Annotated in this window: 47 protein-coding genes, 1 tRNA gene and 1 pseudogene (2 of these 49 only partly in view); 31 read left to right on the top strand and 18 right to left on the bottom strand. The window is 40.7% G+C overall.

The features are described 5' to 3' along the window. On the top strand, window positions 1-805 hold the 3' portion of the coding sequence (locus CDC37_RS23645) for a hybrid sensor histidine kinase/response regulator (RefSeq protein ID WP_442861102.1). It extends 560 nt beyond the left edge of the window; the window shows 805 of its 1365 coding nt (coding positions 561-1365); its start codon lies beyond the left edge, outside the window; the stop codon is at window positions 803-805. Window positions 806-951: 146 nt separating this feature from the next. On the opposite strand, the gene CDC37_RS23640 is transcribed toward CDC37_RS23645, so the two are convergent. After that, the gene (locus tag CDC37_RS23640) at window positions 952-1263 is read right to left on the bottom strand and encodes a DUF3067 family protein (protein ID WP_096625699.1); all 312 of its coding nucleotides are present in this window, start codon (window positions 1261-1263) and stop codon (window positions 952-954) included. Between the two features lie 237 nt (window positions 1264-1500). Between CDC37_RS23640 and petC the strand changes: the two genes are divergently transcribed. From petC to CDC37_RS23625, 3 genes and pseudogenes are all read left to right on the top strand, one after another. Further along, the gene (petC, locus tag CDC37_RS23635; protein ID WP_096625697.1) at window positions 1501-2040 is read left to right on the top strand and encodes a cytochrome b6-f complex iron-sulfur subunit; all 540 of its coding nucleotides are present in this window, start codon (window positions 1501-1503) and stop codon (window positions 2038-2040) included. A gap of 231 nt (window positions 2041-2271) precedes the next feature. Beyond that, the gene (gene petA / locus CDC37_RS23630) at window positions 2272-3273 is read left to right on the top strand and encodes a cytochrome f (protein WP_096625695.1); all 1002 of its coding nucleotides are present in this window, start codon (window positions 2272-2274) and stop codon (window positions 3271-3273) included. 137 nt (window positions 3274-3410) lie between these two features. Further along, window positions 3411-3641: pseudogene (locus CDC37_RS23625) on the top strand (DNA methyltransferase); the annotation flags it as partial. 221 nt (window positions 3642-3862) lie between these two features. On the opposite strand, the gene CDC37_RS23620 reads toward CDC37_RS23625, so the two are convergent. Next, window positions 3863-4330: a single-stranded DNA-binding protein gene (locus tag CDC37_RS23620; RefSeq protein WP_096625691.1), complete on the bottom strand. Its 468-nt coding sequence runs from the start codon at window positions 4328-4330 to the stop codon at window positions 3863-3865. 456 nt (window positions 4331-4786) lie between these two features. Here CDC37_RS23620 and CDC37_RS23615 point away from each other — a divergent pair, with 456 nt between their 5' ends. Then, on the top strand, window positions 4787-5353 hold the full coding sequence (locus tag CDC37_RS23615) for a tetratricopeptide repeat protein (RefSeq protein ID WP_096625689.1): 567 nt from the start codon (window positions 4787-4789) through the stop codon (window positions 5351-5353). Window positions 5354-5396: 43 nt separating this feature from the next. Here the strand turns inward: CDC37_RS23615 and CDC37_RS23610 are convergent, their stop codons facing one another. The 6 genes from CDC37_RS23610 to moaC form a co-directional block, all read right to left on the bottom strand. Beyond that, window positions 5397-6770 (bottom strand): aldehyde dehydrogenase, encoded by a 1374-nt coding sequence (locus CDC37_RS23610; RefSeq protein ID WP_096626601.1) that lies wholly within the window; start codon window positions 6768-6770, stop codon window positions 5397-5399. 179 nt (window positions 6771-6949) lie between these two features. Continuing rightward, window positions 6950-8071, bottom strand: coding sequence for a hybrid sensor histidine kinase/response regulator (locus CDC37_RS23605; protein WP_096625687.1), 1122 nt, complete (start codon window positions 8069-8071; stop codon window positions 6950-6952). Window positions 8072-8650: 579 nt separating this feature from the next. Next, a complete protein-coding gene (locus CDC37_RS23600) occupies window positions 8651-11389 on the bottom strand; it encodes a CHASE2 domain-containing protein (RefSeq protein ID WP_172892819.1) in 2739 nt (912 codons plus the stop codon). A gap of 41 nt (window positions 11390-11430) precedes the next feature. Beyond that, window positions 11431-12198: a DUF928 domain-containing protein gene (locus CDC37_RS23595; protein ID WP_231943160.1), complete on the bottom strand. Its 768-nt coding sequence runs from the start codon at window positions 12196-12198 to the stop codon at window positions 11431-11433. 84 nt (window positions 12199-12282) lie between these two features. Beyond that, the gene (locus tag CDC37_RS23590; protein WP_157780833.1) at window positions 12283-15039 is read right to left on the bottom strand and encodes a beta strand repeat-containing protein; all 2757 of its coding nucleotides are present in this window, start codon (window positions 15037-15039) and stop codon (window positions 12283-12285) included. Between the two features lie 236 nt (window positions 15040-15275). Further along, window positions 15276-15833 (bottom strand): cyclic pyranopterin monophosphate synthase MoaC, encoded by a 558-nt coding sequence (gene moaC, locus CDC37_RS23585; protein WP_096625681.1) that lies wholly within the window; start codon window positions 15831-15833, stop codon window positions 15276-15278. A 37-nt stretch (window positions 15834-15870) separates the two neighbouring features. Between moaC and CDC37_RS23580 the strand changes: the two genes are divergently transcribed. The 9 genes from CDC37_RS23580 (at window position 15871) to CDC37_RS23540 (ending at window position 25018) form a co-directional block, all read left to right on the top strand. Continuing rightward, window positions 15871-15944 (top strand) — tRNA-Arg (locus tag CDC37_RS23580). Window positions 15945-16715: 771 nt separating this feature from the next. Beyond that, entirely contained in the window at window positions 16716-18218 is a 1503-nt protein-coding gene (locus CDC37_RS23575; protein ID WP_096625679.1) for a glycosyl hydrolase family 57, read from the top strand. A gap of 65 nt (window positions 18219-18283) precedes the next feature. Beyond that, window positions 18284-19267 carry an alpha/beta hydrolase family protein gene (locus CDC37_RS23570; protein ID WP_096625677.1) on the top strand — a complete coding sequence of 328 codons (984 nt, stop codon included), beginning with the start codon at window positions 18284-18286 and terminating at the stop codon, window positions 19265-19267. 31 nt (window positions 19268-19298) lie between these two features. Next, window positions 19299-19919, top strand: a complete 621-nt coding sequence (locus CDC37_RS23565; protein ID WP_096625675.1) for an OmpA family protein — start codon at window positions 19299-19301, stop codon at window positions 19917-19919. A gap of 292 nt (window positions 19920-20211) precedes the next feature. Further along, a complete protein-coding gene (locus tag CDC37_RS23560; RefSeq protein WP_096625673.1) occupies window positions 20212-21042 on the top strand; it encodes a SirB1 family protein in 831 nt (276 codons plus the stop codon). A 107-nt stretch (window positions 21043-21149) separates the two neighbouring features. Further along, on the top strand, window positions 21150-21428 hold the full coding sequence (locus CDC37_RS23555) for a TIGR02450 family Trp-rich protein (RefSeq protein WP_096625671.1): 279 nt from the start codon (window positions 21150-21152) through the stop codon (window positions 21426-21428). Between the two features lie 410 nt (window positions 21429-21838). Next, the gene (gene bchL / locus CDC37_RS23550) at window positions 21839-22705 is read left to right on the top strand and encodes a ferredoxin:protochlorophyllide reductase (ATP-dependent) iron-sulfur ATP-binding protein (RefSeq protein WP_096625669.1); all 867 of its coding nucleotides are present in this window, start codon (window positions 21839-21841) and stop codon (window positions 22703-22705) included. A 31-nt stretch (window positions 22706-22736) separates the two neighbouring features. Beyond that, entirely contained in the window at window positions 22737-23483 is a 747-nt protein-coding gene (locus CDC37_RS23545) for a DUF5331 domain-containing protein (protein ID WP_096625667.1), read from the top strand. Window positions 23484-23611: 128 nt separating this feature from the next. Further along, window positions 23612-25018, top strand: coding sequence for a ferredoxin:protochlorophyllide reductase (ATP-dependent) subunit N (locus CDC37_RS23540; RefSeq protein WP_096625665.1), 1407 nt, complete (start codon window positions 23612-23614; stop codon window positions 25016-25018). Window positions 25019-25033: 15 nt separating this feature from the next. Here the strand turns inward: CDC37_RS23540 and CDC37_RS23535 are convergent, their stop codons facing one another. Together CDC37_RS23535 and CDC37_RS23530 are read right to left on the bottom strand one after the other, a co-directional pair. Further along, on the bottom strand, window positions 25034-25807 hold the full coding sequence (locus CDC37_RS23535; protein ID WP_096625663.1) for an ADP-ribosylglycohydrolase family protein: 774 nt from the start codon (window positions 25805-25807) through the stop codon (window positions 25034-25036). A 673-nt stretch (window positions 25808-26480) separates the two neighbouring features. Further along, window positions 26481-26960, bottom strand: a complete 480-nt coding sequence (locus CDC37_RS23530) for a hypothetical protein (RefSeq protein ID WP_096625661.1) — start codon at window positions 26958-26960, stop codon at window positions 26481-26483. A 320-nt stretch (window positions 26961-27280) separates the two neighbouring features. Between CDC37_RS23530 and CDC37_RS23525 the strand changes: the two genes are divergently transcribed. Beyond that, window positions 27281-28282: a hypothetical protein gene (locus CDC37_RS23525; RefSeq protein ID WP_096625659.1), complete on the top strand. Its 1002-nt coding sequence runs from the start codon at window positions 27281-27283 to the stop codon at window positions 28280-28282. A 298-nt stretch (window positions 28283-28580) separates the two neighbouring features. Here the strand turns inward: CDC37_RS23525 and CDC37_RS23520 are convergent, their stop codons facing one another. Continuing rightward, window positions 28581-29069: a hypothetical protein gene (locus CDC37_RS23520; RefSeq protein ID WP_096626597.1), complete on the bottom strand. Its 489-nt coding sequence runs from the start codon at window positions 29067-29069 to the stop codon at window positions 28581-28583. A 731-nt stretch (window positions 29070-29800) separates the two neighbouring features. On the opposite strand from CDC37_RS23520, the gene CDC37_RS23515 reads away from it, so the two are divergent. The 4 genes from CDC37_RS23515 (at window position 29801) to CDC37_RS23500 (ending at window position 32931) form a co-directional block, all read left to right on the top strand. Further along, window positions 29801-30292 carry a hypothetical protein gene (locus tag CDC37_RS23515; RefSeq protein WP_096625657.1) on the top strand — a complete coding sequence of 164 codons (492 nt, stop codon included), beginning with the start codon at window positions 29801-29803 and terminating at the stop codon, window positions 30290-30292. Between the two features lie 132 nt (window positions 30293-30424). Then, entirely contained in the window at window positions 30425-30988 is a 564-nt protein-coding gene (locus CDC37_RS23510; protein WP_096625655.1) for a hypothetical protein, read from the top strand. 38 nt (window positions 30989-31026) lie between these two features. After that, complete coding sequence (locus CDC37_RS23505; RefSeq protein WP_231943159.1) at window positions 31027-31824, top strand: L,D-transpeptidase family protein; 798 nt, start codon at window positions 31027-31029, stop codon at window positions 31822-31824. 552 nt (window positions 31825-32376) lie between these two features. Then, window positions 32377-32931, top strand: a complete 555-nt coding sequence (locus CDC37_RS23500; protein WP_096625653.1) for a Dps family protein — start codon at window positions 32377-32379, stop codon at window positions 32929-32931. A gap of 92 nt (window positions 32932-33023) precedes the next feature. Here CDC37_RS23500 and CDC37_RS23495 read toward each other — a convergent pair whose 3' ends face one another. Continuing rightward, window positions 33024-34730 carry a DUF262 domain-containing protein gene (locus CDC37_RS23495; RefSeq protein ID WP_096625651.1) on the bottom strand — a complete coding sequence of 569 codons (1707 nt, stop codon included), beginning with the start codon at window positions 34728-34730 and terminating at the stop codon, window positions 33024-33026. Between the two features lie 209 nt (window positions 34731-34939). Between CDC37_RS23495 and carB the strand changes: the two genes are divergently transcribed. Together carB and CDC37_RS23485 are read left to right on the top strand one after the other, a co-directional pair. Beyond that, window positions 34940-38197, top strand: a complete 3258-nt coding sequence (carB, locus tag CDC37_RS23490; protein ID WP_096625649.1) for a carbamoyl-phosphate synthase large subunit — start codon at window positions 34940-34942, stop codon at window positions 38195-38197. 697 nt (window positions 38198-38894) lie between these two features. Continuing rightward, entirely contained in the window at window positions 38895-39851 is a 957-nt protein-coding gene (locus tag CDC37_RS23485; RefSeq protein ID WP_096625647.1) for an RNA polymerase sigma factor, RpoD/SigA family, read from the top strand. A gap of 188 nt (window positions 39852-40039) precedes the next feature. On the opposite strand, the gene CDC37_RS23480 is transcribed toward CDC37_RS23485, so the two are convergent. Both CDC37_RS23480 and CDC37_RS23475 read right to left on the bottom strand, forming a co-directional pair. Further along, on the bottom strand, window positions 40040-41422 hold the full coding sequence (locus CDC37_RS23480; RefSeq protein WP_096625645.1) for a cobyrinate a,c-diamide synthase: 1383 nt from the start codon (window positions 41420-41422) through the stop codon (window positions 40040-40042). Window positions 41423-41538: 116 nt separating this feature from the next. Continuing rightward, window positions 41539-42684 carry an anhydro-N-acetylmuramic acid kinase gene (locus tag CDC37_RS23475; protein WP_096625643.1) on the bottom strand — a complete coding sequence of 382 codons (1146 nt, stop codon included), beginning with the start codon at window positions 42682-42684 and terminating at the stop codon, window positions 41539-41541. 431 nt (window positions 42685-43115) lie between these two features. On the opposite strand from CDC37_RS23475, the gene hpsL reads away from it, so the two are divergent. The 4 genes from hpsL to hpsP all read left to right on the top strand — a co-directional run bounded on the left by hpsL (window position 43116) and on the right by hpsP (window position 49111). Continuing rightward, window positions 43116-44789, top strand: a complete 1674-nt coding sequence (gene hpsL, locus CDC37_RS23470) for a hormogonium polysaccharide biosynthesis protein HpsL (RefSeq protein WP_096625641.1) — start codon at window positions 43116-43118, stop codon at window positions 44787-44789. A gap of 102 nt (window positions 44790-44891) precedes the next feature. Continuing rightward, the gene (gene hpsN, locus CDC37_RS23465) at window positions 44892-45890 is read left to right on the top strand and encodes a hormogonium polysaccharide biosynthesis glycosyltransferase HpsN (RefSeq protein ID WP_096625639.1); all 999 of its coding nucleotides are present in this window, start codon (window positions 44892-44894) and stop codon (window positions 45888-45890) included. Window positions 45891-46447: 557 nt separating this feature from the next. Next, on the top strand, window positions 46448-47686 hold the full coding sequence (gene hpsO, locus CDC37_RS23460; RefSeq protein WP_096625637.1) for a hormogonium polysaccharide biosynthesis glycosyltransferase HpsO: 1239 nt from the start codon (window positions 46448-46450) through the stop codon (window positions 47684-47686). Between the two features lie 228 nt (window positions 47687-47914). Further along, on the top strand, window positions 47915-49111 hold the full coding sequence (gene hpsP, locus CDC37_RS23455; protein WP_096625635.1) for a hormogonium polysaccharide biosynthesis glycosyltransferase HpsP: 1197 nt from the start codon (window positions 47915-47917) through the stop codon (window positions 49109-49111). A 46-nt stretch (window positions 49112-49157) separates the two neighbouring features. Here hpsP and CDC37_RS23450 read toward each other — a convergent pair whose 3' ends face one another. Further along, window positions 49158-49439 (bottom strand): hypothetical protein, encoded by a 282-nt coding sequence (locus tag CDC37_RS23450; protein ID WP_096625633.1) that lies wholly within the window; start codon window positions 49437-49439, stop codon window positions 49158-49160. Between the two features lie 301 nt (window positions 49440-49740). On the opposite strand from CDC37_RS23450, the gene CDC37_RS23445 reads away from it, so the two are divergent. Beyond that, window positions 49741-50493 (top strand): class I SAM-dependent methyltransferase, encoded by a 753-nt coding sequence (locus CDC37_RS23445; RefSeq protein ID WP_096625631.1) that lies wholly within the window; start codon window positions 49741-49743, stop codon window positions 50491-50493. Between the two features lie 102 nt (window positions 50494-50595). Here the strand turns inward: CDC37_RS23445 and CDC37_RS23440 are convergent, their stop codons facing one another. Both CDC37_RS23440 and CDC37_RS23435 read right to left on the bottom strand, forming a co-directional pair. Beyond that, on the bottom strand, window positions 50596-51780 hold the full coding sequence (locus CDC37_RS23440; RefSeq protein ID WP_096625629.1) for an NAD(P)H-quinone oxidoreductase subunit H: 1185 nt from the start codon (window positions 51778-51780) through the stop codon (window positions 50596-50598). Window positions 51781-52047: 267 nt separating this feature from the next. Further along, entirely contained in the window at window positions 52048-52941 is an 894-nt protein-coding gene (locus CDC37_RS23435) for a helix-turn-helix domain-containing protein (RefSeq protein WP_096626595.1), read from the bottom strand. 330 nt (window positions 52942-53271) lie between these two features. Here CDC37_RS23435 and CDC37_RS23430 point away from each other — a divergent pair, with 330 nt between their 5' ends. From CDC37_RS23430 to CDC37_RS25360, 5 genes are all read left to right on the top strand, one after another. Beyond that, window positions 53272-53886 (top strand): TetR/AcrR family transcriptional regulator, encoded by a 615-nt coding sequence (locus CDC37_RS23430; protein WP_096625627.1) that lies wholly within the window; start codon window positions 53272-53274, stop codon window positions 53884-53886. 196 nt (window positions 53887-54082) lie between these two features. Continuing rightward, on the top strand, window positions 54083-54841 hold the full coding sequence (locus tag CDC37_RS23425) for a glutathione S-transferase family protein (protein ID WP_096625625.1): 759 nt from the start codon (window positions 54083-54085) through the stop codon (window positions 54839-54841). A 218-nt stretch (window positions 54842-55059) separates the two neighbouring features. Next, window positions 55060-56751 (top strand): potassium channel family protein, encoded by a 1692-nt coding sequence (locus CDC37_RS23420; RefSeq protein ID WP_096625623.1) that lies wholly within the window; start codon window positions 55060-55062, stop codon window positions 56749-56751. Between the two features lie 200 nt (window positions 56752-56951). Further along, complete coding sequence (locus CDC37_RS24635; protein WP_157780832.1) at window positions 56952-57119, top strand: hypothetical protein; 168 nt, start codon at window positions 56952-56954, stop codon at window positions 57117-57119. Further along, window positions 57112-57258, top strand: a complete 147-nt coding sequence (locus tag CDC37_RS25360; RefSeq protein WP_157780831.1) for a hypothetical protein — start codon at window positions 57112-57114, stop codon at window positions 57256-57258. The genes CDC37_RS24635 and CDC37_RS25360 overlap by 8 nt, the downstream gene beginning before the upstream one ends. 118 nt (window positions 57259-57376) lie before the next feature. Here the strand turns inward: CDC37_RS25360 and vapC are convergent, their stop codons facing one another. Then, window positions 57377-57671, bottom strand: the 3' portion of a protein-coding gene (gene vapC, locus CDC37_RS23415) for a type II toxin-antitoxin system VapC family toxin (RefSeq protein ID WP_096625621.1). The gene runs 116 nt beyond the window's last position; the window shows 295 of its 411 coding nt (coding positions 117-411); its start codon lies beyond the right edge, outside the window; its stop codon occupies window positions 57377-57379.

Here is a 57671-nt window from a genome sequence, read left to right as displayed (position 1 = left end):
TGAAAAAATCTTTTCCCTGGGAGAAGTATTTGCTGGGGTTGCGCATGAGGTGAATAACCCGATTGGTTTGATTTCTACAAATATTTACCATGCGAATCAGTATACCCATGATTTAATTCACCTGGTGAAAACATATCGACAAAAATTTAACCAATCAGATCCAGAAATTCAGGAATTAATTGAAAACATTGATTTAGACCATATTATGGAAGATTTACCGAAGTTGATTTCCTCGATGAAATTAGGGAGCGATCGCATTCACGGGATTATGCAATCCGTCAGAAATTTTTCCCGTCACGATGGTAACAAGAAAAAGGCTGTTGATATCCATGAAGGGATAGAAACGACTTTAATGATTCTCCAATATCGTCTCAAAGCTCAAACGAATCGTCCTCCCATTCAAGTGATTAAAGACTATGGTAGTCTACCCCTAGTTACCTGCTATTCTGGACAAATTAATCAGGTATTTTTAAACATTATTACTAATGCCATTGATGCCATTGATGCCGTTGAAGAAAAATTTGCTCATCGGGAATTAGCTAATTCACCGCAAATTAAAATCACAACTGGCCTAGACCGGGAGAATGTCATCATTAAAATCGCTGATAACGGTAAAGGTATTCCCGCAGAAATTCAAGACAAAATTTTTCAACCTTTCTTTACTACCAAGCGAGATAAACTCACTGGTGTTGGTTTATCGATTTCTCAGGAAATTATCACTAAAAATCACCAAGGTCAGATTTTTCACACTTGTACTGAAAAATGGACAGAGTTTACGCTTTTACTACCCTTAAAGTTAGATTAAAATCAAAAATTCAGCGTTGATAAATCCATTTTTAACGGTCGAATTTTTGCTCTATAAAGTAGGAAATAATTATACATTTTAGTTCAGGATAATTGTAGCGATTTCCCGTCACAGTAATTACACCTCCTGTCTCCCGTATTTCTGTACTATTGTACTAGCCATTCGCTAGCACGTTCACCCAAATCTACAGGGATACTGACAGCTTTTCCCAAGCGAGGTTTTTCGCGGGTTTGTTGAATATACAAACTTACTTGTCCAGTCACCCCTAAACCATCCAAATAGTTAGCGATGTTATCCAGATGCTGAACATATTCTTCCTCGCTCAACGGGAAAGAAGCCTGTTCTAGATACTTCCACATTATTTGTACAAATATTTTACCCTGGGTGCGACGCAACTGGACATCGTAGGAGCGTCCCCATTTGCTCAATAACAACTGACGTAATTTCTCTCCGCTCATAGAATTCATGTAATCTAATTTTACATTTCGTGTTGGTTGTTAATTTAGGTGACTCAAGTATGATAGGAATATAAAGAAATGTAATGCTACCATAGGAAATGCTAGAAAGTTCTTTTGTCAAGGAATTCTAGCTGGCGAGTGGGCAAAACGGCAGATTGATTTCGACCTGGGTTTTTCGATATTTTAGAACTCAAGTCAAAAAATAGTTAAACAAAATACACAAAGAACGCGTAGATTATGGCTCAGTTTTCCGAATCAATGGATGTTCCCGATATGGGACGACGGCAATTCATGAATCTTCTCACATTTGGGACGGTGACAGGAGTTGCTCTGGGTGCATTGTATCCTGTGGTGAAGTATTTTATTCCTCCGGCAAGCGGCAGTGCGGGTGGTGGAACCAGTGCAAAGGATGAACTGGGCAATGATGTGTTGGTAAGCCAGTTTTTGGCAAGTCACAATGTGGGCGATCGCGTTCTTGTCCAAGGGTTAAAGGGAGACCCAACCTATATTGTCGTCGAGAGCAAAGAAGCGATTAGCGATTATGGGATTAACGCGGTTTGTACCCATTTAGGTTGTGTTGTTCCCTGGAACGCGGCGGAAAATAAATTTAAGTGTCCTTGTCATGGTTCCCAGTATGATGCAACTGGTAAAGTGGTGCGCGGACCTGCACCTCGTTCTCTGGCGTTGAGCCATGCCAATGTGGAAGACGATAAAATCTTGTTGACACCCTGGACGGAGACCGATTTCCGCACAGGGGAAGAACCTTGGTGGGCGTAACGCATCTGCAAAACATGGGATAGTGGAAAAATCTTCCCGTTTCCGCATTTCTCACCAAACCCTAAAACTTAGAGGAAATCGGGAGTAGTCCGTGACGGGAGTAGAAGGAAAATCAATCCCTTACTTAAGGCTTACAACTGACTGGTGAGAAATTCAGGCATTAACTCCAAAGTTATTGTTGACCCCGAAATCATTACAGCAACCGACATCATACATAGTCCTTAAATTGAGATGAGAAACGCCGACAAACCTGCACGCTTACAACGTGTCCTTAGTCAAGTGGGAAAAACCCTGTTAATTGCGATCGCAACTCTAACTTTTTTTGTTGCTAGCGATTTCGCCTTTCCCCAAACAGCATCCGCTTACCCATTTTGGGCACAACAAACCTATCCAGAAACACCCCGCGAACCAACGGGACGGATTGTTTGCGCTAACTGTCACCTTGCAGCGAAACCAGCTGAAGTAGAAGTTCCCCAAGCGGTACTACCAGATAAAGTATTTAAAGCCGTTGTCAAAATTCCCTACGATACCAACCTGCAACAAGTTGCTGCTGACGGTTCTAAGGTTGGTTTAAACGTAGGTGCGGTTTTAATGCTACCAGAAGGGTTTAAAATCGCTCCTGAAGACCGCATCCCTGAAGATTTGAAAGAAGAAGTCGGCGATGTTTACTTCCAATCCTATGGGGAAGGGAAGGATAATGTGATCTTGGTTGGTCCCCTTCCCGGAGAACAGTATCAAGAAATCGTTTTCCCGATTCTTTCTCCTGATCCAAAAACCGATAAAAACATCCGCTTTGGTAAGTACTCTGTTCATCTAGGTGCAAACCGGGGACGGGGACAGGTTTATCCCACAGGTGAGAAAAGTAATAATAACCTTTACACCGCACCTGCTGCTGGTACAATTACCAAAATTAGCAAAACAGAAGATGAAGATGGTAATGTGAAGCGGACTGTTACGATTCAATCAGAAAATGGTAGCACCGTTGATGAAGTTATTCCCCTTGGTCCGGAATTAATTGTTTCCGAAGGACAAGTGGTTAAGGAAGGGGAAGCTTTGACCAATAATCCCAATGTTGGCGGTTTCGGTCAAAAGGATACGGAAATCGTTTTACAGGATGCTAATCGCATTTATGGGTTAGTTGCCTTCATCTGTTTGGTGATGATGGCACAAATTATGCTCGTTCTCAAGAAAAAACAGGTGGAGAAAGTTCAAGCTGCGGAAATGAACTTCTAAATTGTGCAAAATTAGAGTATCTTGCATGACAGGCTTTTAAGCCTGTCTTTTTTTGTCTGTTGGGTTATGGGATTTTAGATTTGGGATTGGGGAACTGTTTTTATAGGGGGTTTTGACTTTTCTATTCGCTACCCCGTAAAACAAACGGAATTAAAGCCCATCCAGCAAGATTTCCATCAGCTTTTGCGGATTTTTTGATCAAATTTTTGACAGATGAAGGCGATCGCATTCTTGACCCTTTTGCTGGTAATACTACCGGATTTGTTGCGGAAAGGTTACATCGCAATTGGTTAGTCTGGGAAATTAACGAAAACTATTTGCTGGGTAGTCGCTATCGGTTTATTGCTGGAAATGGCAATACTCCGTAAAGACGACCCGTCGGGTCGTCTTTACAGGGAATAGGGAGGGGTGAAAAACCACTTTCATTGAGTTCTGGTGTCAACGGTATGCGTAATAAGTTATACGATTTCACTCAAATTTTGATACATTTTCTTCCCCAGTTACCCCTGCTTCCCTAAATGTATCAACTCCAAAGTAAAACTGTATTAGCTGCTCCCGAACTCAGGTTAATCCAAAACCGAAAATTCAACTAAAAGGGAATATCGTCCGAATCATAATCCTGACTATAGGTCGGTGCTGCGGATTGATAGGTGGATACGGGAGTCGGATCTGGTTGTTGATAGGTGGATACGGGTATGGAAGGTTCATAACTAGGTATGGCTGGTGCTGGGGTAGCCATGTTACCGAGGTTAAATTCCCCATTTACACGATAAATTCTTTGAACTGTCAAGTCAGCCCTTTTTTCCTTAAATCCTTCTGGTCGTTCAACGGTACGCATCCCTAAACGTCCTTCGATAATCACGCGATCGCCTACTTGGTAGTTAGCGTGCATTTCACTAGCTGTTTTCCCCCAACCCACTACCCGTAATGTCGCTGGGGGGTCATCTGCACGTAACCCCGGAAACATTACCATCATTTCTGCGACTTCCATATTGTCTGGAGTATGGCGCAATTGGGGAGCGCTACTGATTTCTACCATCAAAATACAATTGTTCATCACATAAGTCCTCAAATAATCCCATTATCTGCAATCACTACGATAATCCTTTGACTGGGAGCGTACCACTCAATGGTTCGGAATGGACAATATTTCATAAACCTTTATAGTTCAATCGTATCATTTCCGATGATTGTTAATTCCCTAAATATTCCTGACAATTCCATCAATATTCGTATATATATGTATTTATATAAAATTTTATTGAAAAATATCTAGTTTGATAGATGTATACTTTCAGTATTTGTGGATCTACCGAAAGAGGGAATAAAAGCATTCTTTTATACCTTCAAAATGGGAGGATTTATTAGATAATGCATATTAGCATTTATCTACGGTTCGGAATAAATGTAATATAATTTACGTTCCCAATCCAAAAATCCGTTCTTTTGCTGACAAATACTTACTCGGCACAATTTTTACCCATAGATTACTTAGGAGTTAGAGGTTTCAGCCGTGTATAAACGAAATATACTTGTGTGTGCTTTCCTATTTACCAGTATATTCACCGGATTTGCCGGGTCTGCGGGTGCGTCGCTAGTGGTAGCACAAGCTCAAGGGAATGACCAGGAATTTAGGCAATTATTAGAACAGGGACGACAGCTTGTTGATCGCGGCGATTATGAGAGTGCCATGAGAATATATCAAAATGCAGCTCAGATGAGACCTCGCAATGGTTCTGTGCATTCGGGAATTGGCATTTTGTACGTCAAACAGAATAACTACTCTGCGGCTTTGTCTGCATTTCAGCGTGCGATCGCTTTGGAACCGAATAACGCAGATTACCACCATGCTTTAGGCTATTTACATGGAAACTTAGGTAATTTACCAGCTGCACGGGAATCCTATCGTCGTGCAATTCGTCTCAATCGCAACCATGTTGATGCCTATTTAGGGTTGGCATCGGTATTAACCCATTTAGGCGATCGCCAAGGTGCTGCTTGGTCCTATCAGCAAGCAGAAAAAATCGCTCCTCGAAACCCCCGTGTTGCTGAGTATCGCAGCTTTATTATGAATCATTGACACTTCTGGACAGATTTGTATCCTGCATTTCCAGTTCTCATATTTACCCTAGCAATCGTCGCAACCAAGGAAGTTTATCAGCGTAGGGGGGATAGGCGAGGGAAACATCGAATAAAAAGGGTTTTTGCAGGATACTCTTATAGTGGGAGAAGGTGTCAAAGTTGGCTTTACCGTGATATTTACCGATTCCACTACTACCAACCCCACCAAAAGGTAGGGATTCCACGGTATATTGTTTCACGGTATCGTTAATTGCCACGGTTCCTGAAGAGGTGGAGCGCAGAATTTGCCGTTGTAAATTGCGATCGCGAGAAAATATGTACAAAGCCAAGGGTTTCGGACGACTGTTAATTTTCCGGATTACTTGATGAATATCGGTGTAGGTGATAATGGGTAAAATTGGGCCAAAAATCTCCTCCTTCATTACCGTGTCATCCCAATTCACGTCATCAATGAGGGTGGGAGCGATATATAAATCTTCCCCATGAGTTTCTCCCCCAAAAATAATTTTACCAGATAATAAATTGATTAATCTTTGATAGTTACTCTGATTAATAATGCGGGCATAATCAGAACTCAAAGCGGGATTATCACCATAAAATTGGCGTAAATTAGTTTGCATAGCATTGATTAATTGTAACTTAACTTGGGAGTGAACCAAGAGATAATCGGGAGCCACACAACTCTGACCACAATTATAAAATTTACCCCAAATAATTCGACGGGATGTAACATCAATATCCACATTTTTATCAACAATACAGGGATTTTTCCCTCCTAACTCTAGGGTCACGGAGGTTAAATGTTGAGCCGCAGCAGCCATGACTATTTTACCAATTTTAGGACTACCCGTAAAAAAGATATGGTCAAAGGGACAGGCTAATAATGCTTGACAAGTGTTTGCATCACCGGGAACCACATGAACGTATTCCGAAGCAAAATTTTGATTAATTAACTCCACCAATAATTGGGAACTAGCGGGAGCGATTTCCGATGGTTTAATAATGGCACAATTTCCGGCTGCGATCGCACCGACTAAGGGTAACAAACATAGCTGTATTGGATAGTTCCAAGCGCCAATAATTAATACTACCCCCAAGGGTTCGGGATAAACTTTAGCACTTCCTGGTTTCAACACCCAATTTAAAGGTTTGCTTTGCGGTTTGATCCAGGTTTTTAAATTTTTAATTGCATAATTAATTTCCCGTCGCAATATGGAAATTTCTCCGGTATAAGCTTCCGCTTCTGGTTTATTTAAATCGGCTTTCAATGCTTGATAAATAGCTGGTTCATAGCTGGTAATTAATGCTATTAATTTTTGTAATTGTTCAATCCGAAAATTAACATCGAAAGTGACACCACTACGGAAAAAATTACGCTGTGCACTAATAAGTTCTGATTTGACTAATTGTATCATTGAATTGAGGAGACAGAATACAGGAGATAGGACAATCCAGTTCGGAACAGAAAATTCGTCAATCCCAAATAATTGTAGAGACGCATTATATTGCATCTCCCGACATCACCACAAAAAATCATTAACCGAACCCTATCGGGAGACAGGGGATACCCCGATTTGATTTATGCACTAAAAATTCAACTAGAAACAGGTTTAATAGGTAGACTCACACAAAAAGTACTCCCTTGTCCTGGGTTAGACTTGACCTGAATTTTACCACCATGTGCTTCCACAATCCGTCGAGACAGGTACAATCCTAAACCACTTCCCGAACGCTTGTGGGAACCAGGACGAAACCGTTCAAATAGGGTTGCTTGTTGCTCCGGTGGTATACCTACCCCCGTATCAATCACCTGAATATTCATCACTTGCTCAGTTTCCTGAACATCAGTTTGAATCGTGATTGTCCCATTGTCGGTAAACTTAATCGCATTACCCAGCAGATTAGTAAACAGACGATGCAACTCCAGGCGATCGCCAATCATTTTTTCTGCGGTTTCTGTCGCAGCAAATACCATTTCCACCTGTAAACCCTTCGCTGCTGCTAAAGGATTTAATTCCCCTACCACCTCCGTTAACAATTGATGTAAATTAACTTCTGCGAATACTAAGGATTTCCGTCCTGCTTCAAATCGATACACTTCCAGCAGTGTATTTACCATCTCCAACAAATTACTATTACTTCGCCCCATAATCGTAATTGCTTCCAACATCTGTGGAGATAGTTCTCCCAATGCTCCTTGTTGTAGCAATTTCAACATTCTCTCGGCCGCAACTAAGGGTGTACGTAAATCATGGGTCAACCGGGAAACAAAATCCTCCCTCTGACGAGCAATCTCATCCCGCTCATCAATACTGTGTTTCAGACGTAATAAGCAACGCACCCGCGCTAACAATTCATCAACTGTAACCGGTTTGCGAATAAAGTCATCAGCCCCTAAATCCAATCCACGAGCCACATCTGGGGAATCATGGGCTGTAATTAATAAAATTGGCATATAACTCTTTATTTCAGTATTTTCCCTGATGCGTTGTGTTACTTCGTAACCATCCATTCCGGGCATCATGAGGTCGAGTAAAACCAAATCAAAGGGAGACTCGTTAATTTTTTGCAGAGCGTTAGGACCATTTTCCGCTGTCGCTATTTCATAACCTTCCTCTTCGAGAATGGTTTTCACCAGAAAAACATTATCGGGAGAATCGTCAACAACCAGAATTTTATCGATATAGGTAACTGTAGACACAGAAGATAAGCGCATTAGCAATCAATAAGGATTTAACGATAAGATAATCTGATAGGGGATATCTCCCCCTATTCTTGGCGATTTCGCTGAATTTACCTCTGACTTAAGAGTGATTTCAGCTTTAGAAGGTTAATTGTATCGCGAGATACGGTAAATATCGATATATTCTAGGTCATTGGATTTTGGATTTTAGATTTTAGGTGTTGCTGAATACAAATATGAATTGAAAATTTGACGTTGTGTAGAGACGTAGCGATGCTACGTCTCTACGAGAATTGTGGTTGCAATACAAAATGTAAATAATCATAATTCATACCCAAATTTCCCTAGCTCCCATGTGGGAGGGTGGGATGTTCCTGTCTCGTGAATCAAGATGGTAGTCCTCGCGCACTGGATGACTACACAGAGCATAGTTATTAAATAAGATAATAAAATAAGCTCAAACAGTATATTTGTTATATTTGTTGTTATCGACTACTCCCTACTCCCAAAAAACAAGCTTGTTAAGTGTTAAAAGCGACTTTTAAAACAACCTCTTATATTGGGTACTTAAAATCCATCAACTTTTCTTGGTGCAGTATGGGAGTTGAACTATTAACTGATTAACTCAATGATAAGATCGAATCTAAAGTTCTGAGCTAATTCGGCAATTTTTCTTTGTAGTTGCTGTTCGGATTGTGGTAATTCTTTGAGCAAATCAAAAACTTGATTATCATCACATAAACAGGAAGCATTATATAATCTTTCTCGCCATTCTGGTGATGTTTTTCCTAAAGATGATTTAATTTTTTCGGTATTTAGATTTATCTTCACTGCTGCTTCATCGTCATAGACATAACTGATATTTAACTGTCTACCGATGGCTGCTAATAATTTATTGGTGGAAAAAGGTTTGCTGATAAAGTCATCACAACCTACAGCTAAAGCCTGCTGTTGATCTTCAATAAATGCATTTGCACTCACGGCAATAATTGGAGTGGGTTTTTCTGGAGAATTAGATTTGATAAATGTACTAGCTTCATAACCATTCATGACTGGCATTTGCATATCCATACAGATTAGGTCTGGTTGCCATTCTGACCATAATTTAATTGCTTCTTCGCCATTTTCTGCTTGTTGGGTTTGAAAACCAATTCCTGTAAATAAGTTTACTAGTACTTCTCGACTCTCTCGATGATCGTCGGCAATTAGGATTTTATATTGTGGTTGATTTGCTGCTAACCCAATCACTTTTTTATCCTGTGAAATTATTTCTGATTTTTGGATATATTCTGTTGTTTGCTGAGAGATAAAAACTGGTATTTCTAGGATAAAAGTACTGCCCCGATTCACTTGACTTTTAACATCAATTTTTCCACCCATAAGTTTGATGAATTGATAACTAATAGTCAAACCTAATCCAGAGCCTTCCGTTGATTTGCGACCAATTTCAGTTTGTTCAAAGGCTTCAAAAATTCTTTGCATATCATCTGGAGCAATTCCCGAACCAGTATCTTCGATTTCTATTCTGAGTGTATGAATTTCTCCCCCATTGCCGGAAGCTAATTTCACTCGGAACCGAATCCATCCTTGTTCTGTAAATTTAATGGCATTCCCTAAAATATTAATTAAAACTTGGCGTAACTTCCCTTCGTCGGCTTGAATATATTGAGGTGTATTTTCTGCTACTTCTAAATAAAAAAATAAATTCTTAGCTTTGGCTTTCAATTCAAACATTCGTTTTAAATTTTCCACCATGCTCAATAAATCAAAGCTGTTAATATTAACTGCTATCCGTCCAGCTTCAATTTTAGAAATTTCTAAAATATCATTAATTAACGAAAGCAAATGTTCGCCAGCGCGATTGATTGTTTCTAAATGTTGTTGTTGTTCATGGCTGAGATTTTGTTGCGTCCCCATCACCTGGGTAAAACCTAAAATAATATTCAAAGGGGTGCGCAATTCGTGACTCATATTTGCTAAAAAGGTGCTTTTAGCTAGATTAGCTCGTTCAGCTGATTGCTTTGCTGTTTCTAAAGCGATATTTTTTTCTTGCAGTTCCTGGGTTCGTTGTTGTACTTTTGCCTCTAGGCTTTGCATATAATTAGCTAAACGTTGACGATAAATGACTAAACCTTTCCGTAAACGATAGCTATGGTTAATTAAAAAAGCAGCAATACAAGCAGAATAGGGTGCAGCTAGGGTTATCCACCAACCAGAAAGAAATAATAAATAACTACTAATAATTAAACCCAAACTTAACAGTACAAACCCAAGGATTATTTGTTGGGGTAAGTCTCTGGGAAAAAAACCGGGAGATAAAATTGCAAATCTTCCCATGTAATTCTGACTTTTTTTACACATACCCCATCCCCACCAAGCACCCAACCAAGACCAGATAAAAATCCATAGCCATTCTACTTTTTCGGGAACTCCCCGTAGAATTTGCCGACCTTCTAAGGCTGAGGCAATAATTTGATTAGCTAGATTTGCGTGAATTTCAACACCAAACCATGCTGTTTTGATATTGGTTGTGTAGGGTGTATAAAATTGATTACTAACACTTTCGGCGATGGAGCCAATTAGGACTACTTTCCCTGTAAATAGATGGGAAGGGGTTTGATTATTTAATACGTCCGTAATTGATATTTTCTGAAAACCTTGTCGCAAAATTTGAAAATTAGCTAAGATTTGATATCCCCCAAAATCTGTATTCACATACCCCCCTGCGTTGGCTGTCAGAGGAGAAAAAACTGCTTTACCTAATCTCAGATGGGAATAATCATGGTTGGGGATGGGTTGAATATTTTTTGCTGCAAGGTAGGTGAGGGCTAACCTACTCCCTAGAGTAAAATAGGTTTTTCCGGTGGTGTCCCGTAATGATAAAAGATGGCGACGAATACGTCCATCCTCATCTAATAATAAATCGCTGGCTGCAACTTGTTGACGCTGTTTAAGTAATTGGGGAACTGAAATTGCTACGTGTTCACTATTTGCAACCTTTTTTACTCCAATTAAATTCGGTGTTGATGCATACACCTCCAGTAATTTTTCTTTTCCTTCCCCTACTGGTAAGTTACGGTATAAATCTAAGCCAATTACTTGCGGTTGCTGATGTTTGATATTTTCGATGGTTTGAGCCAGAATTTTATCGGAGATGGGCCAACTGCCTAGATTAGTGATATCCTCCTCACTAATTGTCACCAAAACCACATAACTATTCCCATCTTCCGGTGGACGCAGGCGGAACCACTGGTCTAAAATTGCACATTCTAATAATTGCAGTCCTCCCAAATATTGCAAACTCAAAATTGCGAAGGTGACAGCCAAAGCTGTAATCTCGATCCTTCGCATCTGCAAAATTGTTTTGGTCAGCCGCTTCCACATTCCGGTGATTAGAGATGGTGATGTTTGCGTCTGGTCAAAAGCTGGGAGTCATGGATAGGTTTTTGGGCTATGTGGTTTAGTCCCACGGATGTGAGTAATTTTTCCCAGGTTTTAGTTGTTGTGCTTTGGTTTGCTGCTGCGGGTTGATTGAGGACTTCCGCGATCGCATCATACCAGTAACCGTTGCTCGCTAATAGGGAAACTCTTTGCAAAAAGGATGCTTTTTCTAAATGCGATCGCAAATCTCGGTTGATTTCGGTTCTTTCAATCCAACCACCAACAACTAAGTCCTCAGTGCGATCGCGCTCATTACATACTAGCGCAAATGTCCAGTAGTAGGGCTGATGGGGAACTAAATCGGGTGCTTCCTGGGGTAAGGTCATACTGATAAATCCAGTACGTTTATTAATCGCCACATTCATTTGATACACTCCCCGCATTTGCTGATCAAATATACTCAACTCCCCTACCTTGGCCTTTGTCAAGGGTAAATACACCACAAATTCAGGTCGTTTCATCATAGTTAAGCCCAGGTGATGTCCGGGAGTCACTGCTGTTAATAATTCTTGATGTTTTGCTGGGTTGGGAAAACAAGTCTGATGGACTGGACGGGAACCCCCTGATGCTGTACCTCCTGCGGGTCGATCCCGACCGGGTGGTGGCTGAAATCCACTAATTACTGGTTCTATCACCATTTCTGCACGCAGGGGTAAGGCAAAAAAAAATATACAGCACCAACCCCAAATGATATTTAAGTGTATTCGATTGGCAATCATGATGGAAACTCGCTCTCACTAACAATAAGTTTTGCTAACTTTACTTTTTGGCAAGAAAACTCGATGTTTCTCTATCCAATACATTTATTTCTCACATACATGGCTTTTGTCAGTAAAAGCACGATGAATATTTATGAAATTTGCAACAAGTTTTACTTTACCAGATTCATCAATAACGAGTTGATTGGCTTCTACTAGGGCTTGTTTTGCCTCGATGACGGGGTGTTGCTGCTCTTGTCGATTTCTCCGTGGAAAGTTTGTATTTTTTTGTGCAGATAATCGCCAATCCAACCAGGGAGAGGTGAGGTTAAGGGATTCCTGGGGGTTCGGTTGAATCCCACCCCTTCCCGTAGCTGTAAAGCTATTGCTTCTCGCTTGAATTGAACAGGTTTGGGCTATTTCTTCGGACTGATCAATCAACTCTAAAGGTAACTGTTCAATCACTTTCGGTTCTGGATCAAAAGTTTTGATGGTGACTACCCCGTTCACTCCTAACTCGGAACTAGCTGTAATATCACTCCTGGGAGTCAGTTTATCTACAACCTGCAAACCAAAAATACCTTGGGTGGTAATATTAATGCTGCCACCATTACCTGTGATAGCATTGGCTGTGATATCGCTATTTTCCTGGGGAAAAGCCACAATCAAACGAGAATCAATCTGAATATTTCCCCCATTAGCACTTTGTGCATCAGTCTGAATTAAACTTCCACGACGTAAAAATAAATTTTGGGTGCGTAATGTAATATTTCCTCCCTGACCTGCTCCGGTGGTTGCGTCAATTTTCCCCCGGTCAGATAACAGAATATTCTTCCCAGTCATATTAATATTTCCACCAGTACCGAAACCCGCATTTTTAACGCTTACAGTCCCTTGATTGAGAATCACCAATTCATTCCCATTCAGAGTCAGGGAACCACCATTTCCGATTATTTCTTCACCAGTGAATAATGTCCCCACCGAAGCGTCAATCCGACTGACAAATTCGCCATTTAAACCAGTTCCACTCACCAGAATTTGGTTCGCATCAATTTGAATATTACCAGCATCACCCCGACCAAATACGGACGCAGCAGAGATACGTCCTCCCTCGGTTAATCTGAGTACTGGGGTGAAAATCCGGATATCACCACCTTTACTTGCAGTTAGGGTTTGTGTTGCTAAAACACTAGGAAAACGAAATCCACCTAAAATTAACCCGGAAACACCGCTGACATCCACCGATTCGCTTCCATTGATGGTGATATTTCCTCCTGGACCACCCACCGTCACAAATTGACCAGGTGCAATGGTTGCACCACTATCGGAATTAATGGAAGCACCATCCTTAACAACTAAGCGTTGGGTATTGATGTTAATATCTCCAGCAGCACCACTTCCACCACTAGTGGAGGAGACAATAATTGTCCCTAACACCGATTCGTTTAAATTATTAGACATTTCCACCGATTCGGTCGCAGTGATATTGATGCGTCCAGAAGGTTGGTCGCTGCGAGTTTCACTCCCAATCGCGGAACCATCCCTTAGTTGTAAGCGTTCAACTTGAAATTGAATATCTCCACCTTTACCCGTGCTACCTCGATAACTACCACTATTAATTCCCGAACCGATTATTTCTAAATTTTGAGCATTAATAATTAAATTTCCACCATTTCCAGCACCCAAAGTCCCACTGAGAAATACAGTTCCATCACGCAAACGAATATCTGGTGATTGAAGGAAAATATTGCCAGCATTACCAGTATTTTCTGTTGCGGTAATTAGGGAAATATTGGGGTTAAAAGGGTCAATTATTCCCGTAGCTAAATATGCTCCCAAACTAGCTTGAAATTGTTCAAAGCCAATACCCTGAATCTGGGCTAATTTTTCTGCGTACAGATAAATATTACCGCTATTTCCTGCACCTTGGGTCATGGTGGAAATTTGACCACCTTGGAGATAAATACTATCTGCACGGATATCGATGTTTTGACCATTAGTATTTCCTAAAGTCAGGGAATAAATACGAGAATTATCCAAACTGAAAGTATTAGCCTGAATTTGGATCGAACCACCACCCACCCCACTTGTATTGAGCAACGAATTATTTGCGATCGCAATTTTACCAAATTCCCTAATTCCTTGATAATTTGGCTCAATTCCGGTAGCAGTACTAACTAAATTTACAATTTCTGAATTCTCCATACTTCCCAAAAACAATTTACCCGTTGGGGCTGTTAAATAACCATTATCAATCAGAATATCACCACCAATCAAAGCTATCGTTTGACCAGGATTTACCCCTAAACCCACTTGATTATTATCAATCGGGATAACAGGATTAATTCGTCCAACAAAAGCAGCATTTGTGGTTTGGGATTGGTTGATAATAGCACCGGGATTCGTACCCATTTGCAAACCAATGGGTACATTAATTGTTAATAAAGGAGGCGTTTGGAGATTTGTCGCACTAAAAGCAAATCCATTACTAAACAAAATACTATCAGCCGTACTCGCAAAAAAACTCCCCTGCAAATCCAACCTTGCTTCCCGACCAAAGATAATCCCATTAGGATTAATTAAAAATAAATTAGCATTTCCCAACACCCCTAAAACACCATCAATTTGCGCCGGATTACCACCCGTAATTCGACCGATAATATTACTAACCCCCTCTGGATTTGTAAAATAGGCTTCCCGTTGAGGAGCAATCTTAAATTCTTGGAAACTATGAAATAAATTATTACCCCGAACCGCACCACCATCAATTATATCCCTGATTCCAGAGGTGTTAATATTAGTTGATTCTACACCCAGGGTACTATCAGGAATAATTTCTGCTTGACTTCGTTTTGTAGTCAAAAAAAAATTTCCCAATATTGAAAAGATAAATATACAAACAAGCACAGATAAGCGCTGAGATAGTAAAAGCAATAAAAAATAAGATAGAAGTTGATTCATGATTGACCCAAAACAATTACACCTAGTAACATATACAGCAATCCGATTTAAGTCGTGAAAAATAGCGTGCCGTTGACTGATGATTGGTGACTGTCAACCGTCAACTGTCAACCCTTAACAACCCTACATCTAAGATTTCACAAATCCCCCTGGGACTGTTGTATGTATTCTGTCTCCTGAATCCTGCATTCTGATCCAAAATCCCCCGACTTACCACCTCGCTTACTCACCAAACGAATGGATTCAATCACAATCGACTTTTCCAACGCCTTAGCCATATCGTACAACGTCAACGCAGCCACCGAAACCGCCGTTAATGCTTCCATTTCCACCCCCGTCTCAGCCTTCGTTTTTACCTTCGCTTGAATTTCATACCCCGGTAGTTCCGGTTGGGGAAAAATCTGTAACTCAATTTTTTGCAGAGGCAACGGATGACACAAGGGAATTAAATTTGCAGTTTGCTTTGCAGCCATAATTCCAGCAATCCGCGCTGTTGCCAACACATCCCCCTTCGGTGCATTTCCTGCTTGAATCGCAGCAAGGGTTTCTGGTTGCATCCTCACCCTAGCCATTGCCACAGCCGTGCGCACAGTTGCTTCTTTGCTAGACACATCAACCATCTGCGCTGAACCAGTGGTGTCGAGATGGGTCAGATTTACAGGCTTTGTCTGGTTTGGCAAAAAATTATCTTGCATAATCTCCTAATTGTCTGCTATTATATTTTTCTTGTAAGGGCGTGTAGCTCAGTGGACTAGAGCACGTGGCTACGGACCACGGTGTCAGGGGTTCGAATCCCTTCTCGCCCGTTGAATGTTGAGGATAAATCTGATTTTTAAGGCTAGGGTTTCTGTATTTTATATAGGCTAGCTGAAAAATAGTCGGACTTTCATTTTGTAAGGTGTCAAGACTATTTGGGCTGAAAAAAATTATAAATGCATGGATATACAAAAATTTAAAACCTTGCATTTTTAATTTTTTGGGCTTTTGAAAAGTGAAAGGGGAAAGCTGAAAACTATTCCCTGTACAGACGCAATATGTCGCATCTCTCCCACTTCCTACCCCCACTAAAAGACTTTTACAGCTTGCGCTGCGCTTCGCGAACAGCAGACCCTATATATCAAATCTGGGTTGCATGGGAAATTGGGTTTCTTTAGGAAATTCGATTTCTGGGGTGTCCATCGTTCCTGAACTCCCCCGTTATATCGATTCTCTTGTACTTTGAAATAAATGCAACTAGTACAGGTTGGCTGAAATAAACCGAGTATTAACTTTTTATCTAGTGACCATGCTCCGCGTGGTCGCTTAGTGAGTTGAAGGCTCTGCCTTCATTCACGAAGCAGGAGCCTCGCAGATTCTGCTCCCACGCGGAGCATGGGAGCGAGGGGAAAGGTAGGTGTATTTACGCCGCGCGGTACTAGAATAATCAACGCTTACAGCCCCTAATATATAGCAAATATTAGCGTAAACGATATTAGCGATTTTGCTAAATCCGAAAAACTTGCTTAATACATTCCGCATTTTCCCGTCATTTGTGTATCTATGCTTGAAAATGAGATTGTCATCCATGATGGTCTCCCATGTATACACCCGTATCTACTGATGAATTATTTGATATATTGGCAGGTCTACCATCCCATCTCCCTCGGATTTGTGGTTATGAGTCGGAAATTCAGACTTTAACTAATCACAATCAGGAAGTATATCAGAATTGCACCAATCTCAAAATCGACAATATCCAAGCTGGATTTGCTTGCGCTCTACATATGCATCAACCGACCATCCCCGCAGGTTTTAATGGTGCATTGATTAGCAATCTCCAACATATGTTTGACCACCCCCACGATGGTGATAATCACAATGCGGGGGTTTTTGCGTGGTGTTATGGCAGAATGGGGGAATTTATCCCTGAGTTGATTCAGCAGGGGTGTAATCCACGGATTATGCTGGATTATTCGGGTAATTTGTTGTGGGGGTTGCGACAAATGCAACGGGATGACATTTTGAATAACTTGAAACGAATTACCTGCGAAGTTCAGTATCAACCCTATGTGGAGTGGTTGGGAACGATGTGGAGTCATGGGGTGGTTCCTTCCACTCCGATTCCCGATATTAAGTTGCATATCCAAGCTTGGCAACATGAGTTTACCTCCATTTTTGGTGTTGCAGCCTTAAAGCGGGTGAAGGGTTTTTCTCCTCCGGAAATGCATTTACCGAATCATCCGGATACTTTATTTGCTTATATTCAAGCTTTAAAGGAATGTGGATATAGATGGTTGATGGTGCAAGAACATTCTGTGGAAAACTTGGATGGAAGTCATTTGCGACAGGAACAAAAATACATTCCGAATCAGTTAATCGCGCGGAATTCCCAAGGCGAAATTATTGGAATTACAGCTTTAATTAAAACCCAGGGTTCGGATACTAAATTAGTGGCACAGATGCAGCCCTATTTTGAAGCTAAAGGTAAGGGGAAACAGCAGGTTGGTCATTATCAAATTCCGGCTTTAGTCACCCAAATTGCTGATGGGGAAAACGGTGGGGTGATGATGAATGAATATCCCCGCGATTTATTTCGGGTGTATCAGGAAATTCGTGATGGGGGTGGTAATTATCAAGGGGTTGTGGCAATGAATGGGACGGAATATTTAGAATTAATTGCAAGTACGGGAATTACGGAATCCGATTACCCGCAAATTCAAGCAGTAAATCAACATAAAATTTGGCAAAAAGTTAATCTGGATAATTTGAATTCTGTCGCGGTAGAACAGGCAATTCAAGAATTAAAAAATACTGACCATCAATTTCATTTGGATGGGGCTTCCTGGACTAATAATTTAAGTTGGGTCAAGGGCTATGAAAATGTTTTGGAGCCGATGCAGAAACTCAGTGCCCGATTTCATGCTAAGTATGACCAATTAGTTGCCCAAGATGCAAGTGTCACCCAACGGGAAGATTATCAAGCGGCGTTATTATATAATTTATTGCTACAAACAAGTTGTTTTCGTTACTGGGGACAGGGTACTTGGACGGATTATGCCAGGGAATTGTATCAACGAGGTGAGGAGGTGTTGAGCCTGTAGGTGCAGATATGCTTCAGCCTGGTGAGAAAGCGGTAGGATGATACTTGTAGCTAATCTGTACATTTATGGACGTGCGATCGCTGTTTCGGGCGACTACGGTTGAGGGTGCTGCTCCTCCCCATAATACCATTCACCTGAAGGTATTTTATCCAGCCCAAGTTTCAGGTAGCGAGGAGGAGCAGAATTTCGGTATTGTTCCTGCCAATCCCCTGGGGTCTCCCTTTCCGGTGGTAATTTTTTTTAATGGTATCAATTGTGGTGCAGAGATTTATCAGTGGTTGGCTGTGAGATTGGCGGAAGGTGGATTGGTGGTAGTGACGTTTTCCTGGGTGGCAGAAAATATACCGGGGATGGTAGCTATGACTCCCGGTGTTGATCTGAAAATGTTGACTCCAGCGATGTATGGTCAAGGAGCAACTGCTTCGGCTTTACCGTCCCTATTGCAGGTGTTAGAGGATTTACAATCCCAAGGGGTTTTGGCTGGTTTACTTGATTTAAATAAGATTATTCTGGGAGGACATTCTGCTGGGGGTCGAGTTGCCATTGAAAGTGCCAATCCCCAATTTTTCCCCCAGGTTGCAGCAGCTTTTGCCTACGGAGCTCATACGGCTGCAATCGTCCAGTTAGGCTATCCACCAAATACTATTTTACCTCTGGCAGATAATTTGCCGCTACTGTTGATGGGAGGAACCTGTGATGGAGTGATTGCTAACAGTAGTCATCGTTATGGAGTCACCTGGGACACTGCTACGACACCTGTTAGACGTACCTACCAAGAAGCATTGAAAGGTGGTAGAGATGATAGTTATTTACTGCTTTTAGAAGGAGCCAATCACTTTTCCATCGCCGACCCCTTTGATGTTACCACAGGTAGATCATTTCTCGACTTTCCCGCGACCCAACCGGAAGCAGAACTACGAAATTTAATCGCGGAAACCGTTGGTTTATTTATTGATGCTCATGTTTGTTCCCAAGAAACAGCTTTAGCAGCTTTAAATCAGCAATTAGTATCCCGTCATCCTCTGATTGCATCATTTGAGCGGAAATAAATACTTAAAATTCTCAGGAGGTAATACAAAAATGCGATCGCTAAATCTGATTCGCATATTGGCATTATTTGTCGGTTCATCCGGTTTTACCATTGCTTATCATTTACCGTCTGAGGCTATGGGGTTGCAACCAATTTTATCTTCTTTGCCTCAGTCTAGTTATGCAACAGTTAAAAGACCAACGGTTAACAGACCAAAAGTCAGAATTCCCAGGGTGACGATTCCAGAAATCAAATTTCCGGAAATCACCTTCCCTGGTATTCGCGTCCACCAGGACAAAAAGACCACTATAATTACCATTGCTGCCGATATCCTCTTCGACTTTGATCAAGCCATCCTGCGACCGGATGCGGAAACTGCTCTGGGACAAATTAGTGCTGCGATCGCTAAATACTATCCCCAAAATTCGCTGCAAATTCAAGGACATACGGATGCAATCGGTAGTGATTCCTATAATCAAGACTTGTCAGTACGTCGCGCGATCGCTGTCAAGCAGTGGTTACAAACACAGGGAAATATCGCTGCATCTCGCATGACTACCGTCGGTTATGGTGAATCTAGACCGGTAGCTGCAAATACAAGGACAGATGGCTCAGATAACCCTGAAGGACGACAAAAAAACCGACGAGTAGAAATCATCATTCGTCGCTGACCTTCTGTTTTAATCGGTTTTTCTCCAGGGCGATCGCCTTGATTCTCACTAGTCATACTAAGTAGGTGGGTGGTACAAATTGTCGTTGAGGAGTAGAGACGACCTGTCGGGTCGTTTCTACGCCGAATGATTGGTTACGTTGCGGTTTTATGTTTAATTGCACCTACCTACTTAGTAGACTAATAAATTGCGATCGCATGATTGAGAACTGGATATCATGTCCATTAGCAGGATTTTCCCAAAGTGGCATGAAACTGTAGAATAGCTAATGTGGTTGAATTCAAGTATGATTATGTATCTCTCGTCAGCGCGGCAATATTTTTACCAAGAAGTTCAGCAGCCTGATGAGCAAATTGATTTAGCCAAGGCAGCTTTATACATAGCCCAAGAGGAATATCCCCACCTCGATCCGCAAGAATATATCAACGCCCTTGACACAATGGCGGATGAGTTGCAGGAAAGATTACCTTCTCAAAGTTATCCCCTCCTAATCATCAAAACGATTAATCAGTATTTATACGATGATTTAGGGTTCACAGGTAACACAAAGAACTACTACGACCCTGAAAATAGCTTTTTGAATCAGGTTATCGACAGGCGCACAGGAATCCCCATCACTTTAGCATTAGTATACATAGAAATAGCTCGACGGATCAACTTTCCCATGTCGGGAGTGGGAATGCCAGGACATTTTCTCATTCGTCCCAACTTTCCAGAGATGGAAATTTTCATCGATGCATTTAATCGCGGTGAAATCCTCTTTCCCCAAGATTGCCAAGATAAACTCAACCAAATTTTTAATCATCAAGTCCAACTGCAACCAGAATTTTTAGCAACAGTAAATAATCGCAATTTCTTGGCACGTATCCTCATGAATCTCAAGTCAATTTATATACACCAAGAAACCCCCAATCATCTGGAAAAAGCCCTTGCAGTTGTCGAAAGGCTATTATTACTATTCCCCCAAGCTATCCTGGAAATTCGCGATCGCGGACTACTATACTATCGACTAGGACAATTCCACCTCGCAGCCAAAGACCTAGAAACCTACCTCAATCAGGTTCCCAATGCCCAAGATACCATCACAATTCACCACATCCTCGACCAAATTCGTCAAAAATGAGAATACTTAGATGTTACCAAAATACTGTAAAAACCTTCTGATCTGAAAATAACTTTCCCTACTAGTTTAATCCCTAAGCATCCTAGCGCCTTCGCATTTTCAACCCCATGGCCAAAAAAATCAAATTTCCCTATCTTCTCGGTTCTAAATGGACAGCACAGCAAAAAATCGATGGTTGGCGACATTTTCGCGTCATTAATCGCAAAAACCAAGGGAAATGGGTCTACGCGGAAATGGTTGCTGCTTGTGACCCTAATGTTCGTTTCTGGATTAATGCCAAGCTATTACAAGACCGTTCCCAGTGGGAATCCGGTTGGCAGTCTTTACAAGAAATGGCAAATTCAAAAACCCCGGAAAACGAAACATCTCCGAAATTGGATTTGTAATAAATATTTGTAATCAGGGTGTGAATGTGGGTTTGACCCTAATTTTCACGAACATACTTCGCCACAGCCAACAATGAATAAACAAAATTCTTTGCTTATTAGCACCTTTGCGTGATTCGGAATTTATTTGTTTATTGTAACTAATTAATATAAAAGAATAACAACAAATTAAAATTGTCTTTTTTTTTAAGCTTTTATAAGTTTTAGAAAGCTTTATAATTACTAGAATCAGAAATTAATTTTTTTTATTCTCATTATCTCGACTTTTCAAAAAAATAACCCCTTTATTTTCTGGCAAATCTGCACAATAATGGCATTCATCAGAACTCACTGATAGCCAGCTAGCGGCACAATCAATGATTTTGGCATGATTTTGGATTGAACCTACAAATAATAGGGGGTAGGGAAAAGTGAAACTAGCAGTTTACGGCAAAGGTGGCATTGGTAAATCCACAACTAGCTGCAATATTTCTGTAGCACTAGCAAAACGGGGTAAAAAAGTCCTGCAAATTGGCTGTGACCCCAAACACGACAGCACATTTACCCTAACAGGTTTTTTAATTCCTACGATTATCGATACCTTACAAGAAAAAAAATATCATTACGAAGATATTTGGCCAGAAGATGTGATTTACAAAGGTTATGGCGGTGTTGATTGTGTGGAAGCTGGTGGTCCCCCTGCGGGTGCAGGATGTGGTGGTTATGTTGTCGGGGAAACAGTAAAACTACTGAAGGAACTCAATGCCTTTGATGAGTATGATGTCATCTTGTTTGACGTTTTAGGTGACGTGGTGTGTGGTGGTTTTGCTGCACCGTTGAATTACGCTGATTATTGTGTGATAGTCACCGATAATGGCTTTGATGCCTTGTTTGCTGCTAATCGCATTGCTGCTTCCGTCCGGGAAAAAGCCCGTACCCACCAATTGCGGTTAGCTGGATTAATCGGTAATCGCACATCCAAGCGTGACTTGATAAATAAATACATAGATGCGGTTCCCATGCCAGTATTAGAGGTATTACCTTTAATCGAAGATATCCGGGTTTCCCGAGTTAAAGGCAAAACCTTGTTTGAAATGGCGGAAACTGACCCTTCTTTAAATTACGTGTGTGATTACTACCTCAACATTGCTGACCAGCTGCTAGCGCGACCGGAAGGAGTGGTTCCCAAGGATGCGCAGGATCGAGAATTATTTGCATTGTTATCGGATTTTTACTTAAATCCGAATAAACCACAGGTTCCTTCTCCGGAAGAGGAATTAGACTTGATGATTGTATAAAACATTCATCTACTTCCTAAGGATGGGGAATATGGCATTTTTTTACAGCTTTACAGAATCGTTAAAACAGAAATGGTTGCAATTTTTCCAAGCGAACCATGACTGGATTAAGCTCCACATGCAGGTTGAATCGGTCTATACACCCGATGGGGGTAAGCGACCACCGTCATACCTCATCCTGGGGGTTGTCAACGCTCTAGAGCCAAAATTGGCGCAGTTGATGTTGCCTTTTTCTAAGTTAAATGCGGATGCGGATACTTTAATTGAGGTTTTGGGTTTAAACTTTGATCCAGATGTGGCTTTGGGTAATAGTACAGGCTACGGGGAAACAGCAGCTAACTACGGTGATGATTCGGATTCACCGATGGATACAAGTGGATTTGCAGAAGTTGCTATGACCCAGGGTTTTAGTATGGAAGCATCCTCAGAGGAATTAGGGGAGATGGAGGATGAAATTTCCCCCGTTTCGTCAACCGAGGAAGCACCTAAATCTGATAAGCATCAAGCTGCGGCAATGAATAGTGATGATGAGTTCGGTGATGTTTCCTTTGATGGGGACAGTTCCTTTGCGACCCAGACACAGGAAGAAAATTCTTTGGCTGATTTTAATACTGCTGGGGAAGAAACCGGATTTGGTGATGTGTTGATGGATGTGTGGGGAGAAGAATCGAATTCTGCTGTCAAAAACGACGAAGATAACGACATGCTATTAGGGGAAGAATTTGCTACGGGTGCTTTTGATGACTCGGAAATAGCTCGGCTTTTCCCTAATGCTTAAAAACAAGAATTTTGGATTTGAGATTTGAAATTGGGAGTTTTTGAGATTGAGTATCAAATTCTTGATATTTAATCTCAAAATCTGAACTAAAAATCCAAAATTCGAGCAATTTACGGGGAGATTTTTGTATGACCGTCGCTCAACCACAGGCTTTAAATTTCGATTGTGAAACTGGTAATTACCATACCTTTTGTCCGATAAGTTGCGTCGCTTGGCTATACCAGAAAATTGAAGATAGTTTCTTTTTGGTGATTGGAACCAAAACCTGCGGTTATTTTTTGCAGAATGCGATGGGGGTGATGATTTTTGCCGAACCGCGTTATGCAATGGCAGAGTTAGAGGAGGGTGATATTTCTGCCCAACTCAATGACTATGAAGAGTTAAAACGATTATGCCAACAAATTAAACGCGATCGCAATCCCAGTGTGATTGTCTGGATTGGTACTTGTACCACAGAAATCATTAAAATGGATTTGGAGGGTTTAGCTCCGAAGTTAGAAGCGGAAATTGGTATCCCGATTGTGGTTGCCCGGGCCAACGGTTTAGATTATGCTTTTACCCAGGGGGAAGATACGGTACTGGCTGCAATGGCTGCACGGTGTCCTGACCAAGCACCTGTCAAAACAGCAGCGACGACCAAAACGGAAGCGAATCCGATGCAACGGTTATTCAATTTTGGTAAAAAGGAAACTAACTCCAGTGAAATTAATCCAGAACCTGAATATCATGACCATCCACCCCTAATTTTATTTGGTTCCCTCCCAGACCCGGTTGTCACCCAATTAACTTTAGAATTGAAACGACAGGGTATCAAAGTTTCCGGTTGGTTGCCAGAAAAACGATTTACAGAACTACCTGCGATCGCTGAAGGTGATTATGTTTGTGGTGTCAATCCTTTCCTAAGTAAGACGGCAACAACCCTCATGCGTCGTCGTAAATGTAAACTAATTGGCGCTCCCTTCCCCATTGGTCCCGATGGTACCCGTGCTTGGATTGAAAAGATTTGCTCGGTATTCGGGATTACACCCCAAGGTTTAGATGAACGGGAAGCTCAAATTTGGCAAAGTGTAGAAAATTACCTTCAGTTAATTCGTGGAAAGTCGGTTTTCTTCATGGGAGATAATTTGTTAGAAATTTCCCTAGCTAGGTTTTTAATTCGTTGCGGTATGACTGTACCGGAAATCGGTATACCCTACATGGATAAACGCTACCAAGCCGCAGAATTAGCATTGCTAGAAAAAACTTGTCAAGAAATGGGTGTGGAAATTCCCCGAATTGTGGAAAAACCTGATAATTACAACCAAGTTCAACGTATTTACCAACTTCAACCCGATTTAGTGATTACGGGTATGGCCCATGCTAATCCCCTAGAAGCGCGGGGTATCAATACCAAGTGGTCAGTGGAATTTACCTTTGCGAATATTCACGGATTTACTAACGCCCGTGATGTCTTGGAATTGGTTACTCGTCCCCTCCGTAGAAATAACCATTTACAGGAGTTGGGTTGGGATAAGTTAGTTGCAACTGAAGTTTAGACGATTATAAACGGTCTAATTTTGGCAGTATTGTGTCCGAAAATTTTCCACAATACTGCGCAACGGTAAATCCAGTTTTGCCAAAGCAGCTTGGGCGATCGCTTCGGGAACACCTCCATAAAAAGCCTCGGCAATACCCCCAGCAATACAGGCAATTGTATCACTATCACCACCGAGAGATACGGCGGTACGGATGGCATCCTCTAAGTTGGTTGATGCCAAAAAAGCAACAATTGCCTGGGGAACCGAACCCTGACAGCTGACATCGAACTGGTAGGTGGGTCGGATTTGATCGGGGGTAAAGTTGAGGTTGTAACCAAAGGTGTTTTCGATGTATTCGCGGATGGCTGTCTTGTTTTTTCCCTGACGAGCAAGGAATATGGCACTAGCAGTTGCTTGAGCTCCTTTAATTCCTTCCGGGTGGTTATGAGTGACGGCTGCACTGCGCTTGGCTTGCTGCAAAACCATTTCCAGGGTATGATAGGCAAAACCAATTGGACTGACACGCATAGCTGCACCATTGCCAAAACTATTGTAGGGTGTGGGAGTGTCCGAGTGTGCCCAGCTGTAAAATGATCTACCATAGCCAGCATAGGGATAACGACGACAATAGGTTTTGTAAACTTCAGTGTAGTTGCTATTAGCAAGGACTACTTCTGCCGTGGCAATGGTGAGGATTGTGTCATCAGTGGGACGGGAATGGGTATGAAACAGGGGAAATTCCTTGCTTTTCAGGTTATCTTTTTCGTATACAGAACCGATAATATCACCTGCGATCGCACCTAGCATTATTTGTCTCCTATTTTTCTTCAACCTACCAGTCGATGTTTTTATACTAATTCATGAAAATTAGCTTTTAAAATTGACGTGAGTACTACGACAAAGAAGCTAGCTTAAGATGAGTCATAAAGCCTGAAACTCCTTTCCAGCATTATTCGTGGGAAATAAAAGTTTTTAAAAACCTCCTATTAGATTGAGAATAAAATCAGTAAAACTGAAATCGAGCAAGTTATTAACTTTGTTCTCAACCAATGAATAAGATTTTTATGATCAAGGCGCTAAATCCGCATTTCTCACAAAACCCTAAAACTCATAGGGACTAGTCCGTGACGGGAGTAGTGTAGACGCGTAGTGTCTAGTCTACGACAACGCTGCGCGTACCCGTAGGGTGTATAGGGGAAATTAGTTCGTCACTCAAGGCTTACAACTTACTCGTGAAAAATCGAGGTAAAGCGCTACTACGTGCCTTTTTTACCCACCAAAATTCATCTGGTGGAGTACTAGGCTATTAAAAATTACGAATTACGAATTATATCGATTATCTTGTATTTTGCAATCAATGAAACTAGAATAATCAACGGTTACAGACCCTGATATGTAGCAAGCATTAGCGTAAACGATATTACGAATTACGAATTCCAAATTACGTACGCGAAGCGTTGCCGTAGGCTATTACGAATTACTATAACTCCTTCTGAGCGCAATACTTACTTAACTGATTAGCTATTTGATCAGATTTCTTGGCAGCTTGTTGATTCTTTTTTCCAGCTGCATCAATTTCATTACGAGCTTGTTTGATTTTTTTCCGTCCTTCCGTATCCGCTTTGGCATTTTTTGATGTACCAAGGGCTTTAGCGGCTTTGTCAATATTTTCACTCACCGTATTAAAAATATCTACAAACTGAGTTTGATACCCCTTCAAAGTGGGGTCAGATAAATTTAAATCTTGAGTAGATTTAGACACTTCCTCTAAATCCCTAGCCAACTGTAAACTAGTCGTCACCTGGGAACCCTTATTTTTTTCCAATAGGGATATCCCCTGATTCACCTTTGCAATCAGCTTTTCACATTGGGCTAATTTTGTTTCCGCACAACCTGTGATCGCGATACTTACCACCCAAGCAGCCAAACCTATAACTATGTATCGATGGCGAACGAACATTTATACCCCCTCTTTGCACCACCCCAAATTATAGTACTTATTTTGGGACTCGCTTGATGTTGAGGGAGTGGGAATGAGCTATCTCCTTTTTTGGTTGTGTCCACATGATATGGGGAACTGATTGAATATCTTTTCAGCTTGGGATGGGTGTTTGACGTCAAAAGTGCTTTCCAAATTAGGTATATAAGGGCTGAGAAACCCTGCATGGGTAAGTTATAATTCCAAAATCTAAAATCCAAAATCCAAAATGCTCTGACCCATTCGCAGTTTTGTGATTAATGGCTTAATATGGACAATTTAATCAAAACGATGTCTCAATTATGTCCAAACCCATTAATATACTGATTATGGTACATGGGATGAGTCCCAGCAATAAACCGCGATCGCCCTTTGATTTGTACGAACCGTTTTGGCAAGCTTTGGTGAAAAATGCTCCCCAACTTCAGGAGATTTTCCCCATCGGATATATTGGGGTGGAGTGGGGACACGAGTTACCAGAGACACCACCTCCCGATTTATCGGCATTACGTACTGACCAAAAATTAATGCGATCGCAAAATTTTCTTCACAGTCGGGTTTGTTGGGAAGCAATTCAAAGGGATAATGACTCGACAAATGTGAAAATGGCAGAATTAACTGCGAATAAAATGGATTTTCCCAGCTTTACGCCGATAATTCGCCAACTAATCATTGGATTGCGCGAATCTGTGATGATTATGGGTTTTGGAGATGTGATTTTTTACTGTTCTCAGGAGGGGGAAACCCTCATCAGACAAGTTGTTTATGGACAGGTGCTGGAAAAACTCGATTTATATCGAGATGCAAAAGATGTGCGTCTACACTTGGTGGGACACAGTTTAGGTGTCACCCTCTGCCATGATTTTCTCTACGGATTATTTGCTCCTGACCACGAACCGGATTTTTATCAGCAAGGCTCGACTGAAGATGTGAATCGCTTCCGTTGGTGGCGTAACAAGGCTCAAAGGGGAGAGTTAGTCGTCGGTTCCCTAACTAGCACTGCTTCCCAAATTCCCCTGTTTGCCATGCGCAAACCCAAAATTGTGGAAATGCTAGCAGCGGAGCAATTACTCAATGCTAGAGATATTGGTATCCTCAGCCAGCAAACAGTCAAGTGGAAAATTTTCTATGACATCGATGATATTTTAGGGTTCGGAACCCGTCGTCTGTATCAACCATCCCCCGCAATTATGGAGTTTCAAGTCGATACCAGTGACCATCCCGGTGATGCTCACAATAATTACTGGCAAAATCCAACGGTGATCGCTGAAACCGCGAAATTGTTGCTGGTAAATGGAAGTTAATCAATCCAAAATATTCAAAATATTTGTGTTAGTATTCGACCACACAAGTTTTAAGGGGTTTGTAGTTGTGGCTCTAGCTCCGACAAAGTGTTAGTCCTGGATTTCTCACAAGTAAGTTATGAGTATTGGGTGACAAATTGATTTCCCTTCTACTCCCTATTCCCTTTAAGTTTTAGGGTTTTGTGAGAAATGGGGGTAGTATGAAGCAACTACGTGCCTTTCCTTACCCATCAAAATTATCAATGTGGCCGAATACTATCAGGGATGAAGAATTAAACCTCTATCCCTTCTACTTTCCTCACGATTGATGGGGCCAAAATGATTTGAGTAATACCCCCAAAACAGCTAACTTCGTTACTTCTAAACCCCAGTACAGACCATGCCAAAAATTCATACCCGCAGGAGTACAGGATACATCGCCAAAGGGATTTAAGTTAATTGCGATCGCCGACATCTGGGGTGTTAAAAAATATGTCTCTAGTAAGGACACAGCCAATAGCAAAATTGCGATCGCTGTTTTGAATCCGGATATTTGCAATTGCTTTGCTAAAGCAAAACTTCCACTCACAATCAGTGCTGCGGCAATCAATTCTAAACGATTAAAAATCCAAAACACGGAATAACCTGCGGAGGCAAAACCATCCGTCGTCATCATTCCGGAAACATACAAACTAGGCATAACTACCCAGTCAAGTAACAGAATCGCACTCAGCCAAAAGCCTAAAATCAACAATATGGCTGTTTGCCAATTTGTTTGTTTAAATTCAAGGGTCGATATTACACGCATGGGAATAATGCCAAACAATTTTGATTGGGAAATAATTGGCGACAACATCCCTTCCCTACAGGCACTGGGATAATTTGCGTGTTGGGAAACTTTGAGTTGGACAAAGCTTCAGATATCAATCAAACAAAATACTATGCAGCAGAGATGTTGTTCGTCATATCCTTAGTGTCATACCTCGTCGGTATGGTTGACAACTAATATCAATCTTCTTTTACAATTGTTCGTCTTTTGTGACGAAAATGTCTTGTTTCTTTAGCTTTACCAGAAACACCGAACCAACTCACCACGAACTTATGAAGCAAATTTTAGGAAGCGATCGCCAATCGATTAAATTGATCTGACTCGACTTATGTTAGGGCTTGCGGAAAATAGTCAAGACGCGATATATCGCGTCTCTTGGCATCTGTTGTTTTTTGGGTCTTGTGAAAAGTGTAATCCGCAGGCATACAACTACATTCCCTATTGCCTATTCCCTACCCTCACAAAAAACTTTCCGCCAAGCTTTTAAATTAAACTATATAGCCCCGGCGGCATTATACTCTAGTCTATCTGGGATTTGTCAAGATGTCAATAATCAGTCGTGAAATTTTGAAGTATCCTACCTTTGCAATTATGCTTGGCTAACCATCTTTAGATTTACTTTATAAACAGCCTCTAACAGTAGCAACACGAATTTAAACGTCAGCCAAGGTGGTGATGCAAGTGCATCCATCGGAGAGCAAAAAAAACAAATGTCTGTAACCACTGGTGCAAGTACTGTTTCACCATCCACACAAGTCAAAGTCGATGGAGACCAATACAACAGCATTCAATTTGGTTCCCAAGTACCCGGTACTGGTGGTGAAGCATTCTCATTTCAATACCGTTCAGCCTGTGGAACAAGCGTTGCTTACCGTCAAGGTTTTGCCCTGAAACCCAGAAGAATTGCGGGTGGAGGCTTTGGTTATGCTTTAGACATTTCTAATACCCAGATAGACACAATTGAAAATCGTGGTAGTGTCCAAGAAAAGATGAATACAGCCTTTCAAACCGCAATCAACGTCATCAACAATCAACAAGCCTTTGAACAACGTCTCAGTAGTGGTGTAGTCACTCGTCAAGAAGCAGAAATTTATGCGATCGCCAACTGTACTCCAACTGAACGCACCCAAGGTTCGATGGAAATTACTAACATACCACCAAGGGAAAAACCTCGTAACTGTACAGCACGAGGTTGTAATTAGATTCCTCCGATTCACCAACCAAATTTACAAGGAAGCATCTACCAATTTCCTCTAGATTGACGAAGACAAGAAATTTCCCAATATGGGATTGAATCACCTTGAAACATGACTTAATTGTTCAAGGAGGTTTGGATGAAAATTATTTTTAACTTGATAATTGCTAGTTTTTTAGCTGCTTTACCTTGTAATCAGATTCAAGCTCAAACTCCAGTCCTTGATTCCAGAGATATAGAACAACTGCAATTAACAGAACCCGTGGTCACAGTTATCAAACGGGAAGTAGTACCTGGAATCGTGACATTCAATCGCAATCATGGCTGTACTTTACAAAACCCCATATCAACTAACTTTCTGGACAACGGTATGATTTTAAGAACACCAGTTCAGTTAGTCGTTACTGGAAATACTCTTCCCCAATGGCGTAATGAACATAGAAAGTCTTGGAGGTCTGAATTGACCGATTACGAAGGAGGGGAGTACAAAATTATGCTGCTGCAAATCGGACAACATCCTCCCACTCTGATTGAACTTGAGGAGAGTCAACAACAATTGATAGAAGCTCAAACACTTTGTACTGTAGCGACCTCGAGAATTTTTGGCAGCAATCTCAAATTACTACGAGAACATCCCCCGCAAAAATGCGATCGCTTTTGTTTGTCTTTAGTTAAGGATTGGGAACGATTTTTTGCTGATTAATTTTTGGCTTGATATTCAGCATTTACCGGAGCATGAAGATGGCCATCAGTTTGCTAGATAATTTGCATCGAATAGTATTTTCAGCAGGGTTAATCTTTGCCACTTTCATCTCAACCTATCCCATTCTCCAATTGCAAAAATCGGATGCAGCACAAATATATACTTACAATTACAATTACTTCAATTCTCATCAGAACATCTACCACGACCCAACCCTAGAAATAACAGCAAATAATTGCCTAAATGGATTACTCAACCGCAAACCACAAACCGGAGATAAACAAACTCTCGCAGCTTGCTTAAAGACCTTTGGTTATAATCCAGAAACAAAAATTACATCTCCTATCATCATCATCTTTGAGACTGGTGAAACCTCACAAAAAGTGACAACTACACTTATTTATCAACGCAAAAATGGCCAGATTTATCGAGAACAATTTCAAGCTGTGGGAGCAAAATATTACGAATGGCATCCACCCCCAGGAATATACACACTAGACTATATTCATCGTGACAATAGTGCTAGTTTTAGACCTGCCTATGGAAATTTTTATTCCCCTCCAAACCAGAAAGATAAAAACGGTAATCCCATCAATTTTGGATTTCACGGACGAGTTGGTAACTTAATGGCCGGAAATGGCTCTAATGGCTGTTATCGTCATCAAGTTGCCGACATGAAAAAAATAATCACGATAATTAATAATGCCGGGAAAGAGCAAAATTTACCAACTAATTGGTTTGAAAAAACCTTACCCATAGTAGTAATAAATAATTCCATGCCAGTCAGTTACAAGTCGAAATACATAATTATTGGTCAAATACCTAACCTTTTATAGAGCTTCAAAGCCTTGTAAGAGGTTGTTAGTCAAGTATTAATTATCACTTTTTTGACTAGTGTCCTAACTCTGGACGTGGGGTGATAAAGCAGATTTTTCCTTCGAGAGTACAGACGCAACATGTCGTGTCTGTACAGGGAGCATCAAGTATTTATACTCACCAATAGCCACCTTTTTGTTGAAATCCATTTCAAATTGCATCACCGGAATCATAAGACATTGTTAAGTTATCCCCAGGGTCATGTTGGGGGTAGCTGGTGCAAAGCTTTATCAGGAGTGATTTTATCTACAGATGATTTGTCATATTTTTTGAGTGCTTGATGGGTTTGTTATCGTAAATTTGATTGATTTATCTGGTTTTTAGCTGCAAAGTTAGCGCAAAAAGTATTTATTACTAAGGTAATAAATATTCGCAATACTGTAAAAAAAAGCATGATATGGGGATTAAAAAAATAAAACTCTTGGCTATTGCGGCGGATTGCATTACTTTCTAAAATTGCTAGTATTGTGAACATCAAACTACTAGTTTTTGTTTTTTAAGGTAAGGACGATATGGCAGATACACAAACTTTGGTGCAAAATTTTGGACAAGTTTACGATAATCCCGTATTACTTGATCGGAGTGTCACCACACCTGTATGTGAAGGTTTTAATGTTGTTTTAGCAAGTTTCCAAGCTTTATCATTGCAATATCAAAAACATCATTTTGTAGTTGAAGGTGCTGAATTTTACGCGTTACATGAGTTTTTTAATGATAGCTATAAGCAAATACAGGAACATATCCACGAAATTGGTGAACGTTTAAATGGTTTGGGTGGTGTACCTGCTGCAACCTTTAGTAAATTGGCCGAATTGTGCTGCTTTGAGCAGGAAGGTGATGGTGTTTATTCTTGCCGTCAAATGGTAGAAAATGATTTGCAAGCAGAGCAAGCTATCATTGCCTTAATTCGTCGTCAAGCTGCTCAAGCTGAAAGTTTAGGAGATAGAGGTACTAGATTTATCTATGAAAAAATGCTGTTATCGGCGGAGGAAAGAGCGTATCATTTAGCCCATTTCCTCGCAAAAGATAGCTTGACCTTGGGCTTTGTACAAGCTGCTCAAAATTAAGTTGGTTGAATCAGCAAGATTCTTGATTTTAATTGATGGAACTTGATGAATTTATACAGGTGCGATTGGCAGGCGATCGCCCTGTTTTTTACTCACAAAGAAAAATCAGACTTCCAGATGTGAACAGCCCTTTGTGCCAAGTATTTTTGTCGAGTTGCCAGTGTATTGAGATTCCATTCCTCCGCCAAAATATTTTGGGTTAATTTATACACACTCTGCTGGTAAACCTCTTGTTTGACTGGATATAAAGCATTCCCGATTTGCCGGTTTAAGGAAGGCTCTAGGGGAGTTAAATTACCAATACGGTAAACAATATCTTCTATTTGAGCATCCCTGGGAAAATTTTGCTGCCACTGGGTACTTGGTGATTCAGGTAAAATATGTTCAATAGAGAAGCTATCGATGTTAACATCTATACCTGATGCATCCATCTCTAGCTTGTACAAAATATAACGCACTAGTTTTTTCTTCTGTCCTCTAGTAGGAATTGCGAGTAAAGAAAAATCTTGGAGAAATTTCTCATTGGTCACATATACTGGACGAAGATAGACAAATGCTTGTTGAGGATTGTTCACTTCGCCGTTTGTAATTGCGATCGCCACCCGATTATACAAAGTTTCTAAATCATTCGGATTGAGCTTACTCACAACGACATACCTAAAAGAAATTACACACAAAAGTTTGAGTAAACGAGTAAAGTCTTCCGGGGTAAATCGTCCATAGGCAGCAAAGAGAATTGGGTATGCTTGCTTAACTTGAAATAGCTCAAGTTCACGGATATAGGGTCGGTTTTCTGGGGAATCACGCCAAAATTCATCGTGGGAATTACCGAGGGCAACAAAAATACTACTGTAGTCCTCCAGATGATCAAGTAATTCAAAAGCCTGGGAAGTATCTTTGACTGTTTCACGCACAGTCTTAAATAATCTTTCTTTTCTCACTCTAGTGTATTTCAAGCTGAGATAATATCGGAGGAATTCCGGAAACCTTTCCATCTCAACTGTATTAATAATTCTTCTCCATTGCCGAATCGCTTCTTGTAAATCATCCGGTCCTTGAAATAAGGAAAACAAATAGTTTTTCAATAAATCCGTTGAACTCAGTTCTATCCCTCTAGTATTTAATGTCTCAAAAACCGTATAGGCATTGAGTTCATCTTCAACATTGATTTGAATAAAAAGGAGTCTTTGGGCAATAGTATCAGTTAAAAAACCAGCTAATTTTTCCCCACTAACAACTACATCTGTAAGTTCTCCCAGATGATTGATAAAAAACTCCAAAGCCTGCCAAAGCAGCTGATTAGATTTGGACAGAGAGCGAATATTTATTGGTCTTCTCAGATTAATCAAATTACTTTGATAGAAATCATTATTATTTTCGTTAAGGCGAATTTTACTAGAATAACGCAGAGACCGAGGATTTTTATCACCCAAAAAAGTACGTTTTAAAATTTCTTGTCGTTCCCGATTAGCTTCCTTTTCCTCATCTTGATCGACTAATTTTTGAATCTGCTCAATTACAGCGATCGCAATCACACTCAGAGTTGCTAACTTTTGTTGACCATCAATAATTGTAAATTCCTGCTCGGAACCACTAGAGCTTTGCAGAACAATTGCTCCCATGTAATGACTAGCACCAGGGTTGTGATGAAGTGTGAAAATATCTTGCCATAGGTCTTCCCAATTCTCCTCGTTCCAGGAATAATCACGCTGAAAAGTCGGTACTCGGTAAATTTTGCCGTTACCAATTAATTCCCCAAAACTGGTAGTACGCGTGTCCAGTAGATTGATGCGAGCCATAAAGATAAAATGGATATAAAAATTTTTGCTTCCCTTCACCTTTTCCTTGTTGACAGGAAAGGCTTTGATGTAATAGTTTCCTGACTTAGTTGGGAGTATAATTATTTTGCGGTCAAGTTAAGAAAAATTGATAAGGATTTGAGTTGATCGGTACGAAACACCTTTAAAATAGTCAGGTTTGTATTCTCGTACTCCAATAGACTAACTATATGCCCCGCCGCAACGATCTGAGCAAAATTCTTCTCCTTGGTTCTGGACCGATTATAATTGGACAAGCCTGTGAGTTTGATTATTCTGGTACCCAAGCGTGTAAAGCGCTGCGTGAGGAAGGGTATGAGGTGGTGTTAATCAACTCGAATCCGGCAACGATTATGACGGATCCGGATATGGCTGACCGTACCTATATCGAACCATTAACCCCGGAGTTGGTGGAAAAGGTAATTGCCAAAGAACGTCCGGATGCTTTGTTACCGACAATGGGGGGACAGACGGCTTTAAATATTGCCGTTGCCTTGGCGAAAAATGGTGCTTTGGAACGGTATGGTGTGGAATTGATTGGTGCCAAACTTGCAGCGATTGAAAAAGCCGAAGACCGGAAGTTGTTTAATGATGCGATGGCGAAAATCGGCGTGAAGGTGTGTCCGAGTGGGACTGCTTCGTCATTGGAGGAAGCAAAGGCGATCGCAAAACAAATTGGTACCTATCCATTAATTATCCGTCCTGGGTTTACAATGGGGGGTACGGGTGGCGGTATTGCCTATAATGAGGAGGAGTTTGCCGAACTTGCCCAAGCTGGTTTAGATGCTTCTCCGGTTTCCCAAATCCTCATTGACCAGTCTTTGTTGGGTTGGAAGGAATATGAACTGGAAGTAATGCGGGATTTGGCGGATAATGTGGTCATTATCTGCTCGATTGAGAATTTTGACCCGATGGGTATCCATACGGGGGATTCGATTACGGTGGCTCCGGCACAGACGCTGACGGATAAGGAATACCAGCGTTTGCGGGATATGGCCATCAAAATTATTCGGGAAATTGGGGTGGAAACTGGTGGTTCTAATATCCAGTTTGCCGTTAACCCCACCAATGGGGATGTGGTGGTGATTGAGATGAATCCCCGGGTTTCCCGTAGTTCGGCTTTAGCATCGAAAGCGACGGGTTTCCCGATTGCCAAAATTGCCGCTAAGTTGGCTGTGGGTTACTGTTTAAATGAGATTCAAAATGATATTACGAAACAAACCCCTGCTTGTTTTGAACCGACCATAGATTACGTGGTGACGAAAATTCCCCGGTTTGCCTTTGAAAAATTCCCCGGTTCCGATCCGGTTCTGACTACCCAGATGAAATCGGTAGGGGAAGCAATGGCTATTGGTCGCACCTTTGCAGAATCCTTCCAAAAAGCCTTACGTTCCCTAGAAACAGGACGCGCTGGGTGGGGATGCGACATCAAGGAAAAGTTACCCAGTGGGGAACAAATCCGCGCTCAATTGCGTACACCGAATCCGGAACGGGTGTTTGCCTTGCGTCATGCGATGCTACTGGGAATCAGCAATGAGGAAATCTACGAGTTAACAGGGATTGACCCCTGGTTCCTAGATAAATTGCAGGAAATTCTAGATGTGGAAAAATTCCTCAAACGCACTCCCCTCAAACAAATCACTGCCGAACAAATGTTCGCTGTGAAACGTTATGGATTTAGCGATCGCCAAATTGCCTTTGCCACCAAAACCACTGAGGATGAGGTTCGTTCCTACCGACAAGGTTTGGGTGTAAATCCAGTTTACAAAACCGTTGACACCTGTGCTGCCGAATTTGCCGCCTATACCCCCTATTATTATTCCACCTACGAAAGTGAAACGGAAGTTTTACCCAGCGATAAACCCAAGGTGATGATTTTGGGAGGTGGTCCTAACCGCATCGGTCAGGGAATCGAATTTGATTACTGTTGTTGTCACGCTGCCTACGCCCTCAAGGATGCAGGTTACGAGACCATCATGGTCAATTCTAACCCAGAAACCGTCTCCACTGACTACGATACCAGCGATCGCTTATATTTTGAACCCCTCACCAAGGAAGATGTGATTCACATCATCGAAGCGGAAAAACCCGTCGGTATCATTGTCCAATTCGGTGGTCAAACTCCCTTAAAATTGGCTGTTCCCCTGCAAAAATATTTACAAGCTACCAATTCCAGTACCCAAATTTGGGGTACTTCCCCCGATTCCATTGATACAGCCGAAGATAGAGAACGATTTGAGAAAATTCTGCAACAATTACAAATAGACCAACCTGCCAACGGTACCGCTCGTAACTTTGAGGATGCTCTGGTGGTAGCCAAACGCATTGGTTATCCCGTAGTTGTCCGTCCTAGTTACGTCCTCGGTGGTCGAGCAATGGAAATTGTCTATTCCGATGCGGAACTGGAACGGTACATGAACTTTGCCGTCCAAGTCGAACCCGACCACCCCATCCTCATCGATAAATTCCTGGAAAACGCCATTGAAGTTGACGTGGATGCCATTTGTGATCACACGGGACAGGTGGTGATAGGTGGTATTATGGAACACATTGAGCAGGCGGGAATTCACTCAGGGGATTCGGCCTGTTCCTTGCCAGCCATATCCTTACCGCCAGCAATTCTGGATAAAATTCGCACCTGGACAACCCAATTAGCCCAAGCTTTGCAGGTAGTGGGGTTAATGAATATTCAGTTTGCCGTGGTGGGGACGCAAACCTACTCACCCCAGGTTTACATCCTTGAAGCCAATCCGAGGGCATCCCGCACAGTGCCCTTTGTATCAAAGGCAACTGGGGTGCAACTGGCGAAACTGGCTTCCCTGATTATGTCTGGTAAGACCCTAGGGGAGTTAGGATTTACCAAGGAAATCATCCCCAACCATATCGCCGTCAAGGAAGCCGTGCTACCCTTTAATAAATTTCCGGGTACAGACACCATCCTCGGACCAGAAATGCGTTCCACAGGGGAAGTAATGGGGATAGATAGTGATTTTGGTCGAGCCTTTGCCAAAGCGGAAATCGGAGCGGGAGAAAAATTACCCCTCGGTGGGACGGTGTTTGTCTCCATGAGCGATCGCGATAAGAATCTCGTTATCCCGATTGTTAAGGAATTAATCGATCTGGGATTTTCTGCGATCGCCACCAGTGGAACCCGTAAAGTCCTCCAGGAAAACGGTATAGATGTGGAATTAGTCTTAAAGCTCCACGAAGGTCGTCCCCACGTCCTTGATGCGATTAAAAACCGCAAAATTCAACTAATTATTAATACTCCCTCTGGAGAGGAAGCGCAAACCGACGCACGTTTAATTAGACGTACTGCCTTAATGTATAAAATCCCCATTATTACCACCATAGCCGGAGCCAAAGCCACAGCCGCAGCCATCCGCGCCCTGCAAAAAACGAATTTGGACGTGCGGGTGATTCAGGAATATTGTAGCAGTAAGCAGTAGGCAGTTGAAAAGAAGGCTTTTTCGTCGGTGATGGTGTAATTTTTCCCTGAACCCTAGCAGTGGTCTGTCCCATAGGTTCTAAGGAATTTTTAGTCGTGACTTTAGCCTCGAAAAAGCTTTATTTGAGAGCGCTACAGCGCTACTATGTGCCTTTCTTTACCTATCAAAATTAATGGGACAGACCACTACGCCCTACTCCCTACTGCCAATGTTTTATAAGATTCTCTTGACCGATAAATTAAGTTTTGCGAACAAACACTGACATTTTTTCAGAAAATATGGGGATTAGCCTATGGTATGGATAGGCAAAATGTTCTGTTCAAGACTGGGAAAATACCCTAATTTATAAGGTATACGTCCGATTTTCACCCAGAAAGATTTTTGTTGGACTATTTTCTAATAAATGTTACAATATTTAATGGAAGCAGAATTGAGTCAACGGATCAACCAGATCAAAATGTTCACTCGATTACCTTTTATCTAACTGAAGATACTTGTAAGTAGAGGCGAAAAGCTGTAACTTTAGGCAAATACAGAGATAAAAAAATATATATTTCTTGAGTGACAGCTACCACATCGCGAACGGGAATAGGGCAGACATTCAAAGGAATGTAGCCCTGTTTTTGGCTCGAATACATTTATTGACCAGAAATCCCACCCTAATTAATCAACCCTATAGTTACTTTAGATTCGCGCTATGAAGACCGCCCAGACACCCACAGACCTCGTGCGGACTTATCTGCGTGAGATTGGCAGAGTACCGCTCCTAACTCACGAGGAAGAAATACACTATGGCAAACAGGTACAGAGAGCAACAGCTTTATCGGAGATTCGGGATGAGTTGGCGACAAAGTGGGGACGACAGCCAAGTTTAGAGGAGTGGGCTGAAGTTGCAAACATCAAACCGGAGGAATTGAGATTAGCCCTTGCTGAAGGTGAAATCGCCAAGCGGAAAATGGTGGAAGCCAATTTACGGTTAGTGGTTTCGGTCGCCAAGAAGTACATTAAGCGGAATATGGACTTATTGGATTTAATTCAGGAAGGAAGTATCGGGATGCAGAGGGGGGTAGAGAAATTCGACCCATCCAAAGGGTACCGATTTTCCACCTATGCTTACTGGTGGATACGGCAGGCAATTACACGGGCGATCGCTGAAAAAGGTCGAACAATTCGCCTACCTATCCATATTACCGAAAAGCTGAATAAAATCAAGAAAGCCCAGCGACAATTATCTCAAAGACTCGGACATGCGCCTAGTATCAGTGAATTAGCAGAGGAACTCAAATTAACACCTGCTCAAGTGCGAGAATACTTAGAAAAATCTCGTTTACCGCTTTCTCTGGATTTACGGATGGGTGATAACCAGGATACGGAATTAGGGGAAATGTTGGAAGATGAGAATATTTGTCCGGAGGAATTTGTCACCCAATCAGCCCTTTCTGAAGATTTACAAACCATGATGGCGGACTTAACACCGCAACAGAGAGAAGTTATTTCCTTGCGATTTGGTTTAGCAGATGGGAATGCGATGACATTAGCCAGAATTGGTGAAGTATTGAATATTAGTCGGGAACGGGTTCGACAAATAGAACGGGAGGCTTTAAATAAGCTACGTAAAGCCCAAAATGGGATGAATGAGTATTTAGCCAGTTAATTAAGTGATAGATTTAATTTTGGCTTAATTTTGACCTACACCCTGATTAACAGAGACGTAAAATCGAAGAATTACGTCTCTTCTTTTTTATTTCAATTTTGGGTATTATGGAATGCCAATATGAATTGAAAATGTTACGTTGTGTCATTTAGAGACGTAGCGTTGCTACGTCTCTACGTTTCGATAAATTATTCCGCAACACCAAATTTTTGCGCCAAATCTAAAAAACGGTGGACAAAAGAGGGATTATTTCCCCAATGTGTGTGAATATAGGATGCGTGGAGATTAGCTGGTGTATGCCAACCTTCCTGAGCCACAAATTCCTCTGTATCAACCCGATAGGTTTGAAATAAAGGTGTGGAACTGAGATTTTTTAAATCAGAACGATGGAACTCGTGTCCGTAAATAACGTCACCAGGTTGACCGTATAGACTATTTTCCAAACAGATAGCCCGTCGATATCCCAACTTTAATTTTTGACCCATAATTGCTGTAGTTGGTAAAACACCAACCATTGGCCATTGATTACCGGCAAAATCAATAATCTGTTCACATAAATACATTAAACCTCCACATTCTGCAATTGTGGGCATCCCTGTAAAAATTGCTTGTTTGACAGCCAATATAGCTTTTTGATTAGCACTTAACTTTTCTGCAAACACTTCTGGAAAACCGCCCCCCAAGTACATTCCCTGGATATTTTCTGGTAATTCTGTTGCCGTTAATGGACTCCAAAATACCAATTCTGCACCCGCTTCTGCCAACAGATCAAGATTATCCTGATAATAAAAATTAAAAGCGCGATCGCGGGCAATTAATATTCTCACTTTTTGAGTAGAGGACACTATCTTGCTCTGGATTTCTGTCTTTATCTCTGAAGATTTAACTGCTAATAAAGGTAATAGTTTTTCCCAATCAAAACATGTATCAGCCAAATCAGCCAACCGTCCCATCACATGATCAATTTCTCCCAACTCTTCCGTCGGAACTAGTCCTAAATGACGGTTAGGAATCCGAATATCCGTCTCCCGACGCAAAACACCTAAAATCGGTAAACCAAAACCAGATAAAGCATCCTCAATAATTGCCAAATGGCGATCGCTGGCAACGGAATTCAGAATTAACCCTGCTATATTCAAGTTGGGGTGTAAAGTCGCAAAACCATGAGCAACAGCAGCTACCGAACCAGACATCCGACTACAATCCAACACCAGAGCAACAGGTGTATTAATTAACTTTGCCACATGAGCTGTACTTCCCCAAGGAATCCCCTTACCCCCGGAACCAATCACCCCATCAAATAAACCCATCACTCCTTCGACAACAGCACAATCCACATCCGCTAGATGTTGACGAAAACAGCTTTGTACGTAGACTTCATCAGTGAGTATTGGGTCTAAATTGCGACAAGCACGCCCCGTCACATAACTATGAAACATCGGATCGATATAATCAGGACCGACCTTGTAGGACTGTACTTTCCATCCCCGACGACGTAACCCAGCCAACAACATTAACGTAACCGTGGTTTTACCCACTCCACTACGTTCCCCTGCTATTACCAAAGCCATTTTGATTTACAAACCTAGAATACAGGATATAGGATACAGGAATAGCCTACATATACTGCTGATACAAAAAAATAGCTCATTCCTACTCCCTGTACAGACGACCCGACGGGTCGTCTCTACTCCCTATTGAAAACAGGGGGATGAATCTCACCTAAAATCACCTCGCGGGATGCTCCTGTGACTGCGGGCAAATTACCAGGTACGTTTTGATACCGCCAATATGCCAAAACTGCAAATGCGATCGCTTCTTTAAAGTCTGCACTCACACCAAAATCATCGGTGGTAACTACTGGTATGGGGTCTAATCCTGCTTGGAGCCGTGATTTGAGGTATAAATTTTTGCTTCCTCCTCCACATAATAAAACCCGGTCAGGCATAGAGGTTAAAAAAGCCTGATAATCATGGATTATGGACAAAGCGGTTAATTCGGTCAAACTTGCGAGGATATCTGCTGGTTCGAGATGATATTCGTCAGCATCGCGGAAACATTTTTCCAGGAAAGCAACACCGAATAATTCCCTTCCCGTGGATTTAGGGGGAACTTGATGAAAATACTCGTGTTGCAACCAGTTTTTCACCAATTGATCACAGGGTATACCTTGGGAAGCCCAATTTCCATTTTGGTCGTAGGTTTTTTCCCCATTTGTTAACTTGCTGACGGCTAAATCAATTAAACTGTTGCCAGGACCTGTATCCCAACCACGAATTCCTCCTAACCAGTCACCCTGAGCCGCAGGTAGATACGTAACATTACCAATACCTCCAATGTTTTGAATACATCTTGATTCTGTAGTATCACTTAATAAAGCCGCATCAACACGGGGAACCATTGGCGCTCCTTGACCACCACAGGCAATATCGGCAGCCCGGAAGTTACTAATTGTCATGGTTTGAGTGATATGGGCAATCAGGTCAGCCCGGCCAATTTGCCAACTATAGCCCAGGGATGCGTTCGGAGGGCGATGGTATATTGTTTGACCATGAGAGCCAATTAATTCGGCTGGAGGATGGCCAGATTGAATTTCCAACGCAGCTGTGGCAAAACAACTTGCGATCGCATCATCTAAATCTGCTAAGGCTGCCATTGTCAGTGGTTCTCCGGCACAGACTGCTAAAATTTGACTCCGTATCGTTTCTGGATAGGGAATAGTCGCACCCGCAATTAGATCCACTTGTATATCCAGATTTTCCCCTTCTATCTCAATTAGTGCAGCATCTATCCCATCGACGGAAGTACCGCTCATTAAACCGATTACACGCATTATTTGTAAATTTTATCGTTTAATTTGGCTGTATAGTTAATCTTCTTACTTGTTACATCTTTGTCAAGTCTATCCAGGAAGAATGTATAAGTATTTTGTTATTTTGGCGCAAAATATCATTTATATCGCCTCTATATTCGTAATTATACTGAATTTGGATGCATTTCGATTAACTTCGGGTATAACAGACTGGAGTAACATATTCCTGTAATAATTCAAAGACTTTTGTGTATGTTTATACTTGTTCTTCTAGGGCACAAAACAGTCACGAAATCTGTTTCACCTAATGTTAATAATTAAAATTTTTACCATTTGATTTCCAAATATAAATCATCAGATTTACCTAACGAGGAATTCATCGTCAATTTTTCAACCTAAATATTGCATTTTAAATTTTAATTTATCTTCCATTTATTGTTTATTTAAGTTGCATGTTTAAACCTAAGTCTCGCAGCAAAAAGAAGAAGTCTACCTCCAAAAATGAAGCCACTTTGACACTAAAGGAACAATTGGCAATTAAACGCAAAAAAATGCGGGAGCGCCAAGAATTAATCAGCTTTGCTAGTAAAACAATTGGTATTGGATTACTTTTAGGATTAATTTTATTTTTAGCAGTTGGAATTAAAGCAGCTATTCCCGGTGTCTTAGGGGTAGTGGTTATGGGTTTGTCCTACAAATACCCACGTCAAGCTTTAATTGGATTTATTATTTACGTACCTTTTGGGGGAACAATCACTTACTACATCGGTAATAGTCCAATTTTACAGTTAGCGAAAGATGCATTTTATATTCCAGCAGCGATTGGATTATTTCAGAATCTACAAAAACAACGTTTACCATTGATACTTCCCCAGGGAATTAAAACCCCCCTATTTATTTTATTAGGATGCTGTGGAATTACCTTTCTCCTCGCAAACGTCGCACAGCAGTTTAATCCACCTCCTGTAAAACCCTTCGCAGCACCAACGAAAGAATTTCCGATAGGAATGGGTATTTTAGGATTAAAAGTGCTTTTAGGTTATCTTCCATTTATTAGTTGCACCTATTACATGATTCGCAACAAACGGGATTTTTTAATGATTTCTCGTTTTCAAATCGTTTTAATTCTCAGTTGCTGTGTTTTAGGTTTAATACAGTATATTTTATTACTTACAGGTATTTGTGAAGGAACCGATCATTTAACAGGTGCAGACTTATTCAAAGCCACATTGGATGCACGGTGTTACTTTGGTGGTTCTCTAGTATACAGTCCGTCCCAGGGGATGATTCGGCTTCCTGGAACCTTTGTAGCACCTTGGCAATGGGCTTGGTTTTTAATTTCTAGTACATTTTTTACCTTTGCCACTGGATTTAGTGACCCATCCCTATTGTGGAGATTTATATCTTTGGGTTCAATGGCAATGGTGTTTGTTAATGCAGCCATTTCCGGACAACGTATTGCATTAGCATTGGTTCCCGCTTGTTTTGTATTGCAATTAATATTAACAGGACAAGTTGCTAACCTGAAAAAATTTGTACCCATTTTCGGAGGGTTAGTAGTGCTGTTAGGAGGTGCTATAGTTAGTAATCCAACAATCGTTCAAGAGCGTCTTGATAGCTTCATTAGTCGTTGGAATGCTTCTCCACCCTACGCATTTATTACTGAGCAATTCCATGAAAATTTGAAAAACGTTGCTGGACCCTTTGGAAGTGGTTTAGGAAGAGCAACTAATTCTGCACGAGCAATGGGAGAAACGAAGCTAGTTGAAACCTATTATCCCAAATTGATTTATGAAATTGGTATTGTGGGGATGATTGCTTTTTTAGTTTTAGTGACAATACTCACGATTATTTGTTGGCAAACAACAAGAAAGATAAAAAACCGTAATTTCCGTAGTTACGCTTCATCCATGTGGACGTTTATATTATTTATTAGTTACAACACATATTACTACCCACTCGATGTTGATCCGGTTGCTGTCTACTATTGGTTAGCAGCTGGAATTTTATTAAAACTACCAGAAATAGATAAATTAGAAGCAATTGAAGCTGCAAGGGTGCAAGCGACAGAGGAACAAGGTAAAAAAAGTAAATCTAGAATTAAAAGGAAGATGGTTAGTACCTAGTGGTTAATTTTTATCTGTAGAGATGTAGCAATGCCACGTCTCTACAACGTCATTTAATTTTAATTATTTAAATTTGCCTAAATATATAAATATCATTAAATTATGAATTTACCGAAAATATCTATTGTGATTCCTACCTATGGAAGGGAAGAACCTTTAATCAAAAGTATAGAAGATGCTCTCCATCAGGATTATCCTGACTATGAAATTTTAATAGTAGACCAAACACCACAACATCAACCAGAAACAGAATCCTATTTAACTAATTTAGCAAATCTTGGTAAAATCAAATGGTTTCGTATTAACTGGGCTAGTCTTCCTGGTGCAAGAAATTATGCAGTTCGTCGTGCAGATGGAGAGATAATTCTTTTTATTGATGATGACGTAGAAATGCAGCCAGGGTTTTTAAAAGCCCATGCCAAGAATTTTGAAAATCCCGAAATTGGTGCGGTTGCTGGTAGGGTTTTTGATAAAATGAAAATGGCAGATGCAGCCCAAGGACGTACCCAAGGGGAGGGAAATTATCAAATAATTGAATATCTACCTCCCCAAGCAATGGACCCCGGTATTGCTTGGTATTATATCGATTTAGTTCACACCGTTAAACCTCAACAGGTTTTAACTGCACGGGGTTGTAATATGTCGTTTAGACGGGATATTTTTATCAAACATGATATTTGGTTTGATGAGCGTTTTCGCGGGAGCGCAGTGAGAGAAGAATCGGATTTTTGTTTACGTTTACGCAAGACTGGCTACAAAATTTGGTATGACCCGGAAGCTTGTTTAGTTCATTTAGGTGAAGAGACGGGAGGATGTCATGATATCAGCACCCGTTCGACTAAATATCAATTAACTTTTTATCATAATCATTTTTTAATGGGTTTGAAAAACCTAACAGCAAACCAAGCATTACGTTTGTTTGCACGTTTATTTGATTGTCATGTTTTAGGTCGTCCACCTTGTCACAAAAGTGCTTCTCCGATTAAAGTTGTCACACGGGGTATTTTTTATATTTTAGGTTTTTTCAAGGCTGTATTTACTTTGATTAAATCCATTTGGAGTAATGGACAGGTTTACACTAAATTAGATAATCAAGCTTGAAAATGTAGGGAATAGGGAGTGGGGAGTAGGGAATGGAGGACGGGTAACATTATTCAAATTAGCAGGTTGAAACTATATGTTTGGTTGTGTCAAATAGTTATTTTCTAATCAGAATTACGTACTCGTTACGAAAAATCAGATGTTTGGGATTACTACGCAAGCAAGAAGCCGCTGCGTGTATACCTTACGTTGTCTTTGTGTAAGTCCTGTCTAAATTTCCAGATATAAACCTTGCATTTATTACAAACCTCTGGAAATTAGGGGATTTGGGAACGCGGGAAAAATTAATCTGTTACTTAATATTTACCACTTCGTGAGAAATACAAGAAATGTAATTAATTTGTTAATTTTTTATAACTTATGCAAGTGTCACAAAAATTCTGATTTTTGTTTTTATTAAGTGCTACCCTGCAAGGATGCACTCGTTGGAAGCGATATGCTAGGCGAATATAGCGCTGAATTTGAGAACTAAAGTCCTCACTACGAACTTAAAATCATATGCCAGTTACGTAAATCCTGTCTTTTTTATCTAGCTTTTAATCAAATTTTTTAATATTATGAAAATACTAGTCGTCAGTCATACTTATATTGTTGACCTCAATTGTGAAAAACTCAGAGTTTTAGCAAATTTAGAATCGGATATTCAAGTGACTGTGGTTGTCCCCCAGCGTTGGATTCCTGGAGGAGTACAAAATAAAATTATTGAAACCCAGTTTCGAGATGAAGGTAATTTTCGGATTGTTCCGGTTTCTAATTTTAGTCAAAATAACCAAGGATTACTTACCTTTGGAAGTGATTTAATCAAAATATTGCGTGAATTCAAACCGGATATCATCCAAGTTGAGCAAGGTTCTAAATCTCTTGCTTATGCAGAATTAATTACTTTGAATAAATTCTTAAATTTAAAAGCCAAAAATATCTTTTTCACTTGGTGGAATTTACCCTATGAACTTAAATTTCCCATCTCATTATTAGAAAAATATAATTTAGCTCATACCGACGGCATCATTTGTGGTAATCAAGATGGTGCGGATATCTTACGTCAACGTGGTTTTCAAAAACCAATTCAGGTAATGCCCCAATTAGGTGTAGATGAAGTTGTATTTGCACCGCGATCGCAACCAGAATTGATGGCTCAATATGGTTTACATCAGGATGATTTTGTCGTGGGTTTTGTCGGCAGATTTGTGCCAGAAAAAGGAATTATTACCCTGATTAATGCCTTAACTAAAATCCGCGATCGCCATTGGAAACTGTTATTACTAGGACGAGGGGAACTGAAGGATAAGTTATTGGAAATTGCTGTCGAAAATCAAATTCGAGATAGGGTCATTTTAGTGGAAAGTGTTCCCCATTCGGAAGTTGCTAATTACATTAATTTAATGAATGTTTTGGTCTTGCCTTCAGAAACAACCTATAAATTTAAAACTATGACTTCCGTCGGTTGGAAAGAGCAATTCGGTCATGTTTTAATCGAAGCAATGGCTGCAAAAGTACCTGTTATTGGTTCTGATTCAGGAGAAATTCCCCACGTAATTCATGATGCTGGTTTGATTTTTCCCGAAGGTAATGTGGATGAATTAGCTAGATGTTTATCTTGTATGATTGACGACCCAGAATTAAGACAGAATTTAGCAAATTTAGGTTACATGCGAGCAATGTCTAAGTATACCAATACCGCAGTCGCTAAACAGCAGCTACAATTCTATCGTCAGTTAATTGAGGATACGATTGTCAGAACAAAGAATACGGTTGACAGGATACAGAATACAGGAGAAATAAGTTTACCAATTTGAAACATGTAGATGTAGAGACGTAATATATTACGTCTCCGTCTCCACAAATATTCTGAATGCGTTGCAAACATTTTTAAATAATCCAAAATCCACCAAAATCTAAAATCCAAAATCCAAAATCTAAATATTACATCTTCATTTCCACATATATTGCATTTAATATTCTGAATGTGTTGCAAACATTTTTTATAATCCAAAATCCAAAATCCATTCCGTTCTCACAGCAAAATGAAAATATTACAAATCGTCCCCTCAATTTCTTTAATTTATGGTGGTCCAAGTCAGATGGTTTTGGGTTTAGCACCAGCTTTAGTTCAAACCGGGGTAGAAGTAACAATTTTAACAACAGATAGTAACGGCGATCGCGGTCAAGCTCCTTTAGATGTACCCTTAAATCAGCCGATAGAACAGGATGGGTACAAAATTATCTATTTTCGCTGTTCCCCCTTTCGTCGCTACAAGTTTTCCCTATATTTATTGCAATGGCTGGACAATCACGGTGACGAGTATGATATTGTCCATATTCATGCTTTATTCTCCCCCGTGAGTAGTTTTGCTGCATGGGTTTGTCGTCGAAAAAATATTCCGTATATTTTGCGACCATTAGGAACCCTTGACCCCGCAGATTTACGTAAAAAAAAGCGACTAAAACAAATCTATGCAGCAGCAATTGAAAAAGCCAACATTGCTCAAGCAGCAGGGATACATTTTACCAGTGTAGAAGAAGCTAAGATTTCCCATCGCTTTGGTGTCACCACAAGGGACATTATCCTTCCTTTAGGGGTAAATCCGGGGGTTTGTGTCGGGGAAAATTCCATTCGCGTAGATTTTGGGATTGGGGAAGATTTACCGATAGTTTTATTTATGTCACGGATTGACCCCAAAAAGGGTTTAGAGATTTTAATCCCTGCACTGGAAAATTTAATTCAAGCTGGAATCAAATTCCATTTTATTATGGCTGGGACAAATCCCCAAGACCCGGAATACGAACAAAAAATTCAAACTAGAATCCATACTTCCAGCTTGCGATCGCACTCTACCATAACTGGTTTTGTCACGGGTACGCAAAAGTCAGCCTTACTCCAAGCTGCGGATTTGTTCGTTTTACCATCCTACTATGAAAATTTTGGTATTGCCGTCGCGGAAGCAATGGTGGCTGGTGTTCCAGTGGTAATATCAGACGGGGTACATATTTGGTCAGATGTCCGCAACTGTAACGGAGGTTGGGTCTGTCACAACGACATTCAGGAATTAACCCAGCAACTTAGTCTAGCCTTGACAAACCCCCAGGAACGACAGGAACGGGGACGCAATGCCAGAGAATATGCCCTAAACCACTATAGTTGGAGTGCGATCGCTCAACAACTCATCCAAGTATACAGCGATTTGATTTCACATAATTCCAGAAACACAGGGAATCGCTAGAGACGACCTGTCGGGTCGTCTGGAGAAGTCGGGTTTCTTCTCCTCCCTACTCCCGTCTCAAAAACTCGATTTTCGGAAGCAGAGGATCTTCTACTATCCCCACCCCTATAAATCCCCAACGTTTCAACAGACCGGAAATTTGATAACCAGGAATAGATTCCACACCAAGTTTTACTGCTAACTCTCCAGCATGGGTATTTAAGTAGCTCAAAGCATCAAAATTCTCCTTAAAAATCAGTAAATATCCTGATTCACTATCATCAGGACGTGCTGTCAGATACTTCCCATCAGTTTTAGAACGAATTAAATAATAAGTTTCCGAAAACATCTTTAACCAGAATTTTGACCAGAATTAATTTCCCCAATTTAACATATTGACTACTAACTCCATTTTCTCCATCATCTGGATCAGGGAAAGATGCTGCGAGAAATCGGATTTTTGTATATATATTTACCATAGATGGTAAACTGTTGAGCGCCTAAGTTATGTAGAACAAGCGCACGACAGTAAATTAGTATTTTAGCTTTATATACATTTAACTGCACATTAGCAGATAAATCACGATGAGAAAAAGAAACTGATGAAATTTTCAATTTATGTACTTATTATTTAATTTCCCAGAGGATATATGTCAACTGAAAACAAATTCATTCAGCGATTTTCCGATAAAGCTGAAAATTATCACCAATATCGACCGGGATATCCCCATGCAGCCATTGATCAAATCTTGAAAGATTTACCAATTAATTCCCAATTTATCGCCGCAGATATTGGTGCAGGTACAGGTATTTCTGCCAACTTACTTGCACAAAAAGGTATACAGGTGATTGCAGTGGAACCAAATGCAAAAATGCGTGTGATCGCCCAACCCCATCCTCTGGTAAAGTATGTGGATGGTCATGCGGATAAATTGAATTTTGCCGATAATTCCATTGATTTAATTACCAGCTTCCAAGCCTTTCATTGGTTTCCTCCGGAAGCAAGTTTAAGGGAATTTGCTCGTGTTCTTAAATCTTCCGGTAGACTTGCTTTGGTTTGGAATGATTTAGATACTAATCACCTATTTTCTGGTGAATACTACAAAATAATTAGAACAGTTGCTGACAACTCCACCCCAGAACAATTATGGACTGCGATCGCTCCTTTAACAACAAGTAGTTTATTTACCAATTTGCAGTTATATATATTCCCAAATATCAAAAAATATAACCAAGAGTCACTAACAGGTTTAGTCAAAAGTATTTCCTGGTTTCCCAGTGATGTGAATATTCAACAACAGATTTTCTCCCAATTATTGAATTTAATTTCCCAGCACAGTGATGAAGATGGATTTGTGGAATTACACCATTGCACCCGTGTATATACTGCAAATCTGGCATAATTCATAATCATCAGGTTATTGATATCATAAAATTAATATGAATTCAAAAAACAGAATATGAGACGCGATGTATCGCGTCTCCACAAAAAAATTATCTGTTGCTCAACGGTCAACCGACCCCATCACCACATCAATACTTCCCAACACCACAAAAATATCTGCCACCTTCAAACCCTTAATTAATTGCGGTAAAACCTGTAAATTATTGTAATCACCTGGACGAATTTTCCAACGCCAAGGAAAGATATTATCATCACCAATTAAATAAATCCCTAACTCTCCTCGACCAGATTCCACCCGCACATAGATTTCACCTTGAGGAATTTTAAAAGTAGGTGCAATCTTTTTCGCAATATACTGAAAATCAAAGTCATCCCACACCGATTTTTTCCCCGCAGCAATTCGTTTTGCTTCTAAATTTTCATATGCACCACCGGGTAATTTTTGTAATGCTTGATGAATAATTTTCACAGATTCACGCATTTCCCCAATCCTGACCAAATAGCGTGCTAAACAATCTCCCCGACTATCCCATTGTACTTCCCAATCAAAATCGTCATAGCACTCATAATGGTCGACTTGACGTAAATCCCATTTTACCCCCGAAGCACGTAACATTGGTCCAGAAACACCCCAATTAATAGCTTCCTCTCGACTTAAAAAGCCAATTCCTTCCAACCGACGACGGAAAATCGGATTATGATTAATTAATTTTTCATACTCATCAATTCTTGGCAAAAAACAATCACAAAAATCCTCACATTTATCCACCCAACCATAGGGTAAATCTGCTGCAACTCCACCAATCCGAAAATAATTATGATTCACCATCCGATAACCAGAAACGGCTTCGTACAGGTCTAAAATCATTTCCCGTTCACGTAAAGTATAGAAAAAAGGAGTTTGCGCACCCATATCCATCACAAATGGACCTAACCACAGTAAATGATTGACAATTTGCGCTAATTCCAACATAATCACTCGAATATAACTAGCACGTTTTGGAACTGTCACTTGAGCTAGTTTTTCTACTGCATTTACCGTTACTGCTTCATTAAACATTCCCCCATAATAATCCCAACGACTAACATAGGGAACATACATAATATTGCTACGGTTTTCGGCAATTTTTTCCATTCCTCGATGTAAATAACCGATGACTGGTTCACAATCAATCACATCTTCCCCATCCAAGGTGACGATAATCCGAAAACAACCATGCATAGAAGGATGTTGGGGACCGAAATTGATGACCATCGGTTCGGTTTTCGTTTCAATTCTTGTCATATTTCGATTTTAGATTTTGGATTACGAAGAATTATAAGCTCTGCAAACTATGAATTTAAAACGCTTACCCTGTATTTCTCACGAGTGAGTAACAAGCATTGAGTAACAGGTTAATTTTCCTGCTACTCCCTACTCCCCACTCCCTATAATTTTTAGGGGTTTGCTCCAAATCCGGGGTTAAGTCTTATCTATAAAATATGCAAAAACAGCAGTTTCCTGTCTTCCAGAAAATTCCGATTTTTAACAGATTCTAGTTATTTGTAGCTATTACTTGACAAATTTCTTGGGTGTTGTCCCGACAATACGCTTGAAGTGAAAATTTAAATGACTTTGATTGGCAAAGCCAACTATATGAGCAATTTCACAAATAGTTATATTCCCTTGTAGAAGTAATTGCTTGGCTTTTTCAATCCGACAGCGAATTACATATTGATGGGGTGTCATTCCCATTGATTGCTTAAATTGCTGACAGAAATAATGGGGACTCATGTGTACTAATTCTGCAATTTCTTGTAAACCTAAATCCCGATCCAAATAGGAATTGATATAATTTATAACTTGCTGAAGCTTACCCTTTGATAAACCGTGACTATATTCTGTCAACACAGATTTGTGACTAGCATAATGTTGTAGCAAATGCACCGACAATGCATTGATCATTGTTTCTGCATATAACCGACTACCAACAGGATTGGTCACGAGAACATTTTTTAAAGCCAGTCCAATTTGATAAACTAAGGGGTCAGGAGTAGAAAAACAGGGTAGTAATTCCACTGAAGACGATATTTTCGCTTCCGCTACCACTCGGTCAAATATCTGGGTTTCCATTGCCAAAATGATAAAATCCCCTTCCTCATCCCAGGTTGCTTGTTGACTCACATGGGCTGGATTGACGACAATACTACCACCAGCAACTGCATCCAGACGCTTTTTCCCATCTAATTTGCGTTGGGCATGAATTATGCGATCGCCATGTGTGAAAATACAAATACCATGCCATCGGGGTGTAGCCATTTCTGGTGTTGCAAAGGCTGGTTGACACATGTAAGCCAATCCAAAACCATCCCAATTCGTCTCCAAGCTGGTTAAAATTGGTGGACGTGGGTATACCCCTAAAGCCGTTTCCTCTGTGGTAAAAATGATCGGTTCTTCTGGTGACATAATTGCTACCCCTGCATTGACTGGCAATCTTTCCCAGAAGTATTCCTCTACCACTGTTGATACCAGCTACAGAATTCTAGCTCAAGTCAAGAATTTCTCTCAAGTTTCAAGTTCAGTCGGCTTTTGTCTTTTTCAACCCATTCAATCCAAAACCTAAAATTTACAGCAGTCCGAGCGGGATTTGTGAAATATTACATGTAGGATTGTTAACGGTTGACAGTTACCAGTCATCAGTCAACGGCACGCTATTTTTCACAACTTAAATCGGATTGCTGTATATAATTCGTGTTATCATCAAACCGAATGGTCTGATACCCAAAAACACCCATGATGTCTAGAGGTGAAGCTACTAGAGCCATGATTATCGAAAAATCCGCAGCCTTGTTTAATCAACAGGGTTACGCAGGTGCATCGATGTCGGATATTATGCGTGTGACGGGATTAAAAAAAGGTGGAATATACAACCATTTTCACAGTAAAGATGATTTAGCTTTACAAGCTTTTGATTATGCAATTTCCCAAATTCAAAAACGCTATCGTTTAGCTTGGACATCTAAACGTCATGCAGTGGACAGGATATTAGCTATTGTGGATGAGTTCCAAATTTATGTGAATCATCCAGAAGATCCGATTATGAAAGGGGGTTGTCCGTTATTAAATACTGCAATTGAAAGTGATGATGCTCATCCAGCGTTGAAACAAAAGGCGATTCAAGCCATGAATTCGTGGCGACAACTGTTTCGTCATTTGATTAAAAAAGGTATCGAAAAAGGGGAAATAAAAGCCAATGTGGATGGAGATGAAATTGCATCTATTATTATTTCTACCTTGGAAGGTGCTGTGATGATGAGTAAGTTGTATGGTGATTCGATTCATGTGGAAAGGGCTATTCGTCATTTACATGAATTCCTCAATTTGCAGTTAAGGAGGGGAATTAATGATTAATAATCTAGAATACAGGGGTTGGAAAAGGTTTATCGGAGTATTTTCGGCTTTGTCGGTAGAGGTTATGTTCTGAAACGGTTCGAGTATTTGTTCAGATAATAGCTCTTTTTATTTACCCTAAAAAAGACCAGTCGGTCTGAATATTTTTATCCCGTTGAAGTTTGTTTATTCAAGTGTAATAAAATAGGTATTTTCTATGTCGTTACAAAAGCCTTTACGTTTGATTACAATTTCCGTGAGCCACTACTGTGAAAAAGTTCGATGGGCTTTAACAAAATTAAATATTCCCTATGTAGAAGAAGCCCATATACCACCATTTCATATACCTATAGCAAAGAGTTTAGGTGGTAAATTAACACCGATTTTAGTTATGGAAAATCAAGTTATTCATGATTCGACAAAAATTTTACAATATTTAGATACAATCGTCGCGGATGAGAGTAAATTATTTCCAATTCAGCCAGAATTACGCAAGCAAGTAGAAGATTTAGAAAACCTTTTTGATGAAGAATTGGGAATTACAGCAAGACTTTGGGGATATTCCCATACGATTAATCAACCGCAATTAATTAAACAAGCTTGGTGTCGAGATGTACCAGTATTGGAAAAACTGTTATTCCCATTTACATTTCCAATCGTCAAAAAAGTGATAAAAACAAACTTTGAAATTAATGATAATTCCCAGAATGAAGCTTATACGAAAATCCAGGAAATATTGACAATGGTAAGTGATTTAATTGCTGATGGGAGAAAATATTTAGTGGGTGATAAATTTACTGCTGCTGATTTAACTTTTGCAGCCCTGGCAGCACCATTTTTATTACCACCAGAACATCCGAAGCGTCGTCCTAATATGCAAGATTTACCGCCAAAAATGTTAGCTGAAATTGAAGAATTTAGACAAACAGCAGCCGGAAAGTTTGGTTTACGGTTGTATGGAACAGAGAGGTTTTAAAAATCTGCCTACTCCCTACCCTCACGAAAAGACTTTTCCGCAGACCCGACTTCAAAGTTTCGGAATAACTTTAAGGTCAAATCAGAGTGACATACTTGCTACTGTCAAAATCCGGTGATTTTTCCATAATTAGTCGCAATCAATAAATTTGAACATTTGAGATTGATTTGAGATTGTAGATTCGTGGATTTGGGATTTAATCAGTAGCCGATATTTTTATGAAACCTCGGATAATTGTTTGCGGATTAGGACGAACGGGATATAAGATATTTCGTTTGTTACGTCAACAGGGTGCGCAAGTTGTGGGAATTCACCATCGGCAAATTCCTGGGGAAACACGGGGTGATGTGATTGTGGGGAATCTTTCTGCTGCTGCAACCCTCAAAGCTGCGGGAATTGAACAGGCTAATACCCTAGTTATCGCAGGTCCGGACGATGCATTAAATTTGGCAGTGATGATGCAAGCGCGGGTTTTGAATCCAACAATTCGGGTTATTAACCGCTTTTTTAATACTAGCCTGGGTGAACGTCTGGATCAAACTTTGCCAGAGCATTTAAGTATGAGTGTAGCAGGTTTAGCCGCACCCGTGTTTACCTTTGCGGCGATGGGAAATAAGGCAATTGGACAAATCAAATTATTCCAGCAAACTTGGCCAATTCACGAGGTGAATATCGACGCAAATCACCCCTGGATTGGTTGTAAACTCCAGGATTTATGGGAAAATCGCAGTCGTTTATTTATATATTACTTACCTGCTCAGGGTGATCTAGATTTAGTGTCCGCAGTGATGACGGGTGTTAGATTAAAAGCAGGCGATCGCCTAATTGTTGCGACCCAACCGAAAACCGGGTCAAAGCGTAAATTCCTGCTGCGCAAATTTTTCAAGATTTTAACTCATATTCGTCAGTTTCAAGAACATGCACGTTCGGTTGTCATCGGTGCATTAGTTGTGTTAATGATTATCCTGGTGGCAACAGTGACCTACATGTCCACCGAATTGAAATTATCCGTCATCGATGCTCTGTATTTTTCCGTGGGAATGTTAACTGGTGCTGGGGGTAATGAAAAAGTTGTGGAAAATGCACCGGAAAGCATCAAATATTTTACAGTTGTAATTATGCTGGTGGGAGCGATCGCGTTTGGTATTTGGTATGCTCTGCTCAACGATTTTGTTCTCGGTAGTCGCTTTAAGCAATTTTGGGATGTTGCGCGTGTTCCCCTGCGTCACCATTTTATCGTGTGTGGTTTGAGTGGTACTGGGATTAAAATTGTCCAAACTCTACATGGAAGTGGCTATGAAGTCGTCGTCATTGAACCCGATGCCAACAACCGTTTTATCAACATGGTCAGGGGGTTAGGAATACCAGTAATTCATGGTGATGCGAGTTTTCCGACAATGCTGAAGGCTGCGAATCTGGAATCTGCGGTTTCTCTGATTGCCGTTAGTGGTGACGATGCGAGTAACCTGGAAATTGCCCTCAACGCCAAAGCCATCACCCCCAATGTACCCATTATCGTGCGTTATGCTGACCCCGATTTTGCGAGAATAGCCCAACAGGTGTTTGATTTTGATGCTGTGCTGAGTCCTGCGGAACTTGCTGCACCAGCCTTTGCCGCAGCAGCTTTAGGGGGACGGGTAATTGGTAATGGGATTACCTCCGATCGACTGTGGGTCGCGATCGCCACTGTCATCACTTCCACCCATCCCTTCTGTTGTCTGAGCGTCCAAGATGCAGCCATGAATGCCAATTTTGTCCCCCTCTACGTCGAAACCCAAAATAGTACTATTCATGGTTGGGAACTACTTAGATTTAACCTTTGCCCCGGCGATATTTTATATTTAACCATGCCTGCTACCCGATTGCATACCCTTTGGCGCTATCGTACTCCCTATCCCATGGCCAGTTGAAATCCTATGCAGCGTGGGTCATTATGTTGTTTTTGTAACTGTCCCAGTAGCTGGGATTAATTTCAGTCATAAACTATCCTTATTACAAGATTCCCCAAAAACTGATCACTGCGAATATTTTTCTTATTTTCTAATACTAACTCCTTCTACAGCAATCCGATTTAAGTCGTGAAAAATAGCGTGTCGTTGACTGATGACTAGTGACTGTTAACCGTCAACCATCAATCATTAACAACCCTACATTTAAGATTTTACACATCATTGGTAGCATCAATGGAGCAATTACGGGTGTGCAGATGGTTCGGATTTTAGGTGTTAGTTATACTTTGCACGGCTATACACTGAGGTTTGACTTAGAAGGTGGTTAATAGTTGGCTATTGAATGTGTTGACGCTTTCTGAGGTCAGTCAGGCTAATTTAAAGTTCCTTCTACCTGCGATCGCTGACAAACATCTCACCTGTGAGCGATCGCTTGGTTATTCACATCTACAATTTCAGAAAAGATAGATGATGGCTACCGACATCACGACTAAAATTAAAGCTATGCGTCAGTAATCTCCACAATGATGACGTTGCGTGTGGCTATCGAGACCAATATCCAATATCTGGATTGTCAAGATGATATCTAAGTGTCAATAGGCAATAGAATAATCGGGATATATGTCCGAAAAGTGTAAAAATCATTATCAGTAGTCAGGATGCTGTAGCTTCGACGATGAGCAACAGCACAAATCAAAAAATCAGTATTTGAACCCTGAATACCATTGCTGCGACAGGTATTAAAAAACTCTGCGGCGAGTTCGTAGTCTTCAGCTATGAGTTCTAAATCTGGGAAAGCTCGCAGGTAATCTCGCAGACGGGTAAACTGTTCAAAATTGCGGATTCCAGAAAGAATTTCTTGGCGAATTGACCCTAGCAAA

The sequence above is a fragment of the Calothrix sp. NIES-3974 genome (assembly GCF_002368395.1).
Classification (GTDB): domain Bacteria; phylum Cyanobacteriota; class Cyanobacteriia; order Cyanobacteriales; family Nostocaceae; genus NIES-3974.
The sequence above is the reverse complement of the archived record's forward strand: the minus strand, read 5'-3'. Positions and strand labels throughout refer to the sequence as shown.

Coding starts and splice junctions, on each gene's coding strand:
- CDC37_RS23640 (WP_096625699.1), bottom strand. CDS start 1,263: ATGAGCGGAGAGAAATTACGTCAGTTGTTATTGAGCAAATGGGGACGC.
- petC (WP_096625697.1), top strand. CDS start 1,501: ATGGCTCAGTTTTCCGAATCAATGGATGTTCCCGATATGGGACGACGG.
- petA (WP_096625695.1), top strand. CDS start 2,272: ATGAGAAACGCCGACAAACCTGCACGCTTACAACGTGTCCTTAGTCAA.
- CDC37_RS23620 (WP_096625691.1), bottom strand. CDS start 4,330: ATGAACAATTGTATTTTGATGGTAGAAATCAGTAGCGCTCCCCAATTG.
- CDC37_RS23610 (WP_096626601.1), bottom strand. CDS start 6,770: ATGATACAATTAGTCAAATCAGAACTTATTAGTGCACAGCGTAATTTT.
- CDC37_RS23605 (WP_096625687.1), bottom strand. CDS start 8,071: ATGCGCTTATCTTCTGTGTCTACAGTTACCTATATCGATAAAATTCTG.
- CDC37_RS23600 (WP_172892819.1), bottom strand. CDS start 11,389: ATGCGAAGGATCGAGATTACAGCTTTGGCTGTCACCTTCGCAATTTTG.
- CDC37_RS23595 (WP_231943160.1), bottom strand. CDS start 12,198: ATGATTGCCAATCGAATACACTTAAATATCATTTGGGGTTGGTGCTGT.
- moaC (WP_096625681.1), bottom strand. CDS start 15,833: ATGCAAGATAATTTTTTGCCAAACCAGACAAAGCCTGTAAATCTGACC.
- CDC37_RS23575 (WP_096625679.1), top strand. CDS start 16,716: ATGTATACACCCGTATCTACTGATGAATTATTTGATATATTGGCAGGT.
- CDC37_RS23570 (WP_096625677.1), top strand. CDS start 18,284: ATGGACGTGCGATCGCTGTTTCGGGCGACTACGGTTGAGGGTGCTGCT.
- CDC37_RS23565 (WP_096625675.1), top strand. CDS start 19,299: ATGCGATCGCTAAATCTGATTCGCATATTGGCATTATTTGTCGGTTCA.
- CDC37_RS23560 (WP_096625673.1), top strand. CDS start 20,212: ATGTATCTCTCGTCAGCGCGGCAATATTTTTACCAAGAAGTTCAGCAG.
- CDC37_RS23555 (WP_096625671.1), top strand. CDS start 21,150: ATGGCCAAAAAAATCAAATTTCCCTATCTTCTCGGTTCTAAATGGACA.
- CDC37_RS23545 (WP_096625667.1), top strand. CDS start 22,737: ATGGCATTTTTTTACAGCTTTACAGAATCGTTAAAACAGAAATGGTTG.
- CDC37_RS23540 (WP_096625665.1), top strand. CDS start 23,612: ATGACCGTCGCTCAACCACAGGCTTTAAATTTCGATTGTGAAACTGGT.
- CDC37_RS23535 (WP_096625663.1), bottom strand. CDS start 25,807: ATGCTAGGTGCGATCGCAGGTGATATTATCGGTTCTGTATACGAAAAA.
- CDC37_RS23530 (WP_096625661.1), bottom strand. CDS start 26,960: ATGTTCGTTCGCCATCGATACATAGTTATAGGTTTGGCTGCTTGGGTG.
- CDC37_RS23525 (WP_096625659.1), top strand. CDS start 27,281: ATGTCCAAACCCATTAATATACTGATTATGGTACATGGGATGAGTCCC.
- CDC37_RS23520 (WP_096626597.1), bottom strand. CDS start 29,069: ATGCGTGTAATATCGACCCTTGAATTTAAACAAACAAATTGGCAAACA.
- CDC37_RS23515 (WP_096625657.1), top strand. CDS start 29,801: ATGTCTGTAACCACTGGTGCAAGTACTGTTTCACCATCCACACAAGTC.
- CDC37_RS23510 (WP_096625655.1), top strand. CDS start 30,425: ATGAAAATTATTTTTAACTTGATAATTGCTAGTTTTTTAGCTGCTTTA.
- CDC37_RS23505 (WP_231943159.1), top strand. CDS start 31,027: ATGGCCATCAGTTTGCTAGATAATTTGCATCGAATAGTATTTTCAGCA.
- CDC37_RS23500 (WP_096625653.1), top strand. CDS start 32,377: ATGGCAGATACACAAACTTTGGTGCAAAATTTTGGACAAGTTTACGAT.
- CDC37_RS23495 (WP_096625651.1), bottom strand. CDS start 34,730: ATGGCTCGCATCAATCTACTGGACACGCGTACTACCAGTTTTGGGGAA.
- carB (WP_096625649.1), top strand. CDS start 34,940: ATGCCCCGCCGCAACGATCTGAGCAAAATTCTTCTCCTTGGTTCTGGA.
- CDC37_RS23485 (WP_096625647.1), top strand. CDS start 38,895: ATGAAGACCGCCCAGACACCCACAGACCTCGTGCGGACTTATCTGCGT.
- CDC37_RS23480 (WP_096625645.1), bottom strand. CDS start 41,422: ATGGCTTTGGTAATAGCAGGGGAACGTAGTGGAGTGGGTAAAACCACG.
- CDC37_RS23475 (WP_096625643.1), bottom strand. CDS start 42,684: ATGCGTGTAATCGGTTTAATGAGCGGTACTTCCGTCGATGGGATAGAT.
- hpsL (WP_096625641.1), top strand. CDS start 43,116: ATGTTTAAACCTAAGTCTCGCAGCAAAAAGAAGAAGTCTACCTCCAAA.
- hpsN (WP_096625639.1), top strand. CDS start 44,892: ATGAATTTACCGAAAATATCTATTGTGATTCCTACCTATGGAAGGGAA.
- hpsO (WP_096625637.1), top strand. CDS start 46,448: ATGAAAATACTAGTCGTCAGTCATACTTATATTGTTGACCTCAATTGT.
- hpsP (WP_096625635.1), top strand. CDS start 47,915: ATGAAAATATTACAAATCGTCCCCTCAATTTCTTTAATTTATGGTGGT.
- CDC37_RS23450 (WP_096625633.1), bottom strand. CDS start 49,439: ATGTTTTCGGAAACTTATTATTTAATTCGTTCTAAAACTGATGGGAAG.
- CDC37_RS23445 (WP_096625631.1), top strand. CDS start 49,741: ATGTCAACTGAAAACAAATTCATTCAGCGATTTTCCGATAAAGCTGAA.
- CDC37_RS23440 (WP_096625629.1), bottom strand. CDS start 51,780: ATGACAAGAATTGAAACGAAAACCGAACCGATGGTCATCAATTTCGGT.
- CDC37_RS23435 (WP_096626595.1), bottom strand. CDS start 52,941: ATGTCACCAGAAGAACCGATCATTTTTACCACAGAGGAAACGGCTTTA.
- CDC37_RS23430 (WP_096625627.1), top strand. CDS start 53,272: ATGTCTAGAGGTGAAGCTACTAGAGCCATGATTATCGAAAAATCCGCA.
- CDC37_RS23425 (WP_096625625.1), top strand. CDS start 54,083: ATGTCGTTACAAAAGCCTTTACGTTTGATTACAATTTCCGTGAGCCAC.
- CDC37_RS23420 (WP_096625623.1), top strand. CDS start 55,060: ATGAAACCTCGGATAATTGTTTGCGGATTAGGACGAACGGGATATAAG.